The organism is Bifidobacterium pluvialisilvae (genome assembly GCF_019331695.1).
Classification (GTDB): Bacteria; Actinomycetota; Actinomycetes; order Actinomycetales; family Bifidobacteriaceae; genus Galliscardovia; species Galliscardovia pluvialisilvae.
Genome location: NZ_JAHBBI010000002.1, coordinates 57,672 through 115,342, shown reverse-complemented (window position 1 = coordinate 115,342; position 57,671 = coordinate 57,672). Strand labels below are relative to the sequence as shown.

The 57,671-nt window shown below is 62.0% G+C and carries 50 protein-coding genes (2 of these 50 cut by a window edge); 23 read left to right on the top strand and 27 right to left on the bottom strand.

Translation table 11 applies throughout. From position 1 onward, the window contains the following. Positions 1-281 carry the end of a nicotinate phosphoribosyltransferase gene (locus tag KIH77_RS01965; protein ID WP_219099414.1) on the top strand. The gene continues 1,060 nt to the left of window position 1, outside the view, so 281 of the gene's 1,341 nt are visible here — the last part of the coding sequence; its start codon lies beyond the left edge, outside the window; the stop codon is at positions 279-281. Positions 282-569: 288 nt separating this feature from the next. Here the strand turns inward: KIH77_RS01965 and KIH77_RS01960 are convergent, their stop codons facing one another. After that, positions 570-851: a DUF3039 domain-containing protein gene (locus KIH77_RS01960; RefSeq protein WP_219099413.1), complete on the bottom strand. Its 282-nt coding sequence runs from the start codon at positions 849-851 to the stop codon at positions 570-572. Between the two features lie 246 nt (positions 852-1,097). Here KIH77_RS01960 and coaD point away from each other — a divergent pair, with 246 nt between their 5' ends. From coaD to KIH77_RS01915, 9 genes are all read left to right on the top strand, one after another. After that, the gene (gene coaD, locus KIH77_RS01955) at positions 1,098-1,589 is read left to right on the top strand and encodes a pantetheine-phosphate adenylyltransferase (RefSeq protein ID WP_219099412.1); all 492 of its coding nucleotides are present in this window, start codon (positions 1,098-1,100) and stop codon (positions 1,587-1,589) included. Between the two features lie 2 nt (positions 1,590-1,591). Continuing rightward, positions 1,592-2,623, top strand: coding sequence for an ATP synthase subunit B family protein (locus tag KIH77_RS01950; RefSeq protein ID WP_219099411.1), 1,032 nt, complete (start codon positions 1,592-1,594; stop codon positions 2,621-2,623). A 67-nt stretch (positions 2,624-2,690) separates the two neighbouring features. Next, a complete protein-coding gene (locus KIH77_RS01945; RefSeq protein WP_236024392.1) occupies positions 2,691-3,344 on the top strand; it encodes a YceD family protein in 654 nt (217 codons plus the stop codon). Positions 3,345-3,476: 132 nt separating this feature from the next. Next, complete coding sequence (gene rpmF / locus KIH77_RS01940; protein ID WP_109137152.1) at positions 3,477-3,671, top strand: 50S ribosomal protein L32; 195 nt, start codon at positions 3,477-3,479, stop codon at positions 3,669-3,671. Positions 3,672-3,813: 142 nt separating this feature from the next. Next, entirely contained in the window at positions 3,814-4,644 is an 831-nt protein-coding gene (gene rnc / locus KIH77_RS01935) for a ribonuclease III (protein ID WP_219099410.1), read from the top strand. 220 nt (positions 4,645-4,864) lie between these two features. Then, complete coding sequence (locus KIH77_RS01930; protein WP_219099409.1) at positions 4,865-6,754, top strand: acetolactate synthase large subunit; 1,890 nt, start codon at positions 4,865-4,867, stop codon at positions 6,752-6,754. A 21-nt stretch (positions 6,755-6,775) separates the two neighbouring features. Beyond that, positions 6,776-7,330 (top strand): acetolactate synthase small subunit, encoded by a 555-nt coding sequence (gene ilvN / locus KIH77_RS01925; protein ID WP_100510172.1) that lies wholly within the window; start codon positions 6,776-6,778, stop codon positions 7,328-7,330. 191 nt (positions 7,331-7,521) lie between these two features. Then, positions 7,522-7,824 carry a type II toxin-antitoxin system Phd/YefM family antitoxin gene (locus tag KIH77_RS01920; RefSeq protein ID WP_219099408.1) on the top strand — a complete coding sequence of 101 codons (303 nt, stop codon included), beginning with the start codon at positions 7,522-7,524 and terminating at the stop codon, positions 7,822-7,824. After that, positions 7,824-8,147 carry a type II toxin-antitoxin system RelE family toxin gene (locus KIH77_RS01915; RefSeq protein WP_236024410.1) on the top strand — a complete coding sequence of 108 codons (324 nt, stop codon included), beginning with the start codon at positions 7,824-7,826 and terminating at the stop codon, positions 8,145-8,147. The genes KIH77_RS01920 and KIH77_RS01915 overlap by 1 nt, the downstream gene beginning before the upstream one ends. Positions 8,148-8,666: 519 nt before the next feature. Here KIH77_RS01915 and KIH77_RS01910 read toward each other — a convergent pair. Then, complete coding sequence (locus KIH77_RS01910) at positions 8,667-10,277, bottom strand: hypothetical protein (RefSeq protein WP_219099406.1); 1,611 nt, start codon at positions 10,275-10,277, stop codon at positions 8,667-8,669. Positions 10,278-10,425: 148 nt separating this feature from the next. Between KIH77_RS01910 and KIH77_RS01905 the strand changes: the two genes are divergently transcribed. Further along, positions 10,426-10,803, top strand: coding sequence for a hypothetical protein (locus KIH77_RS01905; RefSeq protein ID WP_219099405.1), 378 nt, complete (start codon positions 10,426-10,428; stop codon positions 10,801-10,803). 258 nt (positions 10,804-11,061) lie between these two features. On the opposite strand, the gene KIH77_RS01900 is transcribed toward KIH77_RS01905, so the two are convergent. After that, positions 11,062-11,859, bottom strand: coding sequence for an AIM24 family protein (locus KIH77_RS01900; protein ID WP_219099404.1), 798 nt, complete (start codon positions 11,857-11,859; stop codon positions 11,062-11,064). Positions 11,860-12,074: 215 nt separating this feature from the next. On the opposite strand from KIH77_RS01900, the gene KIH77_RS01895 reads away from it, so the two are divergent. Together KIH77_RS01895 and KIH77_RS01890 are read left to right on the top strand one after the other, a co-directional pair. After that, positions 12,075-14,033, top strand: coding sequence for a hypothetical protein (locus tag KIH77_RS01895; RefSeq protein ID WP_219099403.1), 1,959 nt, complete (start codon positions 12,075-12,077; stop codon positions 14,031-14,033). Positions 14,034-14,561: 528 nt separating this feature from the next. After that, positions 14,562-17,147, top strand: coding sequence for a hypothetical protein (locus tag KIH77_RS01890; RefSeq protein ID WP_219099402.1), 2,586 nt, complete (start codon positions 14,562-14,564; stop codon positions 17,145-17,147). Positions 17,148-17,571: 424 nt separating this feature from the next. Here the strand turns inward: KIH77_RS01890 and cysS are convergent, their stop codons facing one another. Beyond that, positions 17,572-19,170: a cysteine--tRNA ligase gene (gene cysS, locus KIH77_RS01885; protein ID WP_219099401.1), complete on the bottom strand. Its 1,599-nt coding sequence runs from the start codon at positions 19,168-19,170 to the stop codon at positions 17,572-17,574. A 193-nt stretch (positions 19,171-19,363) separates the two neighbouring features. Between cysS and KIH77_RS01880 the strand changes: the two genes are divergently transcribed. The 5 genes from KIH77_RS01880 (at position 19,364) to KIH77_RS01860 (ending at position 24,719) form a co-directional block, all read left to right on the top strand. Continuing rightward, positions 19,364-20,086, top strand: a complete 723-nt coding sequence (locus tag KIH77_RS01880) for a type 1 glutamine amidotransferase (RefSeq protein WP_219099400.1) — start codon at positions 19,364-19,366, stop codon at positions 20,084-20,086. Positions 20,087-20,411: 325 nt separating this feature from the next. Further along, entirely contained in the window at positions 20,412-21,188 is a 777-nt protein-coding gene (locus KIH77_RS01875; protein ID WP_219099399.1) for a hypothetical protein, read from the top strand. A gap of 136 nt (positions 21,189-21,324) precedes the next feature. Beyond that, on the top strand, positions 21,325-21,939 hold the full coding sequence (locus tag KIH77_RS01870) for an arsenate reductase/protein-tyrosine-phosphatase family protein (RefSeq protein ID WP_219099398.1): 615 nt from the start codon (positions 21,325-21,327) through the stop codon (positions 21,937-21,939). 438 nt (positions 21,940-22,377) lie between these two features. Further along, positions 22,378-23,796 (top strand): flippase, encoded by a 1,419-nt coding sequence (locus tag KIH77_RS01865; protein WP_219099397.1) that lies wholly within the window; start codon positions 22,378-22,380, stop codon positions 23,794-23,796. Between the two features lie 53 nt (positions 23,797-23,849). Then, a complete protein-coding gene (locus KIH77_RS01860) occupies positions 23,850-24,719 on the top strand; it encodes a glycosyltransferase (protein ID WP_219099396.1) in 870 nt (289 codons plus the stop codon). 20 nt (positions 24,720-24,739) lie between these two features. Here the strand turns inward: KIH77_RS01860 and KIH77_RS01855 are convergent, their stop codons facing one another. From KIH77_RS01855 to KIH77_RS01780, 15 genes are read right to left on the bottom strand one after another with little or no spacing between them, the layout of a single operon-like run. Next, complete coding sequence (locus tag KIH77_RS01855; protein WP_219099395.1) at positions 24,740-25,918, bottom strand: acyltransferase family protein; 1,179 nt, start codon at positions 25,916-25,918, stop codon at positions 24,740-24,742. Positions 25,919-25,926: 8 nt separating this feature from the next. Further along, on the bottom strand, positions 25,927-26,862 hold the full coding sequence (locus KIH77_RS01850; RefSeq protein ID WP_219099394.1) for a WlaTC/HtrL family glycosyltransferase: 936 nt from the start codon (positions 26,860-26,862) through the stop codon (positions 25,927-25,929). Next, positions 26,859-27,851 (bottom strand): DUF6625 family protein, encoded by a 993-nt coding sequence (locus tag KIH77_RS01845; protein WP_219099393.1) that lies wholly within the window; start codon positions 27,849-27,851, stop codon positions 26,859-26,861. Before KIH77_RS01845 ends, KIH77_RS01850 begins: the two co-directional genes overlap by 4 nt. Beyond that, entirely contained in the window at positions 27,848-29,005 is a 1,158-nt protein-coding gene (locus KIH77_RS01840; RefSeq protein WP_219099559.1) for a glycosyltransferase, read from the bottom strand. Before KIH77_RS01840 ends, KIH77_RS01845 begins: the two co-directional genes overlap by 4 nt. Before the next feature lie 25 nt (positions 29,006-29,030). Then, a complete protein-coding gene (locus KIH77_RS01835; RefSeq protein WP_236024391.1) occupies positions 29,031-30,047 on the bottom strand; it encodes a glycosyltransferase family 2 protein in 1,017 nt (338 codons plus the stop codon). Continuing rightward, the gene (locus tag KIH77_RS01830; protein ID WP_219099392.1) at positions 30,044-31,057 is read right to left on the bottom strand and encodes a nitroreductase family protein; all 1,014 of its coding nucleotides are present in this window, start codon (positions 31,055-31,057) and stop codon (positions 30,044-30,046) included. The genes KIH77_RS01835 and KIH77_RS01830 overlap by 4 nt, the downstream gene beginning before the upstream one ends. Positions 31,058-31,077: 20 nt before the next feature. Then, complete coding sequence (locus KIH77_RS01825) at positions 31,078-32,226, bottom strand: polysaccharide pyruvyl transferase family protein (protein WP_219099391.1); 1,149 nt, start codon at positions 32,224-32,226, stop codon at positions 31,078-31,080. A gap of 25 nt (positions 32,227-32,251) precedes the next feature. Next, entirely contained in the window at positions 32,252-33,379 is a 1,128-nt protein-coding gene (locus KIH77_RS01820) for a glycosyltransferase family 4 protein (protein WP_219099390.1), read from the bottom strand. Then, the gene (locus tag KIH77_RS01815) at positions 33,376-34,005 is read right to left on the bottom strand and encodes a serine acetyltransferase (protein ID WP_219099389.1); all 630 of its coding nucleotides are present in this window, start codon (positions 34,003-34,005) and stop codon (positions 33,376-33,378) included. The genes KIH77_RS01820 and KIH77_RS01815 overlap by 4 nt, the downstream gene beginning before the upstream one ends. A 1-nt stretch (position 34,006) precedes the next feature. After that, the gene (locus tag KIH77_RS01810) at positions 34,007-35,227 is read right to left on the bottom strand and encodes a hypothetical protein (protein WP_219099388.1); all 1,221 of its coding nucleotides are present in this window, start codon (positions 35,225-35,227) and stop codon (positions 34,007-34,009) included. Then, positions 35,224-36,990, bottom strand: a complete 1,767-nt coding sequence (locus KIH77_RS10535; RefSeq protein ID WP_274607424.1) for a glycosyltransferase — start codon at positions 36,988-36,990, stop codon at positions 35,224-35,226. Before KIH77_RS10535 ends, KIH77_RS01810 begins: the two co-directional genes overlap by 4 nt. Continuing rightward, positions 36,987-38,192, bottom strand: a complete 1,206-nt coding sequence (locus KIH77_RS01795) for a glycosyltransferase (protein WP_219099387.1) — start codon at positions 38,190-38,192, stop codon at positions 36,987-36,989. The genes KIH77_RS10535 and KIH77_RS01795 overlap by 4 nt, the downstream gene beginning before the upstream one ends. 19 nt (positions 38,193-38,211) lie before the next feature. Beyond that, a complete protein-coding gene (locus KIH77_RS01790; protein ID WP_219099386.1) occupies positions 38,212-39,648 on the bottom strand; it encodes a tyrosine-protein kinase domain-containing protein in 1,437 nt (478 codons plus the stop codon). Then, positions 39,645-41,558: a DUF4012 domain-containing protein gene (locus tag KIH77_RS01785; RefSeq protein ID WP_219099385.1), complete on the bottom strand. Its 1,914-nt coding sequence runs from the start codon at positions 41,556-41,558 to the stop codon at positions 39,645-39,647. Before KIH77_RS01785 ends, KIH77_RS01790 begins: the two co-directional genes overlap by 4 nt. Then, positions 41,558-43,180, bottom strand: a complete 1,623-nt coding sequence (locus KIH77_RS01780; protein ID WP_219099384.1) for a sugar transferase — start codon at positions 43,178-43,180, stop codon at positions 41,558-41,560. The genes KIH77_RS01785 and KIH77_RS01780 overlap by 1 nt, the downstream gene beginning before the upstream one ends. Positions 43,181-43,869: 689 nt before the next feature. Here KIH77_RS01780 and KIH77_RS01775 point away from each other — a divergent pair. After that, positions 43,870-45,972 (top strand): ABC-F family ATP-binding cassette domain-containing protein, encoded by a 2,103-nt coding sequence (locus KIH77_RS01775; RefSeq protein ID WP_219099383.1) that lies wholly within the window; start codon positions 43,870-43,872, stop codon positions 45,970-45,972. 357 nt (positions 45,973-46,329) lie between these two features. Here KIH77_RS01775 and KIH77_RS01770 read toward each other — a convergent pair whose 3' ends face one another. After that, positions 46,330-46,752, bottom strand: a complete 423-nt coding sequence (locus KIH77_RS01770) for a type II toxin-antitoxin system VapC family toxin (protein ID WP_219099382.1) — start codon at positions 46,750-46,752, stop codon at positions 46,330-46,332. Beyond that, a complete protein-coding gene (locus KIH77_RS01765; RefSeq protein ID WP_219099381.1) occupies positions 46,749-47,033 on the bottom strand; it encodes a FitA-like ribbon-helix-helix domain-containing protein in 285 nt (94 codons plus the stop codon). The genes KIH77_RS01770 and KIH77_RS01765 overlap by 4 nt, the downstream gene beginning before the upstream one ends. Before the next feature lie 167 nt (positions 47,034-47,200). On the opposite strand from KIH77_RS01765, the gene ffh reads away from it, so the two are divergent. Together ffh and KIH77_RS01755 are read left to right on the top strand one after the other, a co-directional pair. Further along, positions 47,201-48,841, top strand: a complete 1,641-nt coding sequence (gene ffh, locus KIH77_RS01760) for a signal recognition particle protein (protein WP_219099380.1) — start codon at positions 47,201-47,203, stop codon at positions 48,839-48,841. Then, the gene (locus KIH77_RS01755) at positions 48,813-50,159 is read left to right on the top strand and encodes an endonuclease/exonuclease/phosphatase family protein (RefSeq protein ID WP_308283165.1); all 1,347 of its coding nucleotides are present in this window, start codon (positions 48,813-48,815) and stop codon (positions 50,157-50,159) included. The genes ffh and KIH77_RS01755 overlap by 29 nt, the downstream gene beginning before the upstream one ends. A gap of 186 nt (positions 50,160-50,345) precedes the next feature. Here KIH77_RS01755 and KIH77_RS01750 read toward each other — a convergent pair whose 3' ends face one another. Beyond that, positions 50,346-51,989, bottom strand: coding sequence for an InlB B-repeat-containing protein (locus KIH77_RS01750; RefSeq protein ID WP_219099378.1), 1,644 nt, complete (start codon positions 51,987-51,989; stop codon positions 50,346-50,348). A gap of 236 nt (positions 51,990-52,225) precedes the next feature. On the opposite strand from KIH77_RS01750, the gene KIH77_RS01745 reads away from it, so the two are divergent. Then, positions 52,226-53,110 (top strand): hypothetical protein, encoded by an 885-nt coding sequence (locus KIH77_RS01745; protein ID WP_219099582.1) that lies wholly within the window; start codon positions 52,226-52,228, stop codon positions 53,108-53,110. A gap of 79 nt (positions 53,111-53,189) precedes the next feature. Beyond that, positions 53,190-54,215 carry a glycosyltransferase family 2 protein gene (locus KIH77_RS01740; RefSeq protein WP_219099377.1) on the top strand — a complete coding sequence of 342 codons (1,026 nt, stop codon included), beginning with the start codon at positions 53,190-53,192 and terminating at the stop codon, positions 54,213-54,215. 74 nt (positions 54,216-54,289) lie between these two features. Here the strand turns inward: KIH77_RS01740 and KIH77_RS01735 are convergent, their stop codons facing one another. From KIH77_RS01735 to KIH77_RS01715, 5 genes are all read right to left on the bottom strand, one after another. After that, positions 54,290-55,348: a C40 family peptidase gene (locus KIH77_RS01735; protein WP_219099376.1), complete on the bottom strand. Its 1,059-nt coding sequence runs from the start codon at positions 55,346-55,348 to the stop codon at positions 54,290-54,292. Between the two features lie 35 nt (positions 55,349-55,383). Continuing rightward, on the bottom strand, positions 55,384-55,857 hold the full coding sequence (locus KIH77_RS01730; RefSeq protein WP_219099375.1) for a hypothetical protein: 474 nt from the start codon (positions 55,855-55,857) through the stop codon (positions 55,384-55,386). Next, positions 55,854-56,072 (bottom strand): hypothetical protein, encoded by a 219-nt coding sequence (locus tag KIH77_RS10610; protein ID WP_219099556.1) that lies wholly within the window; start codon positions 56,070-56,072, stop codon positions 55,854-55,856. Before KIH77_RS10610 ends, KIH77_RS01730 begins: the two co-directional genes overlap by 4 nt. Next, positions 56,059-56,892: a hypothetical protein gene (locus tag KIH77_RS10590; protein ID WP_219099374.1), complete on the bottom strand. Its 834-nt coding sequence runs from the start codon at positions 56,890-56,892 to the stop codon at positions 56,059-56,061. Before KIH77_RS10590 ends, KIH77_RS10610 begins: the two co-directional genes overlap by 14 nt. Before the next feature lie 602 nt (positions 56,893-57,494). Then, on the bottom strand, positions 57,495-57,671 hold the 3' end of the coding sequence (locus tag KIH77_RS01715) for an ABC transporter ATP-binding protein (protein WP_219099373.1). Its footprint extends 1,104 nt past the window's final position; 177 of the gene's 1,281 nt are visible here — the last part of the coding sequence; the start codon falls outside the window, past its right edge; its stop codon occupies positions 57,495-57,497.

Genomic DNA, 57,671 nt, shown 5'->3' with positions numbered 1-57,671 from the left:
TGCGCTGCTACCAGTATGGTCTGGCGCAGGGCGAGCTCGTGCTGTGCGGCTCGGCCGACAAGCTCGCCTCCTGGCAGGCCCCGGTCGAGTACGGCGACACGAAGGACCTGCTCATCACCGCCGTGGACCACGGCGACATCGACGAGTCGCTGGCCAGCAAGGAGGCGCTGCTTGCGGCCCGCGACTATCACAGGAAGGCGTTGGACGAGCTGCCGGTGACGGCCCTCTCGCTGAGCAACGGCGAGCAGGCCATCCCCACCGAGGTCCTCACCCTCGAGTGATGCCCCTGACCCCGTCGGCGGGAGCGGGAAGCGAACGTCGCGTGGATATGGAATCGGCCTTTGGCCGATGCTGTGTTCTCGGCGACCTTGCGGTCGCGTTCTCTCCCTCAGTCTCGCTGACGCTCGACAGCTCCCTCGTCAGAGGGAGCCAGTGCCCTTTGGGCCTCCCTCTGACGAGGGAGGTGGCACGGCGAAGCCGTGACGGAGGGAGAGACCGCGGACGTCAGTCCGCTAAAAAACACCGCATCGGCCAAAGGCCGATTCCGAGTCCGCTCTACGCCCGAATCGTCAGCGCATTTCGTCGTAGATGCGCTTGCAGTCGGGACATACCGGATAGTCGGAGGGGTTGCGCTTCGGCACCCAGACCTTGCCGCACAGGGCCACCACGGGGCGGCCGGTCAGACGCGACTCGGCCATGCGCTCCTTGGAGACGTAGTGGGCGAACCGGTCGGCGTCGCCGTCATCGGTCTTCTGACCCTCGGTCTTGGTCTCGGGGCGTTCCAGCACCGCGGTGCCGCTGCCCGTGTCCGGGGTCGACAACGGGGATACGGCGTCGTCGACGAATGCCATACGAGAATCCATACGGACGGCGCCGGTCGTCGGCGTCGTCCCATCATTCATGATTGCGGTCATGGTTCCTGCCTCGCTCTTCGATCGTGCGATCCAGTCGCATACAACTGTCATACCAATGATAGAAGGCCGTATATTCCATATATTTCGCATGTCGCGAAACGACGCGTACACCACGGACCGCGTGCCGGGACACATCACGGCACCACGCGGAAACGCTCCAACGGGCGCGGTAGTCTGGAATCCATGACTATAGCTGTATGCCCCGGCTCTTTCGACCCCGTGACCTCCGGACACATCGACGTCATCGAACGCTGCGCGCACCTGTTCGACCAGGTCCATGTGGTCGTCGCGGTCAACGCCGCGAAGAGCCCCCTGTTCACCGAAGAGCAACGAGTACGCATGATCCGGGAGGTACTGAACGAGGACGGATTCCCCGACATCGTCGTCACCAGCACCGACGGCCTCATCACCGACTACTGCGCCAAGGTCGGCGCGGAGGCAATCGTCAAGGGACTTCGCCAGAATGGCGATTATGAGGCGGAACTAGGCATGGCCCTGGTCAACAAGCAGCTGGGCGGCGTGGAGACGATGTTCCTGCCGGCCAACCCCCTCAAGGAGCATATCTCCAGCTCGATCGTCAAGGACGTGGCCCGCCATGGCGGCACGATCGACGGATTGGTGCCGGGATATGTCGCACCGCTGCTGATCGAGGCCCTGCGCAACGAAAAGAGATAATCATGGATGACGCCAAGGATTACACGAACGACGCCGACGACACCGGCGAGGCCGAGGTATCCAACCGCACGGATATCCACGGATTCGACAGCACCGAGACCACATACACGCCGGCACAGCCGTCCGACGTGACGACGACGCACAGCGCCGTACGCCGGCCGCTGCCGAGCATCTTCTCCTCGCCGATCGCCACGCGGCCGCGCACGGCCTCCCATGCCGCGCCCGCCGCGGACACCGACACGGGCACGGGGGCGGTTCCCGCGCAGTCGGCCGCCGCCCCGTTCCCGTCAGCGGAGCCGGCCCCGCTGACGGGAACGAACGCCACGGCCGACGTCCGGCCGGCGGACACCGAGGCCGCGTCATACGCCTACGACCTGGACGATTCGACGAACGCCAACGAACCCAAGCAGGCGGTCGCCCCCAGCGTGCAGAACTTCCAGCGCATGCTCATGGAGGACGATGACGACGACGTCGACCTGACCACGAAGAACCAGTTCACCACCGTCTACGACCTGCTCGACCAGCTGGAGGGCCTCATCGAGGACTCGAAGACCAGCTTCTTCGACAGCACCCAGGTCCGCGTGGACCGCGAGGAGGTCACCACGCTCATCAACGAGCTCAAATCCAAGCTGCCCGTGCAGCTGGAACGCGCCTCCGCACTCATGCGCGAATCGGAACGCCGTCTGGAGAACGCCCAGTCGCAGGCCAGCGCCATCGTGGCGTCGGCGAACAGCCGCGCCGCCACCATCATCCGCGAGGCCAACGACCAGGCCCGGTTCCTCGCCGGGCAGGAGAACGTGGTGGCGCTCGCCACCGAACGCGCCCGCACCATCCTCGACAAGGCACAGGCCAAGGCCGACAAGCTCACGCAGGGCGCGGACAACTACTCCGCCGCCGTGCTCACCGAGCTGAGCGACCAGCTGGCCAAGGCGCAGAACGGCGTGCACAACGGTCTGGCGGTGCTGGCCGAACGTCAGCGCAAGGCCGCCGAGGACCTGCCGCACCTCTCGGCGGACGACTATCCGCAGCAGTGACCGGCCGACGTCGAACAACACCGGCATCGAACAACACAGACGACATCGGACAACATCGACAGAAAGCATGACGAATACGATGAACGACAACCATCCCGAATCCTCGCCGTGGGCGATCCCCGTGGCGCAGGTCGCCACCCGCCCGGGCCAGAGCAAGGCCATCGACCACGACTTCCCCGCCCCCGACGGCATCGGCGACGAGGTCATCGGCATCCGGGAGGGCGCCGACGTCCATGTGGACGGCTCCTTCGACTCCATCGTCGACGGGCTGATCTTCAACGGCGCGGTCACGGCGCCCGTCACCGCGGAATGCTCCCGCTGCCTCAAGCCGCTGAGCGCGCGGCACACCATCCACGTGACGGCGTTCTTCCCCTATGCGCCCGACGCGCATGAGCAGCGCCGCGGCAAGGGGCGGAACGACGAGGAGGTCGACATCATCGCCGGCGAGGAGGAATCCGACGACTTCTACCCGCTGGCCGGCAACAACACCTTCGCCGACATCGAGGCCCTGCTGCGCGACAACCTCGTCGAATCGCTGCCTCTCAAGCCGCTGTGCCGGCCCGACTGCAAGGGCCTGTGCCCGCAGTGCGGCATCGACCTCAACGAGGAGCCCGACCATCGCCACGAGGTCGCCGACATCCGCTGGTCGGCGCTCGAAGGACTGAAAGCCAAGCTTGAGGCCGAGCAGGGCGGCGATGCCGACGGCCATGACGCCGAATAGCCGTCGGGACAGCCGGATTCCGGCCATGGTCTTCGATGGTTCGCCCACGAAAGATGACAAAGTCACCAAAGTGCGCTAAAATACCGAAGGCTTAAGCTCAATAAGAAATTCGATCGAAACAGAGGGTCCGAAATGGCACTGCCCAAGTATAAGACTTCGCGCGCGAACACCCATTCGCGTCGCGCCAACTGGAAGACTTCCGCTGCCGCTACGGTGGCCTGCCCGAACTGCGGCGAGCGCACGCTCCCGCACATGGCTTGCCCCAGCTGCGGTTCGTTCCGCGGCCGCGTGTACGGCTCCGCCGTGAAGTCCAAGTTCGCCAAGTGATTGGCCGCCGGATGATTCCGGCGTCACGCTGGCAAGCGGTTTAAACAACGACCTCGCCATCGACGGGTGGCGAGGTCGTTTTGTATTTCATTGCTTATTTCATTGTTCATCGGGCATGGCGAGAATTAGACTGAAAGACATTATGACGAAGAAGAACGCTGCACACATCGACAAGAACGCCGCTCGTACCACCGGACTCGACACCGACGCCGCAATCAAATCCGATACCGTGGCCTACGACACGACCAGCGACTACCGTCCCGGCGACGCCACCGCCAGACTGCTCAACGCCATCGGCGCCACGATCAGCCCCGACCTGCTCATCCGCGCGCTCACCCACCGTTCATACGCCCATGAACACGAGGGCATGCCGCATTACGAACGTCTCGAATTCCTCGGCGACGCCGTTCTGGAGCTCGTCACCACGGAGACGCTGTTCTTCAACCACCCCGACTTTTCCGAGGGCCAGATGGCCAGGATCCGCGCCAAGACCGTCTCCGAGGAGTCGCTGGCCGAGATCGCGCGCACGAAGCTGCATCTCGGACCGTACCTCCTGCTCGGCCGCGGCGAGGCCGACGACAACGGCGCCGACAAGGATTCCATCCTGTGCGACGTCGTGGAGTCGCTGATCGGCGCCGTGTTCGTGGAGCATGGCATCGACGTGGCTCGCACGGTGGTGCATGGGCTCATCGACGGCGAACTGGCGAAGTACACGCAGGCCGGGCCGGCACTCGACTGGAAGACGTCGCTGACCGTCAAGGCCCACAAGATGGGGCTGCCCGAACCGGTGTACCGCATGGAGGTCGGCGGCCCCGAATACCGTCTGGAGTTCACCGCGCACGTGCTGCTCGGCGACGGCGGCAGGGAATTGGCCTCCGCCACCGGGTCGTCGAAGCGCAAGGCACAGCTCGCCGCCGCCGAACGCGCCTGGCATGTGCTGGACGAGAAACCGGCCAAGGCCCACGCCAAATGAGCCGATTGGCCGGCGGACCGTCGGCCGGACGACACCAGCGCCTAGACTGTAGCGCATAGCGTCGCCGCTGCCGTCACAAGCGTGCAGCGGCAGGCCTCCCGCCGTGTCCGCGATTCGGAGCACCTCTCCCCCCCACGGCACGTCTGCGGGATATCCTGTTTCCGTTTACGTAATTATGGCGTGCCACGCCCATGCGGCCGCCAAAGGATGAGAGGAAGCCATGGCATTGCCCACACCTCTGCAGGCATTCAGTGCAGTACCCAAAGGCCCCGTCGAGAAGCTGTCGGCGGACAAGCGCATCGTCAACGGGGAGAAGATGACCGGCGCGCAGGCAGTGGTTCGCGCGTTGGAGGACCTTGGTGTCGAGGACGTCTTCGGCCTTCCCGGCGGCGCGATCCTGCCTGTGTACGACGCCATCAACGACGAGACGAAGTTCCGTTTCGTGCTGGTGCGCCATGAGCAGGCGGCCGGTCATGCGGCCGAGGGCTACGCCGTGGCCACGGGCAAGGTGGGCGTCTGCATCGTGACGTCCGGCCCGGGCGCCACGAACGTGGTGACCGCCATCGCCGACGCGAACATGGACTCCATCCCCATGGTCGTCATCACCGGCCAGGTGGGCGTGAACGCCATCGGCACCGACGCCTTCCAGGAGGCCGATATCGTCGGCATCACCTACCCGGTCGTCAAGCATTCGTATCTTGTCACCAGCGCGCAGGACATCCCGCGCGTGCTCACCGAGGCGTACCATATCGCCCGCACCGGCCGCCCCGGTCCCGTAGTCGTCGACCTGACCAAGACCGCGCAGACGGAGGAGCTCTTCTATTCGTGGCCGCAGCGCATGATCCTGCCCGGCTACAATCCCACGACGAAGGCCCACGGCCGCGTGCTCTCCAACGCCGCCAAGCTGTTCGGCCAGTCGTACCGTCCGGTGCTGTACGTCGGCGGCGGCGCGGTGCGTTCCGACGCCGGCGAGCAGGTGAAGCGCCTGTCCGACGTGACCGGCGCGCCCATCGTCACCACGCTTCCGGCCCGCGGCATCGTGCCCGAATCCGATCCGGCCGTGCTCGGCATGCTGGGCATGCACGGCACGATCGCCGCCACGGGCGCCGTGCAGCAGTGCGATCTGCTCGTCTCGATCGGTGCGCGCTTCGACGACCGCGTGACCGGCTCGCTGCCCGACTTCGCTCCGGCGGCCCGCGTCATCCACATCGACATCGATCCGGCCGAGATCGGCAAGAACCGCCAGGTCGATGTGCCGATCGTCGGCGACGTGTCCACCGTGCTCGACGACCTCATCCCCGAGATCGAACGCTACCAGGCCATCAACGGCAAGCCCGACCTCGAAGCTTGGTGGGACACCGTCAACGACCTGCGCGAGAAGTACCCGATGCAGTACGACGAATCCCCCGATGGCACGCTCGCCCCGCAGTGGGTGGTCGAGGAATTGAGCCGCCAGGCCTCTCCGGACACCATCTGGGTCTCCGGTGTGGGGCAGCATCAGATGTGGGCCGCCCAGTTCATCGACTTCCACAAGCCGCATTCGTGGATCTCCTCCGGCGGCCTCGGCACCATGGGCTTCGGCCTGCCCGCCGCGCTCGGTGCCCAGGTCGGCTCCGACCGTGACTTCGACGGCAAGAAGCCGGTGTGGCTCATCGACGGTGACGGCAGCTTCCAGATGACGAGCGAGGAACTCGCCGCCTTGTTCTTCAACCATCTGCCGGTGAAGATCGCCATCCTCAACAACTCCGTGTACGGCATGGTCCGCCAGTGGCAGACGCTGTTCTACAAGAACCACTACTCGGCCACCAACCTCATGGACGGCGAGGCCAGGCAGGGCGACGTCATCGGCGAGGGCGCGGACGAGATCATGGACGTCCCCGACTTCGTCAAGCTCGCCGAGGCATACGGCTGCATCGGTATGCGCGCGTTCACCAAGGAGCAGGCCGAGGAGGCCATCAGGAAGGCCAACGAGATCAACGACCGCCCGGTGCTCATCGATTTCCGCGTGTGGAAGGACGCCATGGTGTGGCCGATGGTCGCCGCCGGCGCCTCGAACAGCGACGTGACGTACAAGCCCGGCGTCCAGCCGCTCAAGGGCATTCAGGACTGATAGGGAAGGAAACGTAGAATCATGGCAAACTATCCCGCTTCGCAGCCCGGCTCCCAGCGTCACACGCTTTCCGTGCTGGTGGAGAACCGCCCCGGCGTGCTGGCCCGCATCTCCGGCCTGTTCGCCCGCCGCGCGTTCAACATCAACTCACTGTCCGTCTCCCCCACCGAACGCCCGGACATCTCCCGCGTGACGGTGACGGCCGACGTCGACCAGATCCCGCTCGAGCAGATCATCAAGCAGCTGAACAAGCTGCTCCACGTGCTCAAGATCGTGGACCTCGACTCCGCGAACACGGTGAACCGCGAGCTCGTGCTCGTCAAGGTGGCCGCCGACGCGAAGACCCGTTCCGACGTGCTGGAGATCGTGCAGACGTTCCGCGTGCGCGTGGTCGACATGCATCCCGAATCGCTGGTCATCGAGGCCACCGGCTCCGGCGAGAAGCTCGACTCGCTGCTGGCCCTGCTTGACGACTACGGCATCATCGAACTCGTGCGTTCCGGTTCCGTGGCGCTGACCCGCGGCCCGCGCGCGCTGAGCGAGAAGGTCGTCGGCTCCGAAATCAAGGGCCGCTGAATCCCATCGGCACGGCGAATCGACGAATCGGCTTCTTGCCGTGCCGACGGATATTTCCTTGCAACCAGGCTCCTCTCAACTCCGAGAGGAGCCTTTTTTGATGGCTTGTACCGCAAATCATTATCATGATTCAAATTTGAATTCGAATCATGATGCTTTATAATCGTCAAGAGCACATAAAGGAGCATCTCATGACTTCGATTCTGGATAATCTTGTTCCCGTCAGCGAATTCAGCCACGGCGGAGCCAGCCGCGCATTCAACCGTGTCGGGGATGGCAACCCCGTCGTCGTCATGAAGAACAACAAGCCTTCGGCCGTCATCATCTCGCCCGATGACTATCGACGCTTCACTGAGGCCGAAGAAAATTTCGCCCTCTATCTCGAAGCGCAGGAACGCCTCAAGAACGATGACGGTACCCTGCTTTCCAGCGAGGAAGTATTTGGCAAGAACTACAAGCCCGCCGATGACGGATACGAGCCGGAGTTCGAGTGATGCAATGGGATGTCAAATACACCAAAGCCGCGAAGAAAGACATCAAATCACTGCATGAGCCGATCATCGGGCACGTCTTCAAGGCAATCGAGAAGGTCTCGGCCAATCCCCTGCCAGTCACCGAAGGCGGCTATGGCAAACCACCTGGCAACAAGCGTGGCAACAACCTCACTGGACTTATGAAGGTCAAACTTCGCGGCGATGGCATCCGCATCGTATATAAGCTCGAACGGAGCGAACATACGATGCGCATCATCATCGTCAGCGTCCGCGACGACTACACCGTTTACAACGAAGCAGCGAAAAGGATTGCCAACAGTTAGGATTGACAGCGAGGAAACGGCAGCCAAAAAAACAGACGACGATACGGTAATTCCCCGCGAATTGGGCCGAGCTCTTATACAAAGCCCCGCTCGTCCATGATGTCCGATGGACGGGAATGCGGTTTTACGTCAATGCGTCACAGTCCATCATCGAATGACAACCCGGTCCACAGAAACCGCATGATTCCAACGTTTAGATAATCGCCCCGACGTTTTTATGATGGACTACGTCGCAAAATCGTCGAAATGCAGGCCGTTCCACTGATATCGGTCCCATTCTGATGGACCGGACCGCATTTTTGCGTAAATGCAGTCCGGTCCATCGTCTAGCGTTCATCCAGCTCAAAGAAACCGCATGATTCCAACGTTCTTACAATCGACTCGGCGATTTTCCGATGGACTACGCCGCAAAATCGCGGAAACGCGGCCCGCTCCATCAGATAATGACGAATCGTGATGGATTACTCCGCAATTCAGCCGTTTTGCCGAGTAATCCATCATGCGACGCCGGACGCGGCATCACTCGGATTCCGACGACCCGCGACGCTTCAACGCCGAGAACGCGGTGCCGACGAGCAGCAGCGCGGCCGAAACCACGGCGACCGCGGCGATTGCCGTGCCGGTCTTCGCCAATGTACCGTTCTGTTCGGCGACCGGCGTCTTGCCCTGCGAATCGGCCAGCCACTGCTGCTCCGCCGTACGGTTCGCGGCCGCAGACCCGTTGCCGCCGGTCGTCGTGCTTCCGGCGCCCGACCCCGAACCCGAACCGTTCGTCGAACCGCTACCAGCCGTCGTACCGATCTTCACCCACTGCGCCGTGTACGTGGCGTCGGCCCGCACCGGCAGGAACCGATTGAACCGCGTGCCGTCGGCCGCATACCAGCCCTTGAGCACGGTGCCGCTCGGCGCCTTGGGCGAGGGGATGTCACTGCTGAGCAGCCACAGGCCCTTGAGCACCGTCACGGATTTCGTATGCTTGGCGCCGGCCCCATCCGTCCAGTTGAACGTGACGGTCGCATGGATGCTGTTGTCGGTCGATGAACCGCCCGTGGTCGCCAAATCGGCCACGAGATGCATGGTCCAACCTTCCGTATTGCCTGCGCCGGCGAAGTCCGCCGCGTATTTCGTGCCGGTCAGTTCGTCGGTCCAGCCGGTGATCTTGTATCCCAACGGCACAAGGGCGCTGATGGCGCCCTGTTTGGCCGCGTAGGCTTCCGCGAGCGGCGTGCCGGTTTTCGCGTTCTCGGTGACGAACAGCGTGCCGACGGAGAACATGACCACCGTCGTCGTGGGCTGCACGTCGGTCATGGCGAAGAACGTGGTGTCGTGTTCGGCCGTGCCGGCGTCGGAAAGATCGGCCTTGTAGGTCTTCAACGCGGAACGCCATCCGGTGATGTGCAGGTTGGCCGGCAACTGCGCCTCGATGTCGCCCTGCTTGGCCACGTAGACGTCCGCATAGGAGGAGCCGCGGTCGACGGTCGTCGTGACGATGGCATGCAGCGTGCCGGGGAGGATGAACCGCACCTGCACCTGCTGCGTATTGGCGTTCGGCAGTTCCGGCAGCTGTCCGGCGAGGATGGCGGTGAACGTCACGGACGTCTCCCCGCTGAGTTTCGCGCCAAGCAGGTCGGAGGAATAGACCCTGCCCTCGGACGACCGCCAGCCCACGATGACCGAGCCCTTCGGCACGGCGAGCTGCGTGTCGTCCGACACGGTCACGTCGACGGAGCCGGTGTAGGTCACGGTTTTCGTCACGGTCTTGCCGTCGACCGTGAACGTCACCGTGGTCGTCGTCTGCCTGGATGCCTCGACGCCGCTGCCGGCCGCGCCGTTATCGGTGTCGCCGGCCGCGTGGTCGCCGCTGTTCGTGGCGCCGTTCGCGTCGCCATTATCACCGGTCGTCGCGTCATCGGATGTGGTGTTGTTCGACGTCGTGGCCGTGGTGTCCGATGCGGTACCGTCCGTATGTGCGGACTCCGCGGACCCTGTGCAGGACGTCGTGCATGCCGTCCCATCCGATGCCGTCGATCCGTCGGCGGCCAGTGCGGCGGAAGCCGGTATGAACGACGCCAGTCCGACCATCACCGCCACGGCCATGCCGATCAGTCGCGAACCCCGTTTTCCGCTCATCATCTTCGCCTCGCAGTCTCATCTCCGTCGGCAATCGACGCCGGCGATTCCCTTTTCCTGCATTATCGCTCTCCCCGCCCGACGACATCCAGCCGTATGCCCGAAGGGCGGAATATCGTTACGATTACATGACAAAGGAAGGGTTGATATGGCGAATGAAACGACAGATGACGACGATGTGATGGATACGACGACGCACGACGACACCGCGGCGAACGACCTGTCGTCCGATGCCGATGCCATCACGTCCTCGCCCGATGCGGAGGACGAGGACGAACGGACCAGCTCCCAGGCCGTCCGCCAGCTCAGCGTCGTCGCCGTGGTGTTGGGCGTCGCCGCGATAATCCTCTGCTTCGTGCCGCACGTGTCGCTGATGATCGCGCTTGGCGTGGCGATCGCCGCCACCGTCATCGGCCTCGTCAACTGCCTCTCCTCCACCGTGCTCCACGATTCACACACGCGCATTGTCGCCGCCGCCGGCACGTTGGCCGGCGCCGTGGCTATCCTCATCACGCTATTCCTCTGACCCGGATTCGTCGGAGGCGGTGTGTCTTCGGCGCATCGCTCAGCTCGACGTACCTTCGTACGCCTTCGCATCGCGCTGCACCGAATCCACACGCGTCCTACGACGAATCAGCCATGGAGCGTCATCGGTACGGCAGCCAACGCCCTCGACTCGATTCGGCCGCAATGCGTGCGGCATCGGTCCGATGGAAGGCGAAGGCGTACAAAGGTACGTCGAGTCTTCCAACGGGCCGATGACGCTCCATTGCGGCCGAATCGGCTAGATGCCGGAGCCGGCGTTGATACCCCTCGTCGCCCCCGCCATGGGTGCGAGGAGCACGCGGCCGCTGCCGCGGTAGACGTTGACGAGGCCTTCGCCGCTGACGGCCGATCCGATGAGGCTTTTGGTGGAGCGTTCGACGGTGAATTGGAGGCCGTTGGTCCATGCGATGGCGAAGTTGCCGTCGACTTTGAGTTCGTCGTTGTGGAGGTCGATGGTGATGAGTTCGGAGTAGGGCACGGGTGATTCGAGGGCGACGACGCCTGCGCCGGAGAGTCCGAGGTTGAAGAGTCCTTCGCCGCCGGCGACCATGGCGCTGGGTCGGGAGACCATGATGGCCTGATGCTGGATCTGGGATTCGCAGGCGTAGAAGAGTCCGTCGTTGACGACCATGCTGCCGCCCATGTCGCGTGCGGGGTTGATGAGGAGGATGTGGCGGTAGGTGGGTTCGAGGACGACGACGCCGCTGCCGACGTATTCGGGTTTGATGGCGGATTCCTTGGTGACGGCGCCGCGGGCCATTTTACCGATGAGGTCGCCGACGCCTTTGACGCCGGTGGTGGCTTCGACGTGGCCGGCGGTCCATTGCATGGCGCCGGCTTGGAGGGTGACGCCGACGCGGCCGTCGAGGTTGCAGACGACCTGGCGGCGTCGAACGTTCATTTCGGAGGCGAAGTAGGCGCTGATGGCGTCGCCGTATCCGACGGAAAGGTCGCGTTTCCATTCGACGACTTGGAAGATGCCTTGCTGGGCGACGATATCGACGTCGTCGTTGTCGGTGAAGTTGTAGATTCTCATACGGTTCCTTTCCGTGGGATCCCTTCGCGTCCAGCTTACGGCATCGTCCGTGCCGGGAGGGAGAGCCCATGGCATGGCGTATATGGGGGTCGTTGTTTTCGGGTGGTGCATGGGGCCTGTAGAATAGCGGACGGAAACGAGAAGGCATGTTGCCGATCGTCTTCGCCGACGTATAGGCAACGCAGGAAAGACAGAAAGATAACAGAGGAAAACTCATGACTTTGCGTGATTCCCGTATCACGGGCGGTATTGCGCGCATGGCGGTGGCTGGGCTTGCCGCCGTCGCGCTGGCCACCCCCTTCATTGCCCCGGTTGCGGCGAACGCCGAGACGACCGGCACGACCGGCACGACCGCGGCGGCGAAGGCCGCGGCAGGCGTCGCCACGGTCGGCGGACAGTCCTACGCTACGTTGTCCGCCGCGTTGGCCGCGGCAAAGAACGGCGATACGGTGACGTTGACGGCGGATTCGTCGGAGACGGTCCGTGTGGAGAAGAAGATCACGGTGACGTCGGCGAATGGCGCGGTGTATTCGGGTACGATGTCGGTGCATGACGGCGCGACGATCACAGGGATGACGTTCTCGCTGACCGGCGCGAATGGTTCGACGACGAGCGTTGCGGTGCGTGGCGCCGGCGACGTGACCATCAAGGACAATGTGTTCGGCGTCGCCGATAACGCCGATCCGTCGCAGAGCTATAACGCCATCCATCTGTCGCAGGGTGCCGCCCGTGTGACGATTGAAAACAATACGTTCAACTTCCGTACGGTCGCAAAGAACAAGGACCGCGTGGCCGTGAACATCCAAGGCAATCCGACGATCAGCACGGTGACGGTTTCCGGCAATACGCTGAACGTCACCGGCGACAATGCCGGCAAGGGGTCCATCCTGCTGGTCGAGGCGTTCGGCAATTCCGGCGCGGGTTATGGCATCACGAATCTTGCGGTGACGGATAATACGGTCAAGGTGCCCGAGGGTCTTGGCGACAACGTGCAGGGCGTGGTCGTGCAGGGCGTGCAGGGCCTGACGTTCACCGGCAACACGTTCACCGGCATGTATCAGGCGCTGGGCAACGGTGCGCTGCCGGGCCAGACGACGACGAACGCCGACGTCACCGTGGGCGGCAATAATCTCGCCGGCACGACGCTGGGCTACAACGTCATCGTGCCGACCGGCAGCGGCCTGACGATCACGACGCCGGATACGGGCGCCGCCGACCGCACGGCCTTCCCCGCCGGCGTGAAGGATGGCGATGCCGTCGTCGCCTACCGTACGCTTTCCACCGCGATCACCGCGGCCAAGGACGGCGGCACCGTCGTACTGCTGGCGGATTCTACCGCCGGCGCCACCATTCCGGCCGGCAAGACGATCACGCTCGACCTGGCCGGTTTCACGCTGTCGAACGCCGCCGGGCATGCCATCGTCAACAACGGCACGCTGACCGTCGTCGACTCCTCCGCCGACAAGGGCGGCAAGGTGACGACGTCCGCTGACGGCAAGTCCGCCGTGTTCAACCAGGGCACGGCGACCCTTGAGGCTGGCACATTCGCCGGCGGCAAGGATGCCGAGGTCGTCGGCAACGGCGATGCCGCCACGAAGCTGACCATCACCGGCGGCACGTACGCCACGGCGCCGAAGGCCGCCTATCTGGCCAAGGGCCTTGGTCTGGTGAAGAACGAGGACGGTACGTTCGGCGTCGCCGCGGCGAAACTGACGCTGGGCAACGCGAAGGCCACATACGACGTGGCGAAGGGCGAGCTGACGGCCGATGCCGCCATGAAGCTCGTCGACCCGTCCCTGAACGTCGAGGGCTATGGCGACGCCACGCCGGATGCGACACAGCTCGCGGCCATCAATCAGGCCATCAAGGACGGCAAGACCGAGGGCGAGTTCGAGCTGACGTTCACCGCCGTCAAGGACGGCGTCGCCGACGATACGCTGAGCGAGACCGCCATCGTCACGCTGACGAAGACGGAGACCCCGGCGACGAACCCGACCGGTCCGTCCGACAATCCGACGACGACCACCACGCCCGCCGGAACCGATAACGGCAAGAAGGCCACCGCAAGCCAACTGAGCAGGACCGGCACCGCGATCGCCGGCGCCTCCGCCGCCGCGATCGCCCTGCTCGCCGCCGGCGGCATCGCCGTGGCCCTCCGCCGCCGCAGGGCGTAAGCCCCACCCCCGCCTCCCTCTGACGAGGGAGGTGTCACGCCGTCAGGCGTGACGGAGGGAGAGACCCGAACACCACAATGTCGCCGTGGGCGACTCCACCCAACGGAGTCACCCACGGCGACATTTTCTATATCGCAGTCTCTCCCTCAGTCAGCTCCGCTGACAGCTCCCTCATCAGAGGGAGCCGAGAAAACCCACCCCCTGTCATCCTGAGCGGAGCCGCTTGCGGCGAAGTCGAAGGATCTCCAATCCCCACACAGACCGCAAGATCCTTCGACTACGGGCCAAGCCCTCCGCTCAGGATGACAGAACAATCCAACTCCTTCCACCCAGGCCGGCAAATACGAATGTGAACGTTCCCGACACGCAGTCCCATAGGACTGCATGCATGAGATTTTCCCCATCTCGGAAGGCATAGGGGCCTCGTGATTGCGCTATTGTTATATAGGGGGTCATAGAATAACGGGTATACGTAAGGTATACGTACGACTATCCGGTTTCCCCTAGGAAAGTGGAAAAAGGAGAGGCATGAGAAACCATATTTCCATATCGACTTCGTGCGGCGTTCTGGCGTCGCGTCTGGCAATAGCGGGGCTGGCGGCCATCACTCTGGCAGCCCCCTTCATCACACCCATGGCGAATGCGGCGGAACCGTCGACGACGAATACGACCGTGGCGGCCGCGAGCGCGAAGGCCACTGCCGGCGCGTTCACCGCCAACGGCCAGAGCTTCGACTCGTTCAACGACGCACTCGCCGCGGCCGCGAAGGCCGACGACAAGACGGTCACCATCAACGAATCCGTCGGCGCCGATGCGCGCCTGTCTATCGCCAACACGTACGAGGGCGTCACCATCACTGCGGCCAAGGATGTCACCTTCGCGGGCTCCCTGCGCATCAACGCCTCCGGCGTGACGGTGAAGGGCGTGTCCTTCACGCTTGACCCGGCCACCAACACGAACGCGCAGAACGTTATCGTGAGCGGCAAGGCCACCGGCGTGACGATCACCGACAACACGTTCACGATTGCAGCCGGTGACCCGGCGACGGGCGCCTCGAAGAACAAGGACTGGCAGCCGAGCTCCGTGTGGCTGGAGAACGGCGCCACGAATACGTCCATCAAGGGCAACACGTTCAAGCTCGGGCAGGTCGTCAACAACTCCGCCGTGGGCGTGAACATCATCGGCAACGGCACCCTGCCGATCACGGGCACCACGATCGCGGACAACACCGTGACCAGCGGCCCGAAGTCCGGCGAGGGCACGTCCGGTTCGATGATGTTCGTGGTGGGCAACGGCAACACGCAGGCCGGCTCCTACGGCATCGTCGACACGACGATCTCCGGCAACACGGTGAAGAACGGGACCGGTCTTTCCGCCGACGCGTCCCGCACCTACGCGTTCGCCGTCACCGCCACCAAGAACACGGTCATCGACGGCAACACGGCTGAGGGTTATGCGGCCGTCTCCTACAGCGTCTGGCCGCAGCAGGGCCCGAACGACGGCCTGAAGGTCACGAGCAACGAACTTGACGCCTTCGTCGGCGTCCTGATGGGCGGCTACGTCACCGAAGGCGGCCTGACCGTCCAGAACAACACGTTCGGTGAGGAGACGAAGTACACCTACAACGGCGTTTCCACCTACGTCACCGATCAGGACGGCAAGGCGTATTCCTCCGTCGCCAAGGCCATCGAGGCCGGGGCGACCACCGTCACGCTGCTGCAGAACGTGACCGAGGACGTCATCATCCCGGCCGGCAAGACCATCACGTTGGATCTCGCGGGCCACACGCTGACCAACAAGGCCGGCCACACCATCACCAACAACGGCACGCTGACCATTAAGGACTCCTCGGCCAAGAAGACCGGCGTCGTCGACAACGTGACGCACCAGAAGGCCGCACTCAGCAACGAGGAAGGCGCCACGGCCACGCTGGAGGGCGGCACGTTCAAACGTTCCAAGGAGACCGGCACCAAGGACAACACCTACTACACGCTCCTCAACCATGGCGACATAACCATCAACGAAGGCACGACGGTCCAGCTGCTCAAGTCCGACGGCTCGCACGCCAGCTACTCGTCGCTGATCGACAACGGCTGGTACTCCGGCAAGCCGGCGAACGGGAAGAACGCCACGCTGACCATCAACGGCGGCACGTTCGAGGGCGGCAACTACATCAAGAACGACTCCTACGGCGAACTGACCATCAACGGCGGCACCGTCAAGGGCACCTCCGCAGCAGTGTTCAACTGGAACAAGACCACCATCAACGGCGGCGAGTTCTCGGCGACCACGGAGAAGGGCATCGTCATCTGGAACGGCGGCGGCAGCGTCGACAAGGACACCGACGGCGCAAACGTGGGCCAGCTCACCATCAACGGCGGCACGTTCACGGCGACCGGCGAGCAGAAGACAATCGGCCAGTACACCGGAGCGCTCACCGAGGGCCAGGACAACAAGGTCGAAGTCAAGGTCTCCGGCGGCACGTTCAAGGGTGCGCTCGCCGAGGATCTCGTCAATGCGCAGATCTCCGGCGGCACCTTCACCGTGGCCCCGAAGTCTGAGTACGTGGTGGAAGGCTCCGGCCTGGTGAAGAACGAGGACGGCACGTTCGGCGTCAAGAAGGCTGTGCTGACGCTGGGCAACGAAAAGGTCACGTACGACGTGGCGAAGGGCGAACTGACGGCCGATGCCGCCACGAAGCTCGTCAACCCGTCGGTGAATGTGGAAGGCTACACGGTGAAGCTTGACGAGGATCAGCTCGCCAAGCTGAACGAGGCCATCAAGAACGGCGAAGAAGGCGACTTCAAGCTGACGTTCACCGCCACCAAGGACGGCACGACCGACGATACGGTCAGCGCGACCGCGACCATCACCCTGACGAAGGCCGAGAAGCCGGCCCCGAACCCGGAGCCGAGCGACAAGCCTGGCACGAACCCGAGCACCAAGCCGACCACGACCACGCCGAGCAGTGGCACCACCACGAACGCGAACGGCACGACGGGCACAAGCCAGCTGAGCAAGACCGGCACCGCAATCGCCGGCATCTCCGCCGCCGCGATCGCCCTGCTCGCCATCGGCGGCATCGCCGTGGCCCTCCGCCGCCGCAGGGCGTAAGCCCCACCCCCGCCTCCCTCTGACGAGGGAGGTGTCACGCCGTCAGGCGTGACGGAGGGAGAGACCCGAACAACCAAGTGTCGCCGTGGGCGACTCCACCCAACGGAGTCACCCACGGCGACATTGTCTTTACCGCGGCCTCCCCCTCAGTCAGCTCCGCCGACAGCTCCCTCATCAGAGGGAGCCGAGAAAACCCACCCCCCTGTCATCCTGAGCGGAGCCGCTTGCGGCGAAGCCGAAGGATCTCCAATCCCCACACAGGCCACAAGATCCTTCGACTCCGGGCCAAGCCCTCCGCTCAGGATGACAAACGCGCAATCCCCGCTCAGGATGACAGAAGACAAGACGTATACCCCCAAAAAACGAAATGGCCGAACGACACATCCGTCGTTCGGCCATTTCGTTATTCCGGTGTCCCGTTACCTCACTTCAGAGACCAAGTCGAACCGGAGGCGGTATCCTCAATCGCCACGCCGGCGTTGGCGAGGGCGTCGCGGATGGCGTCGGCGCGAGCGTAGTCCTTGTTCTTCCGTGCTTCGGCGCGGGCCTCGAGCTGTTCGGCGATGAGCGTGTCGAGCACGTCATGCTCCTTGTCGCCTTCGCCGTCGGAGCCGCCGGCGGACCATTCCTCGGCGAGCGGGTCGAGGCCGAGGGTGTCGAGCATGGCGCGCACGGCGACGAGCCGGCGGCGGATGTCGGCGCGGGCGGCGGCGGTGTCGGCGGCGTCCTCGAGCTTGGAAAGCAGCGTGTTGCCGGCGCGTACGGCGCTGAACACGGCGGCGACGGCCCCGGCCACATTGATGTCGTCGTTCATGGCATTGACGAAGTCCTCGGGCAGTCCGTCCACGCCGACGCCCTGGATCTCGTCACGCGACGGCTGCTCGCCGATGGCGCCGGCCGCACGTTCGATGAAGTTGGCGACGCGGTCGTAGGCGGCTTGCGCCTCGTTCAGCGTCTGGTCGCCCCATTCGAGCATGGAGCGGTACTGCACGGAGGCGAGCGCGTAACGCACCACCCAGGCGCTGTGTTCGGCGAGCACGGTGGGCACGGAGAGCCCGTTGCCGAGCGACTTGCTCATCTTCTCGCCCTTCTGGGTGACCCATGCGGAGTGCATCCAGTGGTGGGCGAATCCCCAGCCGGCGGCGCGGGACTGCGCGGTCTCGTTCTCGTGGTGGGGGAAGCGCAGGTCGAGTCCGCCGCCGTGGATGTCGAAGTCGTCGCCGAGGTAGCGGTGGCTCATGGCGGAGCATTCGAGATGCCAGCCGGGGCGGCCCACGCCGAACGGGGTCTGCCAGCGGGCGTCGAGCGGGTCGGTGTCCTTGGGGGCCTTCCACAGGGCGAAGTCGCGCGGGTCGTGCTTGTCGGGCGAGGCGTCGGCGGCGTCGACCGGGTTGTATTTGTCGGGGCCGGTCTCGTCGACGCTGGGGCCCATGCGGTCGGCGATGGCGGCGGCTTCGTCGGCGGCGGGCTTGGTGCCGGTCTCCTGATGCGTCAGCTCGCCGTAGCGGGGCCAGCTGGCCACGTCGAAGTAGACGTTGCCGCTGGGCTTGCCGTCGGGGCCGGGCACGACGTAGGCGTGGCCGTTGTCGAGGATGCGCTGGATGAGGTCGATCATGTCGAGCATGTGGCCGGTGGCGCGCGGCTCGTAGGTCGGCGGCAGCACGCCGAGTGTCTCGTATGCGGCGGTGAATTCGCGCTCGTAGATGTAGGCGCGCTCCCACCAGCGTTGGCCTGCGGCGCGGGCCTTGTCGAGGATCTTGTCGTCGATGTCGGTCACGTTGCGCACGAACGTGACCTTGTATCCCAGTCGCAGCAGCCAGCGGCGCACGACGTCGAACGCCACGGCGGCGCGGATGTGGCCGACGTGCGGCGAGCTTTGCACGGTGGCGCCGCACACGTAGATGCCCACTTCGCCGGGATGAATGGACGTGAAAGGTGCGATGCTGTGGGTGGCCGTGTCGTACAGACGCAGCTGGCTTGCCGCGGAATCGTTGAAATCAAGCGGTTTTGGGGTACTAGTCATAGTTCGAGAATATGCGTGATGTCCGACATCGGCAAGCGTTGCCTCCGGGTTGTCCGCGGCCGTGTCATACCGTTTTTCTTCAGCCGGCCATAACCTCGCGTCGCGGCCGTCTGACGCCGCTATTTACCCATCTGTTACATGGGAATATGACCAATCACGCCGGCGGTCCATCGTTCGGTGTCACAATAGAACCATGGCGAAGGCACAGGTTTTGATTTTTCAGCATGTCGATTGGGAGAAGCCCGGTCGTATTCTCGATAATCTCGACGAGATGGACGTCCCCACCCAGGTCCTGAACATCGCGAAGAAGAAGAAACCCGATTTGCCTGATTTCAATGAGGTGGCCGGCGTGGTTATCATGGGCGGTCCGATGGGGGCCACGGATTATGACAAGTATCCGGGCCTGAAGGCCGAAGGCAAGATCGCGAAGGCGGCGATCTCGGTGGGCAAGCCGGTGTTGGGCGTGTGCCTTGGCCATCAGATCATCGCGACGGCGTTGGGTGCGAAGCTGAAGTCGGGCAAGGCCCCGGAGATCGGGTTCCTGCCGATTCACCGTGTGGATCGCCATGATTACTTCTCGATGTGGTCGAAGGAGCTGACGGTGCTGCATTGGCATAACGACGTGGTGTCGCTGCCGCAGGGCGGCCAGTTGTTGGCGAAGTCGTCGTTGACGAAGAACCAGGCGTTCCGCGTGGGGTCGGCGTTGGGTATGCAGTTCCATCTTGAGGTGACGGCGCCGTTGTTCGAGGAATGGCTGGGCACGCCGGAGATGGTCGAGGGCATGAAGAAGTCGGATTTGTCCAAACTTCGAGACGATTTCGCGGAATATAATCCCCGGTTGCAGCCGTTGGCGGAGTCGGTGTTCTCCGGGTTCGCGGCGCGTTGCTCGTCGTACGCGAAATCGCTTTCTGACTGATTTGCGACACGACCCCCTTCGGGGACGCTCGTCAGCCATCTCCCAATAAGGGCGTGTTTACATCGTTGTTAGCGATGCACACCCCTCCTCCGTACCATCAATATCACGCTCGACCACACAACCCCGACATACCATCCGTCAAACGTTTGGCATGTCATGCCCATGACCCTCGTCACCGTTTTCCCAATGTTGCCCTCGTCGTTATACACCCGTAAATAGTTTTCCGTACAACGGGGGTGTACACTTACCATCTGGTTGCATACGTATAGGATGCCATCGGCGGTGAGAGACAACGCCGTAAGGGCAGATTGACGAAGGGAACCCCATGACTCGCACCACCCCCAAATACCTCAAGGCACTGTTCGTAATCGTCGCGGCCATCGCCGCCGTCATCGGATTCGCCCCGGCCGCATCCGCCGCCGGCTACGGCGCCGATATCATCGTCAACGGCAACACCGCCACCGGCACGGCTACGTTCAGCAGCAACGACATCGCCCAGTACTCCAACGCGGACGGCGTGGCCTACGCCTACGTACGCGTGGACGGCACGCTGGTCTCCGCGGTTTCGCCGCAGGGCTCCACCCGTGCCGCGGCCGCCGGCGACGACGACGCCGTCACGTTCTCGGACGGCGTCTTCCGCGCCACCGGCAAGGACGCCGAGACCGCCGCCTCCCCCGCCGCGGTGCGCACCGTGGCCAGCGTCAACGCCGACGCCTACTTCTACGCCGGCCAGGTCACCAAGGACGCCAACTCCATCACCTTCATCTTCAAGCTCACTCAGAAGGCCATCGCCCAGGGCGGCGAACTCAAGTACGACGTGTTCCTCAGCCCCGTGAAGATCGACAACGGCGGCAAGGCCCTGACCGCCGCCCAGCTTTCGCAGCTGCGCAGCTCCGGCATGTCCGGCGTGCTGTACTCCGCCTCGGCCGACCTGCCGAAGACCGGCGAGGGCGGCACCGAGGATGCGAGCGCCTCCGGCGCGACCGGTCGTTCCACGCTGAGCAGGACCGGCACCGCCATGCTGCCGTACTGCGTGGCACTGGCCGTGATCGCCTTGGCCGCCGGCTCCGTGTTCGTCGCCCGCCGCCGCATCCGGCGCTGACGACGGGCCGACGCCCGTGTATGGGCCTGCGCTCATTCGCGGCCCATACACGACTTGTCCACACGGAGGTGGGAGTGATACACTCTCACCTCCGTTTTGTATTTCGCACCATGACCTCCCGATAGAGAGGAATTCCATGCATATTCTGATGGTCTGCTCCGGTAACGTCTGCCGCTCCCCCATGGCGGAGTATATGATGCGCGACGCGTTGCGCCGGCGCGGGGTCAGCGACATCGACGGCGACGGCATCGCCGTATCCAGCGCCGGTCTGCTGCGACTGAGCCCCCGTCCGATGGACGGGACCTGCATGCGGATGCTGGCCGACGAGTCCCGCATCGACGGCTCCAACGGCGTCGATCCCGCGATGCACCTGTCCACGCCGATCTATGACACGCCGTATATGCGTTCGACCGGCACGAACATCCTCGTCCTGTGCTTCGAACGCGACCATATCGACGAGATTCTGCTGGCGAATCCGTCGCTGGTCCGGTCGACGTTCCTGATGACCGAATTCGCCGAATTGTGCACGGCGGCCAGGCGGCGCGGCGATTTCGACGCCATCGACCCCGACAGTCCGGACGATGCGGCGTCGCGGCTGCTGACGGTCATGCGCAACGCCCCGTTCCTACGCCCGGGCCTGCCGCCCGCCGCGGACGTCCCCGACCCGTTCCACCGTTCGCTCAACGACTACCGCAACGCCTACGACGCCATCCGCGAATGCATCGCCGACATCGTCAGTATCCTCCCGTAGGCCTTGTGGCGTGGGCGTGACCGGGTGCAACAACCACGTGACCGGGTGCAACAACCACGTGACCGGGTGCAACTATCACGTGACCGGGTGCGGATGCACCAAGTCACGCCAGTCACGCAATCGTTGCAATTCCAACGTTTTCGCCCTATACGTGACTCGGTGCACATGCACCCGGTCACAGAACCATGCACCCGGTCACACCACAACGTTCCCGGCCACAGCCGACCCACACCCCCATATATAATAAATTCATCGCATCCACACCCTCGTAGTAAGGGTGTGGGACGAAGACGCCGCCGGCGACAGTCCGGCCGGACGCCGCATCAACGCACCAACGCACCAACGAAACGAAAGACAGCCCGTAGGACCATTATGCCCGACACCAATCAGCCAGAGACCCGGAAACCGAAGATACGGTCGGTGAAATTCAACGTGCTGATGAATATGATTCTTACGTCATCAGCGTTCATCTTCCCGCTGATCACCGTCCCATATGTGTCTCGCGTGCTTTCCCCCACCGGCACCGGCGCTGTGGCGTTCGGGCAGAGCATCGGTGGATATTTCGCCACAATCGCACTGCTCGGCATACCGCAGTACGGCATTCGCGAATGCGCCAAGGTCCGTGACGATTCCGCAAAGCTCAGCACTCTGGTCAGGGAACTCCTGTGTATTCTGGCGGTGTCGTCCACCATTATGTACGCCACGTTCCTTGTCTGCCTGTTCACGGTGCCCCGCCTGTCGCAGGATAGACCGCTCATGCTGATCTGCAGCGCGATGATCGTATTGTCGTCGTTTGGTGTCGAATGGTTCTATCAGGCGATAGAGCAGTATGGCTATATCACCGTGCGTAACATCGCATTCAAGATCACCGGGCTGGCGCTGATGCTCGCGTTCGTCCATGACACCAACGATTACCGCATATACGCGCTTATCACCGTCATTGCCAGCTATGGCTCGAACATATTGAATCTGATTCGACTGCATCGTTTCGTTTCGTTCACGGCCGGCGGGAAGTTGAACATACGTCGCCATTTCAGACCGATGCTGTCGTTCATCGTCATCAGCATCTCGTCCGGCGTATACCTGCAGATCGACATGCTGATTCTCGGCCTGATGAGCAGTAACACGATGGTTGGCATCTATCAGCTTGCCGTGAAGATCAAGACCCTGCTGCTTACCTGCATCAATTCGCTGGGAGGCGTGCTGCTGCCTCGTCTGTCGTATTACTACGCCAATGGCAGGGAGGACAATGCGGATAATCTGTTCGGACGCTTTCTGCACTTCTCATTGATCATCAGCGTGGCCGCGAGTCTGCTCGGCATCGTATGCAGCCCCCAGCTCGTCATCATCATCGGCGGGGCACAGTTCACGGCATCGGCGATTCCACTGGCCATCGCGGTCACGGCGTTGCCTTTTGCCGCGGTCAATGCCATCCTGCAGCAGACGCTGCTGGCCGACGGCGGAGAGAAACAGGCTTCGGCAGCCACGTTCATCGGCCTCTTCATCGCATTGGCGGTCAATCTCGCATTGATTCCGGTACTCGGCGCCAACGGCGCCGCCCTTGGCAACATCTGCGCGGAAATCGGCACATTCATCGTGCGTGCATGGCTGCTCCGTTCCCGTATGCGCAGCATCATCAAGCTGTTGAACCTGCCGAAGATCCTTATGGCATCGGTGACGGGATCGGTCGTCGCGGGGCTGGTTTGGGTGTTCGCGGTCCCCCACATGGCCACGTTCCCACAGCTGGTCTGTCTGGGTCTGGGATTCTCCATCGCCTACGGGGGAACCCTGCTAATCGTCAGGGACCAGTTGGTCATGGAGGTCTGCGGCCGATTGCTTCCCCGACGTCACCGATAACCACCGATAACCACCGATAACACCGACATGATCCCATGGACAAGGAGAACAGTATGACCCTGGGCATAGTAGTGCTCAATTACCTCAATTATTCCTGCACCATCGAATGCGTGGAATCAGTGCTGCGCCAACGTGACGTCACCACGCGAATCGTGGTGGTGGACAACGGTTCGTCGAACGATTCGGCCGCCCGGCTGTCTGACTTCTGCAGCGGCATTCCCAACGTCGAATTCATCGCCAACGATGAGAATCTCGGTTTCGCACGGGGCAACAACGTCGGCATCGCCGCGTTGCGCCGCCAGGGGCTTGACCGCATTCTGGTGCTGAACAGCGATATCGTGCTCACCGACGAGACGTTGGCCGGCAAACTGGAACGTCTGGAAATCCCCGACAATGTGGGTATCGTCGGATTCCGCACCGAAAACGATGAGGGCCGCAACTCCACGCCACGTAACGTGACCGTGCGTTCGGGAGTCACCATATTCCGCGACATCTATACCACGCTGGGCGGTTTCAAGAACAAGTACATCACCAGCAAGCCAATCGTCAGCACGGTCAGAAAAGCCGTGACCCAACATGACGATTCCCCCCGCATCCTCAACCCGAACAGCGAGACACTGCACGGTGCCGCATTGCTGTTCACCGAGAACTTCTTCAAAGACTACGACGGATTCTATCCCGGTACGTTCCTGTATTACGAGGAGGACTGCCTGTCCATCCTCTGCCAGAAGACCGGGCTGAGGGAGATGTACTTCCCCGAATACAAAGTCTTGCACAAGGAGCGGGGCAGTGCCAAGATGGCGTGGAGGCAGGACGCCGAGGAGGTGCAGCATCGTCGGCAGATCGAAAGCCGGTCCATCGCGCAGAAGCTGGCGAAGATGCCGACCGAACAGGTTCGTCAGGCTTTCCGGTTCGACCGCTGAATTGACGCTGCGGCCGCGGTTCAGCCTCGCAGCCGCAGCAATCGCCCGACGACGCGCTGCACCGGACGGACGACCGCCGCATCGTAGACGAACGCGCATACGGCGCACGTCAGGAACACCGCCACCACGACCACGACGCCCATGCCGGCCCCGACGACGAACGAATCCGGCTCAGGCAGCATCGAGGTCACAGCCTGCCACAGATTCGGACGGACGTATGGGTTGTTGTGGATGAGATACACGCCGAAGACAGTGGCGCTGAGGGTCTTCCCCGTCCCCGCTCGTCTATGCGATGTCTCTCGCACGGCGGCCCGCCGTCGGTGCGGCACTCGCTTGGCCACCATCATGAATATCGTGGAGGCCACGATGATGGACAACGCCGGAATCATACCGGTCACGTATCGGGCATCCGATTTCAGCCAATCCATGACGTCGAATTCCACAGCGAGATAGTCGAACACCGCCAGGACGCCATACGCCGCCACTGCCGCCACGACGACATGCCCCCATCGCAATCGCCGGAGCATCGCGGAGTCCATGCCATAGGTCCGAATCCATCCGCCGATGAGATACCCGGTGACGGCATAGCACCAGTTGTTCCAGAACAACTGCGTCATCGACAGCAGCGCCATCACGCTGATGCCCAGCAGCAGCCTGATGAGCGTCAACGTCCTGCGACTCGACGATGTCACCACCATGTTCAGATACGGGGAAACGGCCAGCATCAGCACATAGGCGGTGATGAACCAGTATGCGCCGTTGAACACCGGCAGCAGGGTACCGTACAGGGTAACGGGCAGCCGTTCGGCAGAGAACATGGCGACCACGCCCGATGTGGGATGCACCATCAGCAGCATCGCCTGCAACAACAGGAACAGCGCGGAATACAGGAACGTCTGCACCACCGTGTCGATGATGCGGCGAGCGCGGAACGGCTTGGCCACCAGAAAATACCCGGTGATCATGAAGAACAGGCATGAGCCGACCTGACCGAGCAGCTGATCGGCGGCCATGGCAGGGCCTCCGTGCAGCCATGCCTCCGGTGATTCCAGATGCCAGCCTATGTTGGCGATGAAATGGCAGGCGACAATCAGCAGCATGGCCGCGATGCGCAGTATGTCGAACCGTGTATCGCGGCGTGTGGATGAGGTTATGGGGTACTTGCCCGAATCGTTCATCAGGGTGTGGTCTTTCGTCATCTCGCGGGTCACAGCGGATACCGTTTCACCTGATACTTGAATTCGCGCCACAACGTCTTCAGGCAGCGTTTCGCCCATGCGAGACGAAGCACCGCTCCGACCCTGAGGAATTGCGGTTCGAGCCGCGGACGCCGCTTCGGCTCACGCCCCGTGCAGTAATCATCCATGTTGGAGAACCAGGAGCTCGGTAGACGATGGTAGACATCCGGCTGTTCGCGGACGCACATGATGGGAGGGGTCTGGTCGTCGTCAATGAGACCGCAGCGGATCATGCTGACGTAGCAGGAGCGGATGTCCTGATAGAACCGTTCGGCGAAGGCGGTGTCGCACACGAACTTGCCTTGGAAATACGTATCCGTACGACGGATAATCTCGAACAACGGGTCGTCGCCGAGCTCATGAATCTGGAAGAACGTCACCGGTCCTTCAAAGGGGTAGTTCCATTCGAAGTCGTATTCCTCGGGACTGTGGGAGCTGCCGCCGTGGTCGAATCCGAAGTCGATCCATGCGAGCTTGTCCGTCTTCGCCAGCCTGGCGGCCTCCTTCATGCACCAGTATTTCAGCGAGGTCACATAGTTGTATAGCGGCTGTGCCGGTTCCGGCTTGTCGGGGAACATGCTGAACGGACGGTACGTCCTGCAGACGTTCTCCATCATCGTCAGCAGTGGACGATCGATTTCCATATAATCCGGAACGGGAACCACCGTGGTGTTGTCACGCCCGAACCGGCGTCGGATCTCCATTACCCGATCGGCATATTCGGGAATGGTATAGACGACGAGATCGTTGCGGATACGCGCCCATACTTCGAAATAATCGAAATATTTGTCGTCCGAACGGGTGAAGGTCGTCCATCCGTCCCGTCCGATGGGAAAGAATTCCGTCACCAGCGTAATGCCGTCACGCAGCGTGACGCCATTGGATACTGCGATGCCGTCGTTCATGCTCTGCCCTTTCGTGAGATGATGTCCCTGATTCGCCTCAGCCGGAATATGATGTCGCCCCGCCACAGGCTGCGCCGGTGATGCCGCAGGTCGCCGTCGCGTTTCCATCGAATCGAGGAGAAGTTATCGTTGGTGATCCGCTCCGCTTCCAGCGTCTCGAAGGAGCCGGGCAGTATCTTGAACCGTGACGAACCGATCACGCCGTCACCCAATCGCATCCGACGCCGTTGGAAGTGCATGTACATCAGCTCATCGGTCTCCAATCGTCCGAACCTGCGCCGGTATCGCGACAATCGGCCGTCGTCCCATATGTAGATGGCATGAACGGGTTTTTCGACGAGGTATGAGCCCAGACCGTCATCATAGCGGGTGATGGCGAATGTCAGGCTGCGCACGCTGGTGTTGCCGGAAAGGTCGGTCATGTATATGGGGAAGCCGTTCTCCTGATAGATACGGTTCACGTTGGTCGGCAGATAGCTTTCGTCGAACGTGAATATGGTCTCCGACTCCAGCACCCGACGATACAGGGGGTCTCCGTCCAGGGGGAGCATGAACCGGCGGTTGTTCTCCTCGGTGTTGCGGTACAACGACAGATGTCCCAGCGGGAATATCTTGTCGTACCGTTCCAGCAGTTCATCGGTGATGAAGTGCGAGAGCCGTCCGAACACCACATCGCAGTCGCAGTGCCCCCAGAACCGGTAATCGGCGAGATACCGCTCGAACAGATACCCATACATGGGTTTGAGATCGCAGAGCTTGTACGGTGTCCGCAGCTGCGGATGGAAGTCGAACGCCGACCGGACCCGCTGCTGCATATCCGCGAATGTCTCGTAATGCACGTGGACGTTCGCAGGATAGTCGTAATCCGTATGGTCGTCGGTGAAAATCAGCCAATCGAAATCCGGATTGGCTGCGCATGACCGCAGAAACACCGGGAAATATTCCGGGAAACGCCCGTAATAGGGCAGAATGAAAGCGCATGTTCTCATGATTGCCTCCCTGCATGAGCGAGATAGAATCGTTGCAATTCCCCGGCCACGTCCTGCATGTCGAATCCTGCCGCGCGAATCCGTCCGACGTATCGACGACGGTCGCGTCGATCCTCCGTCATGTCTTGCAATGTCGTGGCCCACGTCTCCGGCGCATCATTAAGCGACCGGTACGTCATCAGATCGGTGAGACGGGCCTGTTCCGTCACCGCCTCGCGTGACACCAGGCATGGCAGGCCGGAGCATTGCGCCTCGACGCAGACTATCGGCAGGCCCTCATACCGAGACGGCAGAACGAAGGCGTCCATCGCCTGATACAGGCTCTGAACGTCCGCCCGTTCCCCGAGGAAACGGATATGGCCGCCGATGCCGAGGGCCTCGATGGCATCCTCCATGTCCGAACGCAGTTCACCGTCGCCGACCAGCAGCAACAGACTATCCGGCTGGAGTGTCCTGTAATGTGCGAAAATCCGCATCAGGAACAACGGATTCTTCTGCTGACGGAATCGCCCGCAGAATCTGATGACCGTGGTGGTGTCTCCTATGCCCAGTGCGGACCGGACCGTGGTTCGTACCGAATCATCGAACGCGAACCGACGCGTGTCGATGCCGTTTTTTATCCACTGGAACGGCTTTCCTCGGAACATATAATCGGCGGCGATATCCGAACATGCGAAATAATGCGTGGGCGCATGGTCGATCTGCCTGCCCACCACCATCGAACGCATGGATTGGATCAAACGCTTCGGCAATGGGACCGAACCGGACCGGCTGGCCGCACCGGAGTTATGAGAGTGGAGAATCCTCAGTGCGATTCCCTCGTTTTGGGCGATCCGCAGCGGCAACGCATACGGAAAATTCGCATGCACATGCACACCGGCTATCTCCCGATGGTTCCGGTAGAATCGCGACAGTTCGGATCGGGATTTGTGGAACGACTCCCGCTCGGAATACATGACACGGTATACGACACCGCCCAGTTCCTTGATTTCGTCCTCGTATGCCAGAGGCCCCTCATCATGCGATTCCAGAAAATCGAACTGCACCAAGGATCTGTCGATATGACGGTAGCAGTCCATGATGAACGACTCGATGCCTCCGCGGCCGCCGAGCAGTCCCCACTGGGCGATATGTATCGGTGTTTGCTGTCGCATTGAAGCTGTCACGTGAAATCCTTGTCTACCGCGTCGAACGGCTGGAGATGCGATAATACGCTCGTGGCGCTGCGGCCATGAGCAGGATTCGGGCCTTGCGGCCGAACGGTAGCGAACGGTCTCGTAGCACCGGTGGCACAGTCGTGGCCAGCGCCTTGCGGCACCGCCGGATGGTCGCCGTGTCGGCGCGTTTGTCAAGCAGGTCGTACAGCACGTCGTACCAGCCCTGCATGCGGCAGTATGCGAGCGCCGCCGTGTCCTCGTAGCCCTGCGATTCCAGATATGAGCAGCACAGGTCGGCGATGCGCGCCTTGTCGAAACTGTGTTCGTTCACCGATGCCGTGGTGATGGAGTTCTCCCGGATGCGGTAACGGTACAGCGGTCTGGCACTGAAATACAGTCCGCTCATGGTGTTGTAGACACGGCTGAGCACGAAGTAGTCCTCGCTGTTGAGCCCTTCGGGGAAGCGTATGGCTTCGGGACCGCGGAAGAACCTTGCGACGAACAGCTTGTTCCATACGGCGCTGGCCATGCGCTCGTGATGGTAGAGGAACGAACGCAGGGCGTCGGCACGGGTGAAGGTCTTGTCCGGCAGGGTGGCGTCGATGTGGTCCTCGCTGCCGTCGTCGAATACTTTGACGGTGCCGCACATGGCCACGTCCACGCCATCATGGCTGCGGATCCATTCGTGGAGCGTCGCGATCATGTCGGGCTCGATGACGTCGTCGCTGTCCACGAAGGCGATGTAATCGCCCTTGGCGACATCAAGCCCGGCATTGCGGGCGGACGACAATCCGCCGTTGGTCTTGTGCACCACACGGATTCGGCTGTCGTGCTCGGCCCACTGCTCACAGAGTTCCGGGCATCGGTCGGGCGAACCGTCGTCCACAAGGATGATCTCCAGATTGCGGTGGGTCTGATTGACAATGCTGATGACGCAGTCGGCGAGATACTGTTCGACCTTGTACACGGGCACGATGACGCTGATCAATGGTTCCGGCGCCGGCGCTTGGCCGCCGGTCATGATGTTCTTCTCGCTCATGCGTGCACCGTCACGATGCCGTCGGCGGGGAACCGCTGCGATTTACAGGTCTTCACCTCGTCGCGGAAATGTCCCACGGCGATGTACATGACGAGGAACTCGCTGTCGGGGATGCCAAGCAGCGCTCGGGTGGCTTCGTCGCGTTTCATGGGCAGCATGGTGTTGAGCGGGCAGGCGGCCAGTCCCTGTTCCTCGAGGGCCAGCAGCAGGGACATGCCGAACAGGCCGCCGTCGGTGTAGCCTTCGTTGCGTTCGTCCTGATTCATGAATGCCTGGTTGTCGGCGGTGATGAGCACCAGTGCCGGCGGCATCGGATATCCACGGAAGCCTCCCTGCAGCGGCATGGCGTGGCGGATGAGCTGCGGGTTGGTGATGATGTGCACGCGGGTGGGCTGTCGGTTGCAGACCGATGGCGTACGCATGGCGGCGTCCACGGCTTTGGTGATTTCCGCGGCGGATACCGGCTCGTCGGCGAATTCACGGACGGAGTGGCGTTCCTCCATGAGCCTGGTGAAGGTGAGGGAGCCGTTATGCCGCTTGTCGGCCGCCCTGATGGTCATGGCCCCGCCGGTCGTGTTCTCCGTCGTGGCGATATCGTTCCATATCGCCGCATCGAACAGTTCACGCATATATGCCAGGTCGACGTGCGCTTCCTCGTGACGGGTACGGTATTCATGCAACGCCGAGATCGCCGTCTGGTAGACGTCGTTATGGGCGATATCGGTGTCGGTCTTCCGTAGGGAAGCCATGAGCGGTGCCATCTGGGCGAGCACGCCCTTGCCGAATCCGTAGCGGAAGTCGGTATGGCTCAGACCCTTCTCAATCTGATGGGTGAAGAAGATGATGCGCGTCTCCAAGTGTTCCCGCCGCATGGAACCACGTCTGGCGTAACTGCGGCGGAACCGCTTCATCTGGTGGATGGTCTCATGTCGCAGCTTCATGTCGGCTTCGAGTCCGCGCAACCGCGCGATGAGGCTTTCGGGGATAAGTCGTTTGATGGTTTCCTTCATTCATGTGCTCCAAACCGTGGTTATTCGACGTCACTGCCCGAGTTCAGCGCCTCGGCGAGGAATTCCGCGCATCGCTCCTTCTCGACGGCGAGTTTCGGACGTACATCCGTGAAGTCAATGGCCTCATCGGACCACTGCACGCCTTCGATGAGCTGTTGCCGCTCCAATCCGCAGGTGGCGAGCAGCGAACTCATGCGATCGTCCATGTTCACTTTGCCGTTGTGGATGCCACGGACCACGTGGAACTGTTTCTCGAACAGGATGGAGAACGCGGTGCCGTGGAATGATGCCGTCAACACATGGTCGGCGTGACGGATGAGACTCAGGTAATGGTTGGGTGCGGCCACATCGAGCATGTGGAAGCCGTATTTCTCCAAGCCATACGACTTGTTGCCGGTGAACATCACGTATACAGGCAGTCCGGCTTCCTCGGCGTACGCCTGCACGGCCTTGGCGGCGCTGTCGTTGAGTTCGATGGAGTCGATGGCGTAGTAGAAGATGTACGGCTCGTCGACCAGTCGCGGCGCGGTGATCTCCTCATAGTCAGCCTGTTCGAGCAGCAACGTCGGGTCGATGACCTGCGTCACCTGCTGGTCGATTAGTGGCTGGAGATATTCCTGGGCCGATTTCTCGCGGACGGAGACGGCCTGATAATCCGCAAGCAGGCTGCGGTACCGTTCGGCGAGCGCCGTATCGCCCTGCTTGTCGAGGATGTGGCCGCCCATGCTGGAAGCGTAGGAGATCTTCGGTTTCGTATGCACGAAGTCGAGGAAATAGGCGTCGCTGTAGTCCCAGGCGTCCATGTTCCAGATCTGGTCGCTGCCGGAGACGAACACGTCGTATTGCGATTCGAGGTCTCCCATCTGCGACGGGTCCTCGTAGAACTTCGGTGTGAGCGTGAGCGCCGTATCAATCAGACTGGTGAAGTCGTCGTGGCGTCGCTGAATCAGCCTGTGATGGAGGAACGCATAGAGGTTCTTGGCGATGTCCTTCGGGCCCGAGACCTTCTTGTAGACGTCGTAAAGGTACTGCTGGCGCGGTGTGGAGAAGTTGATGATGTCACAGCCGTGGCCGAGCTGCTGAATCTTGCGCTGCGTGGCATATGCCTGCAGAAACGATCCGTTGTTGTGCGCGGCATGATAGGTGATGAGCGCTGTTTTCCTGGTCATGGACGGTCCTTACTCGGGTGGGTTGTTACTTGCTGACGTTGTTCAACAGTGTTCGCCACTGTTCGATGATCGCCGGCTTGCCGAAGCGGTCGGCGTCGTCGAGGGCGTGGGCGGCGTAGGTCTTCCGTCGTTCGGCGTCGTCGATCAGCCGGTTGATGGCGGCGGCGGTCGCGTCGATGTCGCCGACGGCGGTCAGGACGCCGTTGACGCCGTCGGCCACGATTTCGGCGGGGCCGGTCTCGCAGTCGAAGCTCACGATGGGCAGCCGGTGCGCCTTGGCTTCGAGCAGCACCATGGGCAATCCCTCGAACCGTGACGTCATGACAAACATGGCGGCCTTGCGGTAGTAATCCCCCATGTTGTCCACACGGCCGGGGAAAACCAGCCGTCCGGCCAATCCGGCCTGTTCGGTTTTGCGTTCGAGCATTGCGCGGTCCTCGCCTTCGCCGGGCACGACCCAGCGCCAGCCGGGATGCTGTGGCAGCACCTTGGCGGCCACGTCCACGAGCATGTCGAAACCCTTCTGATAGGTCAGGCGTCCGGAGCTGAGAATCATGCGGGAGTCGGCGTCGTACTGCGGTTCCGGCGTAATCGTCTGCATCGGGTTCGGAATGGCGACGATCGGACAACGCAGTCTGAGATTGCTGCCGTACAAGCGTTTGTCGGCCTCCGTCAACGTGACGATGGCGTCGGCCCGGCGCGCCGCCCACCGTCGCGTGAGCTTGCGGTAGGGCACACCGGGATTCTGATTGAAATTGAAGTGCTCCCACGAGATGACCTTCACGCCGGTTCCGCGTCGCAACGGCAGGGAGTACATGTCGAGGATGCCGTCGATGTCGACGAGCACGTCGATGTCGTGACGTTCGACGAGTTTTCGCAGGCGTCGGACCGTGTCGAAGTAATGCTGGATGCCGTGGGTGACGGTCGGGTACACGGTATGGCGTGCGATGCGTTCGTCGATGGCGAAGAACGGTTCGGCACGCTCCTCGAAAAGACTGATGAAGCAGATGGCAAAGGATTCTTCGGCCCGGCCATCGCCTCGCCCGGCATGACGTGACGAATCGACCAACGCGTTGGCAATCATGATGGATACGTTTTCGGTGCCTCCGGAACGGGTGATGTCACCGGAGAAGAACGCGATACGACGGGTCATCGGGAGGCTCCTTCCCGCGCGGGCTGCACAGCGTACCGTTCATCGGGAGTACGGGACTCGCCGAGGTTATGGCAATAGCCCGCGGTCGCATCATCCCGATGCATCACACGGGCGGGATTACCGACGACGATGCTGTGGTCGGGCACGTCGAAGTTCACGTAGGCGTTCGGCGCGATAAGTACGTCATTGCCGATACGGACGTTGCCTACAATGACCGCATTGGAGCCGACCCATACGCGGTTACCAAGCGTCGGCACGCCGATGCGGCGGCCGCGGTTCTCCTGTCCGATAACCACGCCAGGACTGAGATTCACGTTGCTGCCAAGCGTGGCCTTGCCGTTGACGATGACCGTACCACGATGGCCGATGAACAGACCGTATCCGATATCCGTACCGTATCCGATCTGGAAACCGGTCTTCTTGGACAGGACCAGCAACCGCCACCGATACCAGTAGTGGAGCGGGCCACGAGGATGCGCCTGCGCCTTGCGCAGAACGGTCGTATAGCGGAATCCCTGCTGCACGAGCCGGAGCTTCAGATGGAAACAGAAGCCCGGCTTGCACCCGTATCGTCGTGCGTCGGTGCCAATCAGCTGTTTGACGTCGAGCCGTGTGGAATCACCCATGTCATACCGCCCTTTCCACGATGTCGTCGCTTTTCGGCGCAAAGAACGGCAGTCGCTGGTTACCGCTCAGAATCAGCAGATGCAATACGGGGAATGTGGCGGACTCGTGTCTCACCCACGAACCGAAGTCAGGCTCGAAAATGAACGACGCCAACGCATAGCCGATGAACACACACAACGCCAGGAACTGCGACTTGTCACGCACCTTGTTGATCTGCCGCAGCAGACGGATCATATAGAACGTGATGAGCAATTGGAAGCAGAAGAACGGCAGGTAGTACAGGCCCTTGACCATCAGTTCGACCGGCAGCAGCATGCGTATGGCGTTGACGAGATAATTCGCCATGAAGATCGGCAGGCCGTCGCCTGGAATCCAGTTCTTGATCAACGTCTGCGAATCGGCGCTGCCGTCGAAGGCCGTAAGGTAGCCGGCACGCAGACCAATCATCTGCTGGTATTCACTCGGCATGACGGCTTGTGCGACCACCATTATCGCGTAGATGCCCAGGAAGCAGATCACGCAGATGGCGGCGACGGTCGGCGCGTTGAAATCGCCCCTGCTCAGGCGGAACACGGAAAGCAGCACGAACACAAACAGCACCAGGGCGGCTATCAGCACGTAATATTCGCGGAAGAACGTGCTCTCGTAATACAGCACCGCACAGCTCAGGCCGATCTTCAGTATCGAACTGTCGATCGGCAAAATGAGGATGATATAGACGGCGAAGAAGAACGCGAACTGGATGATGTCCTTGCCGATGTTGAACACGTAGATGTTCAACAGGCCCGTCGCCGCCAGAATGAACACCGATTGGAGGAAGTCGGGGCTGTCCACGCGGATGACCATCACAAACACCAGGATGGTGAAGATGACGCCGAGCGTGAACGACCAGTCGAGCATGGTCCGGAAGCCGAACACGTTCAGCGACTTGAACAGGTCGGCGGCAACGCGATATGTACCCTCCCACTCATCCACGGTGGCGGAGTCGATGGACATGCCCACGATGCGGTTGTTGTCGTAGAAGTACTTGTCCGGCAGCACATACGCGACCATGATCTTCGCCACGATGGCGACGATGGGCACCAATGCGAGCACGACGTTCTTGTCGCGTGCGGCACGGCGGCGCAGGGCCAGCTGCGTGGCCTTGCGTGTCGGGTGGTGATGCCGGCGGCCCGTGTTCGGGGCTTCGGCCGGGAGGGACCGGGATTGGCTCTGGCTCATGCGCGGCTCCCGCCCGCCTTCGCCGGTTCCGCCAAACGTTCCGCCTTCGCCAATGCCGTCAGATAGAACTTCTGCAGCCACGTGGCGTTGGCGACGATGTCGAAGCCGGCCTTCGTCACCAGTTCAGGGCCCTGCGTGCGGTCGGCGACCTTCGGCGCCTCGGCCTGGGCGAGGATGCGCCTCGCCCATTCGGCCGGTTCGGCGTCCAACGGCACGATCTGCACGGTGCCGGTCACGTCGCACTGGGCGGGCACGCGGTCGGAGATCGTGCACGGCAGGCCGGCGGACTGCGCCTCAATCATCGTGACGGGCAGTCCCTCGAACAGGCTTGGCAGCACGAACGCGTCCATGCCCTGCATGAGACGGTCCACGTCCTCGCGCACGCCGAGGAAGCGCACGGCGTCATGCAGGCCGAGTCCGTCGACCTTGGCGCGGATGCGGTTCTTCAGTTCGTCGTTAAGCTCGCCACCGCCGACCAGCCACAGTTCGCTGTCCGGACGCATGCGATGCACCGCGGCGAAGATGTCGATGAGGAACTCGTGGTTCTTCTGCGGGAAGAAGCGGCCCACATGGCCAAGGACGAACGTGCCGTCGCCGGTGCCGATCTCGGCGCGCACTGCGGCGGCGACGGCCGGGTCGTAGCGGTATTGCGCGGTGTCGATGGCGTTGCGCTGCTGGATCACGCGGCCACGGTTCCTCTCACCGAACAGCCAGTCACCGGCCTCCTCGCCGCACGCGAACATATGCGTCACGTATTTCGGCAGGCGGAAGCGGAAGTACTCGCGGAAGACCGACTTCACGTCGAAGCCGACCGGACGGTTGTGCGCGTGCGCGATGCGTACGGGCACGCCGAGCTTCGCGGCCTCGCGCAGGCCGAAATAGCTGCGCTCCTCAAGATTGGAATGGATGATGCGGTATTCGGGGTGTTTGCGCAGGAAGTCGCGGATCTGACGCTTGTATCTGCCGAAATACTGCGGATACATCGGGCACATGCGGTAGATATGGCCACCCATCGCCTCGATCTCGTCCTCGTAGGCGGCGCGGTACTCGCGGTTGACGAGGAAATCATACGTGACCTTGCTTCGGTCCATATGACGCATGTAGTTCATCATCATGGTCTCGGCGCCGCCGCGGTCCATGACGGTGTCGAGCACGAGCACGCGGGTCGGGGATGATGCTGCTGCGGAGGTTTCGACCTCTCCCCCGGCCGGCTTCGCCGACGGTCCCCTCGTCTGAGGGGACGTGGAGGAATCGGCGACCGTGGCGGACGCCCCGTCGCGACGGATGGGTTCCACGTGGAACGTCGCGTCCATACGGACGACGGAGTCGGCGGGCACGTCGCCGGAGATCACGCAGCCGGCGCCGATGACGGCGTTGTCGCCGATCGTCGAGCCCTTGAGGATCGTCACGTTGCTGCCGATCCAGCAATGGCGGCCGATGGTCACGGCCGCCTCGGAATATCCCTGCTCCTTGATGGCGAGGGACGGGTCGGCGAACCGGTGGTTATGATCGTACACGTGCACGTTCTCGCCGAAAATGGTCTCGCTGCCGACGGCGATGCGTCTGCGTGCATGCAGGCCGCATCCGTTGTTGAAGAACACGTTGTCGCCGATGACGATCTCGCCGCCGTTCTCCACGGTGGCCTGGAAGCCGCGGCGCATGTGGAACGCCTTGCCCCAACGCATGTGCCGGCCGTATACGACGCGGTACAGCGCCTTCAGCAGCAGGCCGGTGAACCGGTACCATGCCTTGATGATGATCATCGTCGGACCTCCTTGACGGCGTCCTCCGAACGCAGTTCCGCCGCGGAGGGCAGCAGTTCGCCGCGATAATGGCGGGCGATGTCGCGCACCATCTGCGAGGCGAGGAACCGTCGGAGGAATGTTTCACGTGTAACATCGCGGCCCGGCGGGTCGTCCAGCAGGGCCGTCACCGCGGCCGCGCCCGCCTCCGCGTCACCGACGGGGAACAGCGAGCCGTTGATGCCGGGGTTCACGACCTCGTTGTTGCCGACCGCGTCGGTGGCCGCCACGGGTACGCCGGCACGCAGCGATTCGATGAGCGAATACGGCATGCCCTCGTACAACGACGTCAGCAGATACACGTCGAACGCGGCGACCATGGTCTCGGCGTCGGCGCGGTAGCCGAGCACATGCGTATGTGAGGCCACGGCGTCGCCGCATCCACGCCAGTATGCGAGGACGTCGGATTCCATCGGACCGTCGCCCATATACACGAAGTGGACGTCGGGGCGGCGGCGGACGACCTCGGCGGCGATGCGCGCGAACGTCATCGGATCCTTCTGCTCGACCAGTCTGGCGGTCACGCCCACGACCGGCGCATAATCGGGGATGCCGAGCCCGCCGAATCCGAGGGCCGCACGGGCGTCGGCGCGCGACGGCACGGGAACGTCGGGGATGCCGTTGACGATCACGCGGAACTTGCCGGGCTCGTCGAGCCGGGCCGCGAGCGCGGCGCGCTTCTCCCCCGCCGAGACGTTGAACGTCAGCGTGGTGGCGTGGCGGCTGAACCAGCGTTCCAGCGCGGTGAACACCATGCGTTTCCCGCCGGAGAACTCGGGGGCCATGAACGAGTAGGCGTGCGGCGTGTAGAAGACGAGCGGCGTGCGTTCGAGCCTGGCGGCGAGGCGTCCGATGATGCCGGCCTTGGAGCTGTGGCAGTGCACCACGTCGGGGCGGATCTCGCGGATCACGGCGCGCACCTGGCGCAGGGCGGCCAGCTCGCGCAGGGGGCTGATGCTGCGCACGAGCGCGTCGCACGGGATCAGCCGGGCGCGGTGCCGCAGGTCGGGCAGGTCCTCGATGAATGATGCGTCGAGCCGTGATGTGCCGTGGATGAGCGTCACGTCGAACCGTTCCTGGTCGAGTCCGCGGATCAGATCGACGACGTGCCGGCGCGTCCCGCCCTGGGACTCCAGCACCATCACCACCTTCGTCTTCCTCATGATGTGCCTCCGGACTCCCCTACTCGGCCTCGGCGTCCTTGCGGTGCCGGCGGCCCTTGCCCGGCCTGCCTCCGGCCGGGGACTTCCCGCCGTCCGCGTCGGCGTAGTAGTAGTACTTCGATTTGCTGCGCTTGCCGGCCTCGGCGTAGTTGACGACCACGCCCATCACGGGCACGTTCACCATCTCGAGTTCGGCGGCCACGCCACGCAGCGACTTCTTGGTGGCCACGTTCTGTCCGACGACGAGCACGAGCTTGGCGCCTTCCTTCGCGAAGATGGCGGCGTCGTTGGCCACGTCCATGGGCGAGGTGTCGACAATCACATGGTCGTATTCGAGCGCGAACCGCTCCAGCAGCGCGAGCATGGTCTTGGAGCCGAGCAGCAGGCTCGGGTTCGGCGACTTCTTGCCGGCGGGCAGCACGTGGAAGTTCTCCTTCCAGTACCTCTGGATGGCCAGGTCGGCCTCCACCTGGCCGGTGGCGAGGTTCGTGAGTCCCACGGCGTCGCTGATGCCGAGGTACTGGCCGATGGACGGCTTGCGCAGGTCGGCGTCGATGAGCAGCACCTTCTCGCCCTTTTCGGCGTAGGCGGCGGCGAGGTTCACGGCCAGGGTGCTTTTGCCTTCGTTGGGGCCGCCGGAGGAGACGACCACGAGATTGCCTCCGGCCATGTCCTTGGGGATGACGAACGAAAGGTTCACGGCCACGCGGCGGATGTCCTCGGCGATCGCGCCGGCGGGCTGCGCCACGATGACGGGCGCGCTGCCGGCGAGCAGCTGGTTCTTCGGCAGGTTGCCGATGACCGGCGCCTTGACGTACATCTGGATGTCGGCGACCTGGCGGATCTTCTTGTCCATGAAGTTCAGCGCGAGCGCCACGATGACGGCGAGCACGAATCCGGCGAGCGCGCCCTTGAACGCCCCGCTCTTCACGTTCGGCGAGGTGGGTGTGCTGGGCGCGTAGGCCTTCTGCACCACGGAGAACTTGATGGGCGTGGTGAGCTTGCCGCCGTCGTCGGTGTAGAGGTTGTTGATGATGAGGTTGTTGAGCGTGGTGGCCACCTCGTTGGCGATCTGCGCCGACTCCTTGGGGTCGCTGCTGTTGGCGCTGATGGTCATGAGCGTGGTGTCGCCGTTGGCCACGGCGGCCACGTTGGCGGCGAGCTCCTCGGTGGTCATGTCGAGGCCGAGATTGTCGATGACGGGCTGGAGCACGGATTCGGTCTTGACGAGGCTGGTGTAGGTGCTCATCTGCCGTTGGATGGCCTGGGAGTCGTTGTTCACCGACCCGAGGTCGGTGGTCTGGGTCTGCAGGCGCACGAACACCTGCGTGCTGGCCGTGTACACCGGCGTCTCGGATTTGACGGCCCAGGTGACGCCGCCGGTGACCGCCACGAGGATGGCGAGTTCGAGCAGCAGGTACTTTTTCAGTACGTTGAGCAGGTCGAATATGTTCATTGGTCGTTCTCCTTGATCAGGGGAGTCTGATGGATGGTCATGGCGGTGCCGGCGGCCTTTTCGGAGGTCTGCACGGTCACCGAAAGCGTTGCGGTCCCGCCTGGCTTGAGGGTGATCTTCTTGGCACCGACGGTCAGTCCGTTGTGCGTGGCGATGGTGTCGAAGCCCTTGCCCGCATTGGAGCCGCCGCTTATCGTCCAGTTGACGAGGCGTCCTCCGGCGGGCGCGTACACGTAGACGACGGTGGCGATGTCGCCGGGGGTGACGTCGTATCCTTCCGACATGCCTTTGCCGGTCACGTAGTCGGGCAGCGAGGCCACGTCGGCCGCGTTGACGGTGTTGGTCAGGCGTATGTCCACGACGCACTGCTGCGCGCCGGATGCGAGCGTACGGGTCTTGCGGCTGGCCACGGTGCGGTCGAGGTACCAGCTCATCTTGCCCTGGGTGCCGTCGGAGAGGTAGACGCCGGTGTTGGGTTCGGCGGGTTTGGTGGCGAGTTCGCCGGCGATGGCCGTGTCGTGCAGCTGCTCCTGTTCGGCGCTGCGCACCGACCAGACCTTGAGGTGGCCCTGTGTGGTCGACCGCATGACGGCGTTGAGCAGCGCCGCGGAGTTGCCGCCGTCGGCCGCGTGCAGGATGTGGTCGAACGACTGTTTGGCCACGGTGGAGAACAGGGCGTCCTGTTCGTCGGGGGTGCGGTTCTCCATGTAGGCGTCGTGCAGCAGGTACCGTGTCGTGTTGGAGCCGTCGAGCGTGAGTCCGTCACTGGTCTTCACGCCGCCGGTCACGGCGAGCAGGTTCTGCAGCAGGCATGGGTCGATCATGACGACGCCGCTGATGGGCTGCTTGTGCTCCTTCTCCCACATGGCCTTGGCGATGGCGGCGGCGCGCGGGTAGTCGGGGGTGAAGTTCACGTCATGCGGCTTGGTGAGCAGGTTCCTCCCGAACAGGGCGGTCTCGTCGTCCTGTGCCTCCAGCACGGGGGACGACAGCTGCGGCAGCGTGCTTTCCGAGACGAAGTCGGAGAGCGTGAACCGGCCGTTGTTCACGGTCAGCGTGCCCCATGAGCCGGGCAGTCCGCCGGTCGGGCGCACTTCGGCGTTGTTCTGCGCGATGACGAGGTACGTGCGCGGGCCGGAGTCGTTGAGGTCGAGCATGGACGGCGCCGCGTTGGCGATGCGGGCGACGACGTCCACCTGGTCGGCGAGGTCGGCGAATCTGCCGCGCGCGTTGTCCAGCGCGTCGGCGACCTGCGCGATGTGCGGCGCGGGCACGCGGCCGAGGTCGATTTCGGCGTCGCCGATCACGCGGCTGGCCTGGGCGAGGTCGTCGGCCGAATCGGCGAGGCCGGGCATCGACACCGCGCCGTCGCGCACGCTGATGGACGTCACCGACAGGTTCCCGGCCGCGCGGCCCAGCTGCGGCAGCGCGTTGACGGATACGTCGTGCATGATGCCGACGGTCTCGCGCACGGCGTTCACATCGTCGCCGAGCACGGGCACCATGCCGAGCACGCGCCATCCGAATCCGCTGGTCTGCGCATAGGCCTTGTCGACGCCGTCAGACAGCCGCGTCATGCCGGCCTTCGCCGCGTTCGCATCCCCGCTGCGGATGGCGGCGGGTATGGCGGACGCCCCTTGGGAGGCTTCGGCCACGGCGCGCTTCACCTGCAGCGCGGAGTAGCCCATGTACGCGCCGTATGCGGCGAGCGCGAGCAGCAGGGCGAGTATGGCGAGCAGTATGCGGCGCACGCGTCGGCGCCGCCGGATGCGGGCCACGTGTTCGGCGCTCATGCGCCGGCGTCGCGGCCTGGCCCCCTGGCTGGTGTCGTTCAGCACGTCCTGGGAGAAGCCCTCGAGGTTCGGCTGCACGATGTCGTTGTCGGTGTTCTTCGTATCGTTCGTCGGCATCAGTAGGCACCCTTATGCGTGATGACCACGCCTATGGTCTTGAACAGTATGGTGAGGTCGCCGGTGATGGACCAGTCCTGCACGTAGGAGACGTCGAGCTGTTCGGATTCCTCGGCGGTCAGGTTGCTGCGGCCTGAGACCTGCCATGGGCCGGTGATGCCGGGCTTGACGTACATGCGCGTGGCGTACAGCCGGTTGTATCGGGCGTGCTCCTCGGGCAGCGGCGGGCGCGGCCCGACGACGCTCATGTCGCCGCGCAGCACGTTGAGGAACTGCGGCAGTTCGTCGATGCTCCATTTGCGGATGAACGATCCGACGCGGGTGATGCGCGGATCGCGTTTCATCTTGAAGATGAACCGGTCGGTCTGACCGGTCTCCTCGGCGAGTTTCGCCTTCAATTCGTCCGCATTCGTGACCATCGACCGGAATTTGATCATATGGAACGGCTTGCCGCGCAGTCCGATGCGTCGCTGCCCGTAGAACACCGGCCCGCCGTCGTCGAGTTTGATGGCGATGGCCGTCGCCGCCATGATGGGCGAGGCGACGATGATGGCCAGCGTGGCGAGCACGAGGTCGAGGCCGCGTTTGACCATGCGCGTGCCGAATCCGTATTGCGGCAGTCGCAGCGTCAGCACGGGCATGCCCTGGATGTTGCGCAAGTACAACCGGTGCGCGCCCATGTCGGCCGCTCCGGCGCTGAGCGCGATCTCGATGCCCAGCGACTCCACCGCCAACGACAGCACGTTGAATTCCACGGAGTCGCGGCGGATCACGTCGCAGATGAGCAGCGTCTGTACGTTCATGTCGACGGCGACGACGCCGAGGTTCGCGTTGTACGGCAGCACGGTCAGACCGTCGTCGATGTCGACGTCGGCGGGAATCGGCATCGACATGACGGTTTTCGTCTTCGGATCGATGCCGATGGGGCATACGGCCACCGGACGGTAGTTCATCTGCGTGCGCTCGCGGAGCCGTCCCAGCGTCCTGGCGATGCAGGCCGGCGAACCGATGACGATGGTCGCGTAGGCGAACCTTCCGTCGCCGCGACGCCGCACGATGACGCGGCGCGCGACGAACCGGGCGGCGACGGTGAACGCCAGCGTGAGTGCGGCAGAGGCGGCCATGATGTGCAATGGCAGGGGCAGACCGGCGACGTAGTTGAACGCGGCCTGGACGACGAGCAGCTTGACGACGCCCTCCACGATCCGGTAGTTGACCTGATATCCGTCGCCCATGATGTGGCGATGGTAGATTCCGGCGCTGTGCAGGCACGCCACGTATATCAGGGCGCACAGCACCATCAGCATGCCGGCGAGCAGTTCGCTGACCATGCCGTCGTCGTCGGGCATGTAGGAGAACGGTTCGTATGCGAACATGATGAGGTTCGCGAACACCAGCATCGACCCGTCCACGACCATGAGCACGAGGTTGACGAAGAACCGCCAATACAGCACCTGCGACGCCTGTCGGGCGCCGGTGAGTTCCATGGGATTGCAGTATCGGACGTCCGGCGCGGTTTCGGCGACGGCGACGTTGCCATCGGACGTTCCCGACGCCGATGCGGGGGATGTGTTCGGGGATTGGCTGCGGTCCCGCAAATACCGCTGACGGTCCTGTTTCAATCGCCACCCTTCCTCGACGCCGTCATACCCGCATTCTCTTCATATTGGGGGTATGCACCATTCGATAACTATACGATATAAGCCTTACAAAAAACGTTCTACATGATGTTAGTGATAACACTTCACAACCCCTCTATATTATCCAACACATCGCCACCAAAAGGGGGTGAACTAAGCGCACAACCATGTGACCAGGTACGACCACGTGACCAACCACCCTCTGTCATCCTAAGTAAAGGCCGGAGCCCCCTTCTGCTCGCGTTGGACATGGCGTCAGCCAGATGTCATCCCGAGCGAAGGCCGGAGCCCCTTTCTCCACTGTCATCCCAAGCGAAGGCCCACCCTCTCCCTTTGTCATCCCGAGCGAAGGCCGACCTCCCTTTTTGTCATCCTGAGCGAAGGCCGCCTTCCCCTTTTTGTCATCCTGAGCGAGCGTAGCGAGTCGAAGGATCTTGAGGTGGCGAAGAGGATCCTTCGACTTCGGCCTGCGGCCTTCGCTCAGGATGACAAAAGAACTACGCTCCTCCAGAACGATAAGGACCACGCTCCTCCAGAACGGCAAAAGGACACTACGCTTCGCTCAGGATGACTTGGGACGGCACGCTCTCTCAAGACGTCAACGGGACGGACCGTGGGAATTGTCCGTCTCTTTGGCCTATTTGACCCCGCTTGGCGGTACATTGTCGCTTATGCCGACTTTTGATTTGGGACTTGAACACGTTTCGCTTGCTTTTGCCACCAAAACGATTTTCACCGACGTGACGCAGGGCGTCTTCGAGGGCGACCGCATCGGCATCGTCGGCCGGAACGGCGACGGCAAGTCCACACTGCTGCATCTGTTCAATGGCACGTTGGAGCCGGATTCAGGCCGCGTCTCCATTCGCGGCGGACTCACGTTCGGCATGCTCGACCAGCGCGACCCGCTTGACGACAACGCCACCGTGCGCGAGGCCGCGCTCGAGGGCCGCGAGGACTACGAGTGGGCGGCGGAGACCAAGTCACGTGAGATCGTGGAGGCGCTGCTGGGCGGCATCGACCTGAACGCGCGCGTGGGATCGCTGTCCGGCGGCCAGCGCCGCCGCGCCGACCTCGCCCGCCTGCTGCTCAAGGATTGGGATATTCTCGCGCTTGACGAGCCGACGAACCATTTGGACGTGGTCACGATCCACTGGCTCGCCGAGCATCTGAAGAACCGTTGGTCGTCGAACGCCGGCGCACTGCTGCTGGTGACGCACGACCGTTGGTTCCTCGATGAGGTGTGCGAGTCGATGTGGGAGGTCCATGACGGCACGATCGAGCCGTTCGAGGGCGGCTATTCGGCGTATATGCTGCAGCGTGTGGAGCGTGACCGTCAGGCCGATGTGCGTGAGACGAAGCGCCGCAATCTGGCCCGCAAGGAGCTGGCGTGGCTGACGCGCGGTGCCCGTGCGCGGTCGACGAAGCAGAAGTTCCACGTGAAGGCCGCGCGTGAACTCATCGCCGACGTGCCTCCGATGCGCAATACGCTGGAATTGAAGCAGATGGCGACGTCGCGTCTGGGCAAGCAGGTGGTGGATCTCATCGACGTCACCCAGATCTTCTCGTCCCGCGAGCACGCACTGTCGGAGAGAGCCGCCGGCGAAGGGCATGCCGCCCCCGACGTCGTCGACGCCATGTATGCGGAGCCGCAGCCGCGGGGTTCGGTCGAGGTGGCCGTGGATACGCTGGCCGATCCGCGTCTGGTGGATGCCGGTGTGCCCGAGGCCGTGGAGGCCGCCGCCAAGGCGCGTGCCGAGGCGGAGGCACTGGCCCGCGAGCAGGGCGTGGCCGAGGTGGCGGTGAAGCCGGAGGTCACGTCCGCGGCGCAACGCGTGACCGTCTCCGGCCGCAAGATTCTCGACGATGTGACGTGGCTCATCGGCCCTGGCGACCGTATCGGCATCGTCGGCGCGAACGGCGCCGGCAAGTCCACGCTGCTCAAGCTCATCGACGGGTCGATCACACCCACCGTGGGTCATGTGAACATCGGCAAGACGGTGAAGTTCGCGGTGCTTTCGCAACGGCTTGACGAGTTGGAGAAGCTCGGCAAGTACAAGATCAAGGAAGTGCTGAGCCGCTATAAGCCGAGCTACATCGTGGAGGGCAAGGAGGTGACGCCCGGACAGCTGATGGAGCGGCTCGGGTTCTCGTCCGCGCAGCTGATGACGCCGATCCGCGACCTGTCCGGCGGCCAGAAGCGTCGCATGCAGCTGCTGCTGATTCTGTTGGACGAACCGAACGTGCTCGTCATGGACGAGCCCGGCAACGACCTCGACACCGATATGCTCGCCGTGATGGAGGACCTGCTCGACACCTGGCCGGGCACGCTCATCGTGGTCTCCCACGACCGGTATCTGCTGGAGCGTGTGACCGATCAGCAGTTCGCATTGTTCGACGGCAAGGTACGGCATCTGCCCGGCGGCGTGCAGGATTATCTCGACATGGTCGAGCATATGCAGAAGGAGGCCGCAAACGGAACCTCCAATGGCAGCGGCAAGCCCTCCGGCGAGGCCGGTTCCGGCAAGGATTCCGACGACGCCAAACCGAAGCTGTCGGGCAAGGAATACCATCAGGTCACGCGCCGCATCTCGGCCATCGAACGCAAGCTCGCCAAGCTCGAGGAGCAGAAGACCAAGCTGGAGGAGCAGATGGCCGCCCACGACCCGACGGACTTCGAGGGACTGAACAAGCTCAATGAGCAGATGAAGGCCCTCACCGCCGAAAACGACGACCTCGAAGCGGAATGGATGGACCTCAGCGAACAGATCGAGTAGCCGGCTGAGAAGGGCGGGGGTGTCATGTGTTTCTCGATACGCTCCGGGCCGCTCAGGCCAAGTCTTTACGATCGCGAAACACATGACATCCCACATGCCCGCCATCCCGAGCGAGCCACCTTTTGCCATCCTGAGCGGAGGACGAAACGTCTCAACCCATGTCATCCTGAGCGAAGGACGTAGTCCGGAGTCGAAGGATCTTTGACCACCCGGCGAGCAGATCCTTCGACTCGCTCCGCTCGCTCAGGATGACATAACGAGTCCACGCTCGCTCAGGATGACAACAAAGCACAGCTCCAGCTCCTCTCATTCATGAGGGAGCCAGCGAGTAGGAGCGACTCAGCAACCCGGCTCCCCTCAGCCAGCATCTTCCCACGGGTTCACCACGTCCACGCCGGTTCCTTCGAAATCCTTTACGTTCCGCGTGGCCACCGCCGCTCCACGCGACCGCGCTATCGCCGCAATCATCGCATCCTGCACGCCAATGGGATGCCCCGACCGTTCACGCATGGCGCATATCTCCGCGTAATCGATTGCCGCACTGCCATCAAACGCATAGATTCCGTCACCGAACAACGTCAACTGATAGTCGATGACCGACGATAACTGATTGCGCCTCTTACCCGCCGGCATACGACAGATGCCCCAAAACAATTCGGCCACGGTAATCGAGGTGACCGCCAAATCATCCATCGACTGCCGTCGAAACCACGAAACAACCTCGGGATTCGGATGAGGACGTACTGTCTCGCTAATGACATTCGTATCCAGAATAATCACGAGAGCCCTCCTCTTGCCCCGGTCAATCCACACCCATGCTCTCGCTCCGGTACAGAAAATTCCTCTTCGGTAAAGCCTTCAATATCATGCTGTCCCATAAAGGAACGCACCCGATCATAAAAATTGGTGTCCTCCATATCCCTCTGCACAAGACGCCCGGCAATGTAATCCTCAATCAGAGAACGGGCCTCCGCCTCCGCCGAGCGATTGTTGGCTTTCGCCACTGTCTTGAACTGCTCGATAACATCGTCATCCAGCCTGCGAATTGTCATCGTCCCCATATCAACCTCCCTGTTCCAATGCGGACCGCCTCATTCTCAGGCAGCCGCCATGCTGTCATTATGCTGTCATTTTCTATGCTAGCATATTGCTAGCACGAAAAACAAACGGAAGGTCCGCCGATTCCCGGTGTTCCTTTTCCCGCCGCATCGGTAGACTTATGTGCATTATGGCTGCTTTTACTTCTTTGACTGACCGTCTTTCGGGCGCGTTCAAGAACCTGCGTTCGAAGGGCAAGCTTTCCGAAGCGGATATCGACGGCACGATCCGCGAGATCCGCCGCGCACTGCTCGACGCCGATGTGGCGCTCGAGGTGGTGCGCGCCTTCACCGCCAAGGTGCGCGAGCGCGCGCTCGGCGCCGAGGTCTCGCAGGCGCTGAATCCGGCGCAGCAGGTGGTGTCCATCGTCAACGACGAGCTGACGAACATCCTCGGCGCCGGCGTGGACCGCCCGCTGAACTTCGCCAAGAACCCGCCGACGATCATCATGCTCGCCGGTCTTCAGGGTGCCGGTAAGACCACGCTGGCCGGCAAGCTCGGCTACTGGCTCAAGGACGCCGGCCATACGCCGCTGCTCGTGGCCGCCGACCTTCAGCGCCCGAACGCCGTCACCCAGCTGCAGGTGGTGGGCGAGCGCGCCGGCGTGCCCGTGTACGCCCCCGAACCGGGCGTGCAGGCGGCCGGTGACGATGTGACCTCCCCCGACCAGACCACCGGTGACCCGGTGAAGGTGGCCCGTGACTCCATCACGCTGGCCAAGGAGAAGCTTTACGACACGGTAATCATCGATACCGCCGGCCGTCTCGGCGTGGACGAGGCGCTGATGAAGCAGGCCCGCGACATCCGCGACGCCGTGCAGCCGAACGAGATCCTGTTCGTCATCGACGCGATGATCGGCCAGGACGCGGTGAAGACCGCGAAGGCGTTCGACGAGGGCGTGGACTTCACCGGCGTGGTGCTGTCCAAGCTTGATGGCGACGCCCGAGGCGGCGCCGCGCTGTCGGTGGCGAGCGTCACCGGCAAGCCGATCCTGTTCGCCTCGAACGGTGAGGGTCTCAAGGACTTCGAGGTCTTCCACCCCGATCGCATGGCCTCCCGCATCCTCGACATGGGCGACATCCTCACGCTCATCGAGCAGGCGCAGAAGGAGTTCGACGAGGAGGAGGCCCGCAAGGCCGCCACGAAGATCTCCGACGGCAGCTTCGGCCTCGACGATTTCCTCGACCAGCTCCAGCAGGTGCGCAAGCTCGGCCCGATGAAGAACCTGCTCGGCATGATCCCGGGCATGGCGGCGCATCGCAAGGAACTCGAGATGTTCGACGAGAAGGAGGTCGACCGCACGGAGGCCATCATCCGCTCGATGACCCCCGAGGAGCGTCGCAATCCGAAGATCATCGACGGTTCGCGCCGCGCACGCATCGCCTACGGTTCCGGCAATACGGTCTCCGCGGTGAACGCCTTGCTGCAGCGGTTCGAGCAGGCCGCGAAGATGATGAAGCGCATGAGCAACGGCTCGCGCGGCATCCCCGGCATGGGTGGCCCCGGCGGCGGCAAGAGCAGCCGCAAGGCCAAGAAGAACAGGAAGAACAAGAAGGGCCGTTCCGGCAACCCGATGAAGCGCGAGGCCGAGGAGAGGGCATTGCGCGAGCGGCTGGCCGGCAAGGGCAGGAGCGGCTCCAACGGCGGCTCGGCGTTCCAGAAGCAGCCACAGAATCCCGCATTGCCCGCGGGTCTGCAGATGGGCGAGAACGGCATGCCCGAGCTTCCGCCGAATCTTGGCGGTGGCCTCGGCGGCCTGTTCGGTCGCTGACGGTAGCATTTTCTTCAGCCAATTTCGTCCGTTTCGTTATCGGCTCCCCTTCCAGCGGAGGGGAGCCGTCTGCTTTCCCTCTCATCTCATGCCCGCGAAGAACCGTCCTTCACGCATTCCGTCAATTCCTCCGTTCCCTGTTCCAAGGAGCCGTACCGTGATTCTGTGGATTCCGCTTGTCGTCGTCGCCCTGTGGATGGCGTTGAAGTATCTACCGGCTGGCTGGGACCATCATCGTCCCCTGCCGGAGGCCATCGCGTTGGTCCCGCTGCTTGTCGCGCCAATCATCCTGCTGCTGGTGGTTGCGCTGGTCGTCCGTGCGTGGCCACAGGCAGTCATGGCCGTCGTGCTGCTGGTTATCCAACTGTTGTGGCAGCTGCCGTACGTCGTTCCCCTGCCCGGATTTACGACCGCGATGCTCGGCGTTCCCCTCCAGTCGGTCGCCGGCACGACGTTGCGTGATTCCGGATCCATGGAATCCGCCGGCCAATCGCCGACGACCATCCGCGTGATGACGGTGAATACGCGGTACGGCCGCGCGGACACGGGCACCATCATGCATCTGGTGAAGCAGGAGCATGTCGATGTGCTGGCCGTGCAGGAGGTTCATGGCGATCTCATCCATCGTCTTGAACAGTCGCATATCGACGATGAACTTCCCTACCGCGTTCTCGGCAAGGCAAGGGCGGACGACAATGCCGGCTCGAATGCGTTGCTCATGCGGTTCCGACCGGTCGAATACGCCGATTCATCGGTGGATATCAGAGCTGCCGCGGCTCCCGTGGCGAAGGTTCGTATCGGCGGGCAGTTGGTGGAGTTCGCGTCCGTGCATCCGAAGTCGCCGCCACGCAGCGGACAGGATTGGAGCGACGGCGTCCGTGCGCTCGGCGAATTCGCGAACCGTGCCGACGCATGCAATACGGCGACGACGCTGCGGGAGATGAGCGGCACTTCCGGCCTTCGTCATGACATTGATTCGTCGGATAATCCGAAACTGCCGACCGACGCCGACGGAACTCCGAAGCAGTATTCCACGGCCCCGCATTGTGCGGCCGTGGTGATGGGCGACATGAATTCCAGCGTGTTCCACCCGAGTTTTCGTGACGCGTTGCGTCACGGGTCGGGATTAGCCGATTCGTCATTGGAACTGCATCATGGATGGCATCCGACGTTCCCCGCCAGTTGGCCGACGTTCCCGGCGTTGATTGAAATCGACCACGTATTGCATTCGTCGGGCATAGTGGCGAAATCGGTGCGGACGGCACGAGTGCCCCGCACCGATCACCTCGCCCTCATCGTCAAACTCGAGGTGCAATAAAAGCTCCCTCTGACGAGCAGCCCCTTTTGTCATCCTGAGCGAGCGCAGCGAGTCGAAGGATCTTTCCACCAACTCCAGATTCTTCGACTCCGCGCTACGCGCTCCGCTCAGAATGACAGGGGCTCAGCAATTGGCTCCCCTCAATCATGAGGGGAGCCAATTGGATGAAGCTACTTAGCGTCCAGCTCACATCTCCCTGCGACGGGCGATGGCGAGCGCGGCGCCGGCTGCGGCGATCACGATGGCCGCCGTGGCGATCGTCGTGATCTCGGCACCGGTCTTGGCGAGCGGCTGCTTGACGGCCGTCCGCTTCACGGCCGTCTTCTTGGCGGCGGTGGCGGTGGACTTCGCCGAGGCGGCCGCCGTGGTCTTCGGAGCGGTGCCGCCGGGCACCACCGTCACTTCAAGCGTCGTCGGCGCAAGGCCTTCGACGGGCTTCCTGGTGTCGGGATCGAGCACCGAGAACGTGACCGTGGTCTTGCCGGGGGCGACGGCGACGAGCTTCTGGGTGTCCTGCAGCTCCTTGTCGGCGAACTTGGCGGTCTGGTCGAATCCGGCGACCTTCGCGTTGGAGGACGTCCACCGCGTGGGGATTCGGAAGTTGTTGCCCATGTTGACGTCCTGACCGGACTTGGCGTCGGAGGACGTCTTGCCGTTGGTGCCCTGCAGGCTCTTCACGTCGATGGTGCCGACGAGGTTGCGCGATTCGCCCACCTTGAGGGTGAGCTTGCCGTTCTTCACGTCCTTGCCGGTGATGGTGAGCTTGACTTCGGGGGCCGGCTGCGGGTTGGCCTCCTGCGTCCACTTGGCGTAGACGGTCGTGTCGTCGGTGAGCGTGAAGTCACTCCAGTCAACGGCCTTGGTCAGCGCCGCATCGGTGTACCAGCCGGCGAACTTGTAGCCCTGACGGGTCGGATCAGCGGGCTTGCTGGCCTTCTTGCCGGTTTCGACCTTCTGGGCCTGAGTCTCAGAACCGCCGTTCGACTCGAACGTCAGCGTGTAGGTCTTCTTGATGGGCTGTGCTTCGGTCTTGACGGCGAGCTTGACCGGCGTGGTGAGCGTCCACTTCTGAGTGGTGTTGTCGTAAGTGAAGGTGGCCGTGTAGTTGGTACCAGCCCACGTCTTGTCGAAATCGGTGGCCTTGACCGGCGGATTCAGCCAAGAGAATTTGCTCATCACCATGGTCCAGCCGCTGGACAGGTGGTCGGACTTCAGCGTGGCCTGTATCGTCCATGCACCGTTCGATTCCGCAGGCTCCGCGAAATCATAGCCGCCGAGGAACATATTAAGGTTCGTTTCAATCTGCGCGTTGTTGGCATCCGGTGCCACGACGACCACGGTGCCGTCCTGTCCGGCGAGGTTGTATTTGTTGACGGCAGGCGCGGTGGCGGCCGGACTGGTCTCGGGCTGCTCGCCGCTCTTCGACTGGGTTTCGGTCTTGGCGGCGGGAGTCTGCTGCGGGGCCGTGGTCTGGGCTTCGGTTGCAGGGGTCTTCGGGGCGGCGGACTGAGATTCGGTCGGCGTCGTCGGCTCGGCAGGAGTCTGCGGAGCGGCGGGCTCGGTGGCCTTCGGAGTAGCCGTTGCGGCCGGAGTCTTGTTTTCGGCGGCCGATGCGGCGGTCTTCGCGCTCTGCGTCGCCGCGGCACCCGTCTGCGACGGAGCCGACGTCGTCGCGCTCGTCGCAGCTTCCGACGTTTCGGTCTCGGCCGCGTTCGCCGCAATCGTCATGCCGAACGCCGGTACGATCATTCCCACAGTCAACAGTCCGGCAAGCGCCACCGATCCAACCCGCTTGCCCAGACGCCAATCATCATTCGTATTCCGTGTCATATTCGCATCCTTCCTCATGAAAGTCCCATCCCCACCAACGTCGTGGGGATGAATCTTCACCAGTTTCCATAGTAGGAGGGGAATCCAAACGGATCGCCGAGCCCTCGGGCCGGAAACATGAACTCTTGGCGAACAACGCAGGCGTCATTCGATTGACGTATCACGATTCGGCATCCCGGTGAATCGGCGGCCGTCGTCGTGACACAATATCCGCCATCGTGACACAATAGAGGGTCATGGACGTCATTGAGGAGTTTACGCACGGCAAGCACCGGGATCAGTCGCTCAACGAGGACGGGTACTACATCGGCGGCGGTTTCGCCGCCGTCATCGACGGGGTGACTAGCAAGGCGTCGGAACGCATCTGGATGCCCGCGCCGGGCGTAGTCGCGAAGGACACGCTGATTGCCGCCCTGGACGGCATCGTCCAGGAACAGCCGGCCGGTAGACCGAACGCAATCACCATGCGTGAGATGCAGCATCGGCTCGATGCCGCGCTGCATGCCCGCTATGAGGCGTCGCCGTTGTCTCCCGCGTTCTTCCGCCAGCATCCCACGGAACGTCTGCAGGCCAACGTCGTCGTCTATAGCGAGGCACGGCATGAGATCTGGTTGTTCGGCGACTGCCAGGCGATGATCAACGGCAAACGCATCCCCACGACGAAGAAGGTCGACATTCTGCTGGCCGAACTGCGCAGTTTCGTCTTCCAGGCACAGTCCGCCGGCCGTGCCGCCACCGGCGGCGAAGCCCCCGTGCCCCCGCCGCCAAGCGCCACGTCCACTGCGGTGTTCGCCGATCCGGGCCGCGACGCCATCATGCCGTTCCTCAAGATGCAGACGAATTTCGCCAACCAACGCGGCGAATACGGGTATTTCGTGTTCGACGGCTTCACCGACCCGCAGTATCCGATCTACGTGGCGCCCGTGCATGACGGTGACGAGGTCGTGCTCGCCAGCGACGGCTATCCCGTGCTGCGACGCACCCGTGACGCCTCCGAGGCCGAACTGCTGCGCCTGCGCCGCAAGGACCCGCTGCTCATCCGCGAGTTCAAAGACACCAAGGGCTTCTCCCCCACGCTCGAATCCTTCGACGACCGCACGTACGTACGATTTGTGGTATGAGCGTGGTGTGAGCGGATTCCGTCAATGTCGTGCGACGTCGATTGACGTCGTATGACGCATCCCCGCTAGACTGATTCCCATGTCGAATGAACTCGTGAGCATCATCGTGCCGGTGTACAACGCGGAGAAGTATCTGCGGTACTGTCTGGATTCCATCGTCGGTCAGTCATACCGGAATCTGGAGATCATTCTGGTGGACGACGGCGCGGAGGATTCCTCGGGGACGATCTGCGACGAATACGCAGCGCGCGATTCGCGAGTGCGCGTAATCCATCAGGAGAACGGCGGCATCGCCAAGGCGCAGAACGCGGGATTGGACGCCGCGACCGGCGCATACATCGCATTCGCCGACAACGACGACATTCTCGACCGATGCAACATCGAACTGCTGCTGCACGCGTTGGAGTCCACTGGCGCGGCGATGAGCAAGGCCCGCTGGCAGCAGGTCGGCGTCTCGCAGATTGCCGACACGGTGGCGCAGGCCGCCGTCGGCGCCGAGCCGCCGGAAACGACGACTGTGTTCCGCAATCCTCTGCTCGCCTATCAGACCGTGTTCTGCAAGTCGCTGCGCCTGATCGGCAGCGCACTCGGCCGCCATACCGAGGCTCGCTACTTCAACGAGGCCAACTGGTGCCGCCTATACCGTCGCGAACTGTGGGACGGCATCAGGTTCCCTGAAGGGATGTATGCGCAGGACGTGATGGTAGCCGGCGAACTCTACTCCCGTATGGACAAGGTCGTCGACGTGGATGAAGTCCTCTACTACTGGCTGCAGTCGTCCGGTTCCGTCACCCATGCCGAACGCAGTTTTGGTTTCTACCACGACAACGCGGCCGCCGGCATCGCCAACTTCCGTCACGCGCTCAATGAGGGCGTGACACCGGCCCGCAGTTATTACACGCTGGTCGGCTCCGTGGCGGAAGAACGTACTGCCCCGGACTTTGAAGCCCCCGAAAGTCAACGACAATACGAAAGCGACCAAGCTGAGATGCGCGAGCTGTTGGCCGCCCTCTCCCCCATTCAGCGTCTATGCTGCGCCACGCTGCAGAAGATTCGTCTCTTCGAAAAGCACATCTACGACCGCAAGGTGAAGGCGATGAAGTAGGGAATCGTCGTTCACACGATAATGGCGGGTCGCAGAAAGTCTCCGCGACCCGCCATTCTAATTCCGGTTATCTATCAGACGAACGGTCGGCCAATAGCCGTCGGCATGCGTCCGCCATCGAAGATATTCGCAACACGAACGCGAGGCGGATACGCCTCAATCACTTGGTTATTGCCAAGGTAGATTGCAACGTGGCCCGTGTAGAAAATGAGGTCGCCACGCTTACGTTCGTTGAGGCCAACTTTGCGGAAGCGCTTGTCCGCTGCCATATTGTTGGCGTCATGGCTGTGATATGGGTCATACCAATGGTTGTATGGATTGTAACCATCGAGATTCATGCCTGTCGCATACAACGATTGCATGACCAGACCGGCACAATCGACACCTTGTCCAGGCGACAACGCGTAATCCCACACATAACGAGATCCCATATATTGGTATGCACGACGAATTGTCTGCTCGATAGCCTGATTACGACTCGCATCCACACGAATGCGGGAGGGAGTCGCATAGTTCCATGGCGCCGGACGGTTCTTGAACGTCACCGAACGGTGACTCACCTGGAAGTACTGCGGAGGATTCTGCCAGCCATATTTATCGGTGGCACCATTTGCATCGAACCAATAACGACACCCATTAATCATATGAGTACTGGATTGCAAACGTTTACCGGTTTTACCGTCATACGCCTTGTACACTTGATCGCCAAGACGAGCCCACCCGGAATGGCGGTACCCTGTCTTAGGCTCAAAATAATAATAGGCACTGCCAATCCTCACTTCGGCTCCGGAACGCTTCTTACCATTGGCGTCGTAATACACATACCGACCGTTGGAAAGCTTGCGCCAACCGGAATAGCGAACACCTGTATCCGTGGTGAAGTAATAGGTGGCACCACCAATATTCTGGTCACCCTTCAGTGGCACGCCCTGATCAAGGTAGAACCAATCGCCGCCAATCTTCTGCCAACCGGTCGCAGCCGCGGTAACACCATTACCGACGGTGACGCCAGCCGCCGCTGCTGAAACCGTGCCGATGAGCCCCATAGGAATGAGCAGAGCGAGAGAAACGGCGAATATAACAAACGCCGAAATCCGTCGTTTCGTTTGCTTGTAAAACCACTGTAGACGCATGTGAATTCCTTATACGATACTCGAATTCTGTTCTCTTATTTGCTGTTCAGGGTCTCAAGCGTAACTTGCAGACCCGTGTTGTCGTTGTAGATCCAAGTGACGTCCATGCCGTTCCATCGTTCGGTTTTCAGCCCGTCATCCATTTTGGCTCCAAGGATTCTTTGCTTCAAATCATCGGGCATACCATACTTGGCGAGCATGCAGTCCAATGTCTTTTTCGAGGAGTCCTTACCAGAGAGCAACGTCATGGATTTGCCGCCATCCTCCGTAACCATGACCTCCTTGTCGTAGGCCGTTTCGCTGAACGCGACATCCGGGTTGCATTCAGTATTGACCTTCGACACTAAGGCCGGAGCCGCTGCTTCAGCACGTTTCTCCTGAATATAGGGGGTGCTTTTCCAGACAACAGTTCCGACGATAATCACGAGAACAATAATCGCTACAAGAATCCAATGAAGTGGGGTACCCTTCACATGTTTGCTCTTGTGCTCAGCTCGCTGTTCCATCATAAGGAGCTCCAAGCAACATGCTCTTGCTGCCACTGAGTTCTCAAGCCAAGAGTTCGATATTCATTATACGAAGAGTAGAGATGCTCTTTGCTGGAAGGATTGTATAAGCGATAGACATCCTTAAGTCCGTCAGAAGCATAGCGGAATGCAATGCCTTCTCCGCGCCAACCACGTTTTTTCAGAACATCATACTCATACTTATCAGGAGTATACATATGTAAACGACGAGTTCCCCCCTAAATATAGTCGGTATACAGGAACTCCAGTTTTTGTCGCTTTGAATGCGATTCCTTCATTCTTCCAGCCTCTGCGCTGAAGAGTAATATACTCATTCCGACTTGACGTATAAAAATGTCGGCCAACGCCTCGATGGTAAAGACGATAAACAGGCACGGCATCTGCATTATTCAGCTCAGTGTATTTTACCGTCAATTTTGCAACAATCCCGGCCCCATGTGCAGTCAACACAACGGCAACCGTAATGGTATTCTTCGTGCCGTTGTTAAAATACACCCAATTGCCTTCGGAATTGGCGCCGCCCTGGCATCGACCGACAGCACACAATGTCGTTGACTTGTTACCGAGGAAGTAATCACCATGCGAAGAGCTGTTCAGCCATGAAGAAAAATCACCTGCAGAAGCAAATCTGGCACCGTTTTTCTGGTCACCAAGATAGCCGGCATATGCATAATCGGACTGAGCTCCATTATTTCCAAACTCACCACGTGCCGCGATGATAAAGGAAGGGCGGGTTCCGCTCACAGTGCCCGCATTACGAATGGAAAACTTGCCAGTGTGATTTGGACGTACTGTGAATTTGTATACAGTAGCGGTCTGAGGAGTAGTATCAGAGGACGTTGTGATGATTCCACCTGCAGCATCCGCTGAATACGTACCTTGATATCCGGACTGGACAGAAATAATGCCGTTGTCCTTCAAGCCCGCGACCTTGCATCCCGTCGCACTACCGCACACGGATGCAAGACGACCGGTCAGCCCACTCGCATACTTCGTATATGCATTGTTGAATCCCACGATATCTGTCCACGAACTCTGCGTATTCGTCCCATGGGTATTTGACGAAGATTCATCAGCAGACTTTTCTTTATCGTCCTCCGTCGATTCCGAAGTCGAATCAGACGAATTGTCCTTGGACGATTCCGCCGCCTAATTATCAGTAGAAGCGGATTCATCGGCCTTGGCACCCTTATCAGGAAAAGGTGTTTCTTCGCTATCTGAAGTAGAGGCTCCCGTGGGCGAATTAATAGTGGAGGCTGTCTTTTCCTGTGTTTCTTCCGCCCAAGCAGTAGTATGTTCTGCTAAGGCTACAGGAGCTAAAAGCATTATAGCGGCCAAGCCTATTGTCAACCGAGCAATAGTGCGTCTATACACCATCTGTCAATGGCCCTTTCCTCGTTTCTCATTCGTTCTCAACGAGAATGATACCCCCGTCCTCTTGACAATTTAAGGCGATTTGCGGGACAGAAAGAAAAACACGACGCCGACTCAGGAAATGTGTCGAGGAAACCTGAGAGTCGACGCCGCGTTCGTGTATCAGTGTAGACGGAACATGTGTACAAACATCTCACTATGAGACGGAGCACATGCGTGCCATACCGGACTCCGCTAAAGCGGGCCTACTCCGTAATCTGCGTAATATGCATAACCGAGTCGTTGAGCAACGCGTACCCATGCTCGTGATCGACACGGATGGAGAACAGCCCGGCATTCTCGTCATTGGTGAAACCAATCATCGTGGTTTCATCGGGATTGTCCGGATCCTGCTTGCGCAATGCAACGAAAATGCGGAAATC

What these genes read in the sequence shown, in the direction of transcription:
- KIH77_RS01960 (WP_219099413.1), bottom strand. Translation starts at nt 851, where the DNA reads ATGGCATTCGTCGACGACGCCGTATCCCCGTTGTCGACCCCGGACACG.
- coaD (WP_219099412.1), top strand. Translation starts at nt 1,098, where the DNA reads ATGACTATAGCTGTATGCCCCGGCTCTTTCGACCCCGTGACCTCCGGA.
- KIH77_RS01950 (WP_219099411.1), top strand. Translation starts at nt 1,592, where the DNA reads ATGGATGACGCCAAGGATTACACGAACGACGCCGACGACACCGGCGAG.
- KIH77_RS01945 (WP_236024392.1), top strand. Translation starts at nt 2,691, where the DNA reads ATGACGAATACGATGAACGACAACCATCCCGAATCCTCGCCGTGGGCG.
- rpmF (WP_109137152.1), top strand. Translation starts at nt 3,477, where the DNA reads ATGGCACTGCCCAAGTATAAGACTTCGCGCGCGAACACCCATTCGCGT.
- rnc (WP_219099410.1), top strand. Translation starts at nt 3,814, where the DNA reads ATGACGAAGAAGAACGCTGCACACATCGACAAGAACGCCGCTCGTACC.
- KIH77_RS01930 (WP_219099409.1), top strand. Translation starts at nt 4,865, where the DNA reads ATGGCATTGCCCACACCTCTGCAGGCATTCAGTGCAGTACCCAAAGGC.
- ilvN (WP_100510172.1), top strand. Translation starts at nt 6,776, where the DNA reads ATGGCAAACTATCCCGCTTCGCAGCCCGGCTCCCAGCGTCACACGCTT.
- KIH77_RS01920 (WP_219099408.1), top strand. Translation starts at nt 7,522, where the DNA reads ATGACTTCGATTCTGGATAATCTTGTTCCCGTCAGCGAATTCAGCCAC.
- KIH77_RS01915 (WP_236024410.1), top strand. Translation starts at nt 7,824, where the DNA reads ATGCAATGGGATGTCAAATACACCAAAGCCGCGAAGAAAGACATCAAA.
- KIH77_RS01910 (WP_219099406.1), bottom strand. Translation starts at nt 10,277, where the DNA reads ATGAGCGGAAAACGGGGTTCGCGACTGATCGGCATGGCCGTGGCGGTG.
- KIH77_RS01905 (WP_219099405.1), top strand. Translation starts at nt 10,426, where the DNA reads ATGGCGAATGAAACGACAGATGACGACGATGTGATGGATACGACGACG.
- KIH77_RS01900 (WP_219099404.1), bottom strand. Translation starts at nt 11,859, where the DNA reads ATGAGAATCTACAACTTCACCGACAACGACGACGTCGATATCGTCGCC.
- KIH77_RS01895 (WP_219099403.1), top strand. Translation starts at nt 12,075, where the DNA reads ATGACTTTGCGTGATTCCCGTATCACGGGCGGTATTGCGCGCATGGCG.
- KIH77_RS01890 (WP_219099402.1), top strand. Translation starts at nt 14,562, where the DNA reads ATGAGAAACCATATTTCCATATCGACTTCGTGCGGCGTTCTGGCGTCG.
- cysS (WP_219099401.1), bottom strand. Translation starts at nt 19,170, where the DNA reads ATGACTAGTACCCCAAAACCGCTTGATTTCAACGATTCCGCGGCAAGC.
- KIH77_RS01880 (WP_219099400.1), top strand. Translation starts at nt 19,364, where the DNA reads ATGGCGAAGGCACAGGTTTTGATTTTTCAGCATGTCGATTGGGAGAAG.
- KIH77_RS01875 (WP_219099399.1), top strand. Translation starts at nt 20,412, where the DNA reads ATGACTCGCACCACCCCCAAATACCTCAAGGCACTGTTCGTAATCGTC.
- KIH77_RS01870 (WP_219099398.1), top strand. Translation starts at nt 21,325, where the DNA reads ATGCATATTCTGATGGTCTGCTCCGGTAACGTCTGCCGCTCCCCCATG.
- KIH77_RS01865 (WP_219099397.1), top strand. Translation starts at nt 22,378, where the DNA reads ATGAATATGATTCTTACGTCATCAGCGTTCATCTTCCCGCTGATCACC.
- KIH77_RS01860 (WP_219099396.1), top strand. Translation starts at nt 23,850, where the DNA reads ATGACCCTGGGCATAGTAGTGCTCAATTACCTCAATTATTCCTGCACC.
- KIH77_RS01855 (WP_219099395.1), bottom strand. Translation starts at nt 25,918, where the DNA reads ATGACGAAAGACCACACCCTGATGAACGATTCGGGCAAGTACCCCATA.
- KIH77_RS01850 (WP_219099394.1), bottom strand. Translation starts at nt 26,862, where the DNA reads ATGAACGACGGCATCGCAGTATCCAATGGCGTCACGCTGCGTGACGGC.
- KIH77_RS01845 (WP_219099393.1), bottom strand. Translation starts at nt 27,851, where the DNA reads ATGAGAACATGCGCTTTCATTCTGCCCTATTACGGGCGTTTCCCGGAA.
- KIH77_RS01840 (WP_219099559.1), bottom strand. Translation starts at nt 29,005, where the DNA reads ATGCGACAGCAAACACCGATACATATCGCCCAGTGGGGACTGCTCGGC.
- KIH77_RS01835 (WP_236024391.1), bottom strand. Translation starts at nt 30,047, where the DNA reads ATGAGCGAGAAGAACATCATGACCGGCGGCCAAGCGCCGGCGCCGGAA.
- KIH77_RS01830 (WP_219099392.1), bottom strand. Translation starts at nt 31,057, where the DNA reads ATGAAGGAAACCATCAAACGACTTATCCCCGAAAGCCTCATCGCGCGG.
- KIH77_RS01825 (WP_219099391.1), bottom strand. Translation starts at nt 32,226, where the DNA reads ATGACCAGGAAAACAGCGCTCATCACCTATCATGCCGCGCACAACAAC.
- KIH77_RS01820 (WP_219099390.1), bottom strand. Translation starts at nt 33,379, where the DNA reads ATGACCCGTCGTATCGCGTTCTTCTCCGGTGACATCACCCGTTCCGGA.
- KIH77_RS01815 (WP_219099389.1), bottom strand. Translation starts at nt 34,005, where the DNA reads ATGGGTGATTCCACACGGCTCGACGTCAAACAGCTGATTGGCACCGAC.
- KIH77_RS01810 (WP_219099388.1), bottom strand. Translation starts at nt 35,227, where the DNA reads ATGAGCCAGAGCCAATCCCGGTCCCTCCCGGCCGAAGCCCCGAACACG.
- KIH77_RS10535 (WP_274607424.1), bottom strand. Translation starts at nt 36,990, where the DNA reads ATGATCATCATCAAGGCATGGTACCGGTTCACCGGCCTGCTGCTGAAG.
- KIH77_RS01795 (WP_219099387.1), bottom strand. Translation starts at nt 38,192, where the DNA reads ATGAGGAAGACGAAGGTGGTGATGGTGCTGGAGTCCCAGGGCGGGACG.
- KIH77_RS01790 (WP_219099386.1), bottom strand. Translation starts at nt 39,648, where the DNA reads ATGAACATATTCGACCTGCTCAACGTACTGAAAAAGTACCTGCTGCTC.
- KIH77_RS01785 (WP_219099385.1), bottom strand. Translation starts at nt 41,558, where the DNA reads ATGCCGACGAACGATACGAAGAACACCGACAACGACATCGTGCAGCCG.
- KIH77_RS01775 (WP_219099383.1), top strand. Translation starts at nt 43,870, where the DNA reads ATGCCGACTTTTGATTTGGGACTTGAACACGTTTCGCTTGCTTTTGCC.
- KIH77_RS01765 (WP_219099381.1), bottom strand. Translation starts at nt 47,033, where the DNA reads ATGGGGACGATGACAATTCGCAGGCTGGATGACGATGTTATCGAGCAG.
- ffh (WP_219099380.1), top strand. Translation starts at nt 47,201, where the DNA reads ATGGCTGCTTTTACTTCTTTGACTGACCGTCTTTCGGGCGCGTTCAAG.
- KIH77_RS01750 (WP_219099378.1), bottom strand. Translation starts at nt 51,989, where the DNA reads ATGACACGGAATACGAATGATGATTGGCGTCTGGGCAAGCGGGTTGGA.
- KIH77_RS01745 (WP_219099582.1), top strand. Translation starts at nt 52,226, where the DNA reads ATGGACGTCATTGAGGAGTTTACGCACGGCAAGCACCGGGATCAGTCG.
- KIH77_RS01740 (WP_219099377.1), top strand. Translation starts at nt 53,190, where the DNA reads ATGTCGAATGAACTCGTGAGCATCATCGTGCCGGTGTACAACGCGGAG.
- KIH77_RS01735 (WP_219099376.1), bottom strand. Translation starts at nt 55,348, where the DNA reads ATGCGTCTACAGTGGTTTTACAAGCAAACGAAACGACGGATTTCGGCG.
- KIH77_RS01730 (WP_219099375.1), bottom strand. Translation starts at nt 55,857, where the DNA reads ATGATGGAACAGCGAGCTGAGCACAAGAGCAAACATGTGAAGGGTACC.
- KIH77_RS10610 (WP_219099556.1), bottom strand. Translation starts at nt 56,072, where the DNA reads ATGTATACTCCTGATAAGTATGAGTATGATGTTCTGAAAAAACGTGGT.